We start from the raw sequence: 57,186 nt of genomic DNA on the forward strand, positions 1-57,186 counted from the left end.
GGAAACGCTGATTAATGTGTTGCCCGTTCGGCTTGCAGATGAAGCGGCGCCGAACTTTCCGGCTAACGAATCAAATCGGCGCTCATTTCGGTGAATTTGGCTCGTGCACGAGCCTCTGTGCTCGCATTTTTCACACGCATGGCGGACTGCTCCCATGAACCGATCGCAACAGATTTCGCGCAATCACCAGATTCGCCAGAGCGAACAGGCTGAACAGTTGCGCCGTGTTCTTGGCCAAGCCCTTGTATCGGGTCTTGCGATGGTGAAAGAGGTTCTTGACGATATGGAACGGATGCTCGACCCGCGAACGGATCTGCGCCTTGGTTCGTTCGACCGCCACCACCAACTCCTTCAGCGGGCCTTCCTGCATCGCTTTGATCTTTCCGCGCTTGACCGCGACGTGCCACTTCACGGTCTTGCCCTTCATTTCATCGCGCTTGTCTACGCCAATGTAGCCCGCGTCGGCGAACGCCTGCCCTTCATGCCCGTGCAGCAGGGCATGCGCTTGCGACACATCCGACACGTTGGCCGCCGTGCCGACCACACTGTGGATCAGGCCAGAATCGGCGTCGACTCCAATGTGGGCCTTCATGCCAAAGTGCCATTGGTTACCTTTCTTGGCCTGATGCATCTCAGGGTCGCGGCTCTTCGCGGCGTTCTTGGTCGACGGCGGCGCTTCGATGATCGTCGCATCAACCAGCGTGCCTTCCTTCATCAGCAGTCCTCGCTCACACAGCGAGATGCCAATCTCGTCGAACAGCTTCTGTGTCAATTCGTGTTCGATCAGCAGGCGCCGGAACTTCAACAGCGTGGTCGCATCCGGCACGTTCTCGACCGCCAGATCGATGCCGGCGAAGGCGCGCAACGCGATGCTGTCATACAGCGCGTCTTCCAGTCCTTCGTCCGACAGCCCGTACCACTGTTGCAGGAAGTAGATCCGCAACATTCGCTCCAGGCCAATCGGCGGACGGCCTCGCGTGCCCTTCGGGTAATGCGGCTCGATTGCCGACAGCAAGCGCTCCCACGGCACGATCTTCTCCATCTCGGCCAGGAAGCGTTGGCGCCTCGTCACGCGCTTCTTGCCTGCAATTTCCGCTTCCGCGAAGCCGATCTGCCTCTTCATCGTCGTGGGTCCGTTTCGTGAGCTGCCTTCTATAACGTCCTCGGCTACCTCAGCGATGACCGCCGAGCTTCATTAATCAGCGTTTCCCTAGACCGGCCTGAGAGCATGACCAAGGCCACTGCATGGCGCACCCCGGAGCTTCGATGAACGCCCCTGATTTCGATGCCGGCCGCGCGCACGCTGCGGCGCGGCGCCATCCACCGCTCGATAGCGACGCGTTCGGCGCCTTGCTCGCGCAACTGAGCGCCGAGTTTGCGGAGAGCGCTGCCGACTACGACCGCAGCGGCGACTTTCCGCACGGCAATCTGGCGCGGCTGCATGAGTACGATCTGCTGTCGCTGACCGTGCCCGCCGAACTGGGCGGCGCCGGCGCGAGCCTGCCGCAGGCATTGCAGGTGGTGCGTGCGGTGGCGCGTGGCGAGCCGTCGACCGCGCTGGTGCTGGTCATGCAGTACCTGTTTCACCATCGTCTGCAGGGCAACCCGCGCTGGCCACAGGCGCTGCGCGAACGGGTCGCGCGGGAGGCGGTGCGCGACGGCGCGCTGATCAATTCGCTACGCGTCGAACCCGAACTCGGCTCGCCGGCGCGCGGCGGATTGCCGGCTACGCTTGCCACACGCAGCGGTGACGGCTGGCTGATCAACGGCAGCAAGATATATTCGACCGGCAGCCCCGGTCTGACCTGGCTCGCGGTGTGGGCGCGCAGCGACGAGACGCCGCCGCGGGTCGGGGTCTGGCTGGTGCCGCGCGACACACCTGGCGTGCGGGTCGGCACGCCATGGAACCATCTCGGCATGCGCGCGACCGGCAGCCATGAAATCGTCTTCGATAACGTCCTGGTGCCAGCCGAACATGCAGTCGACGTGCAGCTTCCTGGCGAGCCGGGCGCGGGGCTCGACGCGCTTGGCGTGGCGTGGATGAGCGTGTTGCTGTCGGCGGTTTATGACGGCGTGGCGCGCGCGGCCCGCGACTGGTTCGCGGAGTGGGCCGCGCAGCGCGCGCCCGCCAATCTCGACGCGCCGCTCGCGAGCCTTGGCTCGTTTCAGCAAACGCTCGGCCGTATCGATGCGCTGCTGTTCAGCAATCGCGTGCTGCTCGACGCGACCGCACACGCAGAGCGGGTTGCGCTCGAGGAGGCGCCGCTCGTCAAATACACGGTCACCAATCAGGCGATCGAAGCGGTGCAACTGGCCGTGGAGGCGAGCGGCAATCCGGGCCTGAGCCGCGATAACCCGCTCGAGCGTCACTACCGCGACGTGCTGTGCGCGCGCATCCATACGCCGCAAAACGATTCGGTGCTGCAGGCCGCGGGGCGGGCGGGATTCGCGGGGGCAGGCCTGCGGGCCACCAGCAGCGTGTAATCCTCAGCCAATTCGGTGTAAACGCTGGCTCGCCTAATCCATGCAATGCGTCTAAATTATCGCCACCTGGGCAAAATAGTCGAGGGACCAGACGGCCGTGTGCAGCGGTCTGTCACGGGCGAAAGCGTAGGGTCAGCGGCGAACTGCGGCTGATTGCTTCGTCCGGAGCCGGACCGCTGCGTGTCGTCTCTTCTCGTTTTGCGGCATGTGTCCAACGCGGTTTCATGCGGGTTTGCAAGTGTCGGCCCGAGTTGTTGCCACAGCGCAGAAGTACCTTTCGATTTCACCGTAGCTTCCCCCCAGCAGCACCAACGGCGCATTGCACTGCGCCGTTCTCGTTTGTGCTGTCCGCTCCCGTTCGACCCGAACCGCTCCAGTCCGGTCCGATCCGCTCGTATCCCCAGTCGATTCCATGCCCCATGCATGCCTCGCGGACCGTCCCGCTGCGCGTGGGTGCGCGGTTTGCTATGCTGTCACCCAACCTTCACAGAGCGACTGCCTCCTCATCCGACAGATGGCTTCGAGCTTCAGACTGCTTACCGCCGCCGTGCTGGCCGCCTCACTCGCGCTGGCTGGGTGCGACGACCAACAGGGCCAACGTGCTGTGCAAAAACTCAAGGCGTTCTTCAATGCCGTCAAACCTGACGCGCTGCTGCTGAAAGACCTCACACCGGGCATCACCACGGAAGCGCAGGTGCGCGAGCAGATGGGCGAGCCGGAAACCGAACGCACCTTCACCGACGGTTCGAAGCGCCTCGAATACCCGCGCGGCCCGCAAGGGCTGAACACCTACATGGTCGACATCGACCGCGATGGCAAGCTGCAGTCCATCACCCAGGTGCTGACCGCCGCCAATTTCGCCAAGGTCCAGCCGGGCATGAGCGAAGACGAGGTACGGCGGCTGCTCGGCAAGCCGGGCCAGGTCGCCGTCTATCCGCTCAAGCCGGAAACCGTCTGGAGCTGGAAGTGGCGCGAAGGCGGGGTGACCGAAGAGGGTTTCTTCAACGTGCACTTCGACCAGTTCCACAAGGTGTACACGACCTCGCGTTCCGACGTAATACGCGGACGATAGGGCGATAAGGAGAACACGATGCTGCGGCGACGTCCTTCATGCATTGGTCTCGTGCTCGGCGGTGGCGCCGCACGGGGTTGGGCGCATATCGGCGCGATCCGTGCGCTGCACGATGCCGGCATCAAGCCGGACGTCGTGTGCGGCACCTCGATCGGCGCGCTGGTTGCGGCGGTCTATGCGAACGGCGATCTCGACTGGCTCGAAGAATGGGTCTCGCGTCTGACCTGGCAGACGGTGGTGCGCCTGCTCGACCTGCGCATCTCGGGCGGCCTGCTGGGCGGGCGCAAGGTGATCCAGGTGTTCGCCAACCAGTTCAACGGCTGCGAGATCAGCGAATTGCAGATGCCCTTCGGGGCGGTCGCCACCGAACTCGATTCGGGCCGCGAAACCTGGCTGCAGGACGGCAGCGTGGTGGATGCGGTGCGGGCGTCGATTGCGATTCCGGGCATCTTTACGCCGGTGTGGCACAACGGCGTGTGGCTCGTGGATGGCGGCCTGAGCAATCCGGTGCCGGTGTCGGTGGCGCGCGGCATGCGGGCCGATTGTGTGATCGCCGTGGACCTCAACAACGACATTCTCAACGGCCGCGACTTCGGCGGCATCACCGCGGCGGCCACGCTGGAACCCGACGCGGATGCGCCGCCGCCCGGGTCACTGCGCAAGAACGGCAAGCCGTGGCCGCGCTGGCTCGCGCCTGCGGAAGGCAGCGAGCCGAACGACGTGCGGGTCGCCCCGGCGCCGAGCGCACGGGTGCCTTCGATGCTGAGCTCGGTCGCGCAGAGCATCGACATCATGCAGGTGCGCATTACCCGCAGCCGTCTGGCGGGGGAGCCGGCCGACATCCTGATTCAGCCGCGTCTGGGCGGCATGGGGATTTTCGATTTCCACCGCGCGGCGCCCGCCATCGAGGAAGGGCGCGCGGCGGTCGAGCATATGTTGCCGGCGATTCGCGCCCGGCTAGGAATCGATTGAGCCGCGCGTATTCTTCGACGCGATCAGCCGGCAAATCCGCTTGCCGGAACTCTCGCTCGTCACGTCTTCGAAGAGCATGATCGAACAGCCGATGAGCGCGTCCACCACGAGCTTCGGTTCGAAGGCGGCGTAGAGCCGCCCATCGGGCTGGCGCTGGTCCGTGCCTTCCGTGACACGCCACGATAGATACAGCACGCCGTTGGGCCGCAGAATGCGCTGCAGGCTATCGACGGCGAACGGAATCGATTCGGCCGGCAAATGCATGATGACCGTCTCGCAGACCACGTTGTCGAAGCTCTCGTCGATCTCCGCGAGCGCCGGCAGCGTGGCTTCGCGAAACTCGATGTGCGGATAGAGACGGCGCGCTTCGCTAAGCAGGCCCGGCGAGGCATCGAAGCCGCACACCCGGTAGTCGTGCTCGGCCAGCCACGCCGCGTCGCGACCGTTGCCGCAACCGATCTCCGCAGTCTTGCCTTGCGGCAGCAGATGCGTTTCGAGCAGCGCGTAGAGGTCGTTGGGCGGCGGCTGGTCGAGCCATTCCTGGCTGTAGCGGGAGGCGTTCTTCGAATAGACGTCGAGCGTGGTGGCATCGAAACGGGAGCTCATGCGCGTGGTCCTGGGGCAAGGTTTGGCGATTCGGATCACCGAAGTGTAGCGGGTTAGCCCTGGTTGTGACGCCAGGATGCGCCAAAGGGCGCGCCGCGCCGTCTATCGAAAAAGCGACCCGAAACTTGCTAAATCGCGGCGGGCAAGGTCGCCCGGCGGGCTGCTTACAAACACATATCACCCGCTAAAACAGGCGTCTCGCGCCGTCATTAGACCGATTCATTCAATGCTGCGTTGCAGCACGAGACCGCCCGCCTGTTTGAGCAAATCATTTTCGCTTGCGAGTATCCGCGCCATGCCGAATGGCTCGCGACGGCCACGCCACACCAAGCCGCGACGCGAGGCCTGATTCCCTGGAAACCTGGATGGAGACAAACGTGTTCCTTTACGGCTTTGGTCCGGTGCTGCTCGCCGGTACGATCCAGACGATCGAGTTGTCGGTCCTGTCGCTCGCCGCCGCGGTCCTGCTCGGGCTGGCCGGTGCAGCGGCGAAGCTTTCCTTCAACCGCCCGCTGCGCATGCTCGGCACGGGCTATACGACGCTGATCCGCTCGGTGCCCGACCTGGTCCTGATGCTGCTGCTGTTCTACAGCATCCAGATCGCGGTCAACAACCTGACCGACGCGCTCGGTCTGCCGCAGTTCGACATTGACCCGTTCGTGGCCGGTGTGATCACGCTCGGCTTCATCTACGGCGCTTACTTCACCGAAACCTTTCGGGGCGCCTTCCTCGCGGTGCCGCGCGGCCAGCTCGAAGCGGGCGCGGCCTACGGCATGAGCGGGGCGCGCGTGTTCACCCGCATCCTGTTTCCGCAGATGATGCGTTTCGCGCTGCCGGGCATCGGCAACAACTGGCAGGTGCTGGTGAAGGCGACCGCGCTGGTGTCGATCATCGGTCTCGCCGATGTCGTCAAGGCGGCCCAGGATGCCGGTAAGAGCACCTTCAACATGTTTTTCTTCATCCTCGTCGCGGCGCTCATCTACCTTGCCATCACCACGGTGTCGAACCTCGTGCTGATCTGGCTGGAAAAGCGTTATTCGATTGGCGTGCGGCACGCGGAGCTTTGAGCAGATCATGATCGAGATCCTTTCCCAATTCGGCCGCGCGTTCCTCTACTGGGACGGTCAGCGTCTCTCCGGCCTTGCGGTCACCTTGTGGCTGCTGGTGGCGTCGATCGGCATCGGCTTTGTGTGTGCGATTCCGCTGGCGGTGGCGCGAGTGTCGAAGAAGCGCTGGCTGTCGCTGCCGGTGCGCTTCTACACCTATGTGTTTCGCGGCACGCCCCTGTACGTACAATTGCTGCTGATCTACACGGGCATGTACAGCCTCGAGTTCGTGCGCTCGCACGATCTGCTCAATGCGTTCTTCCGCAGCGGTTTCCATTGCGCTATTCTCGCGTTCGCGTTGAATACCTGTGCCTATACGACCGAGATCTTCGCCGGGGCGATCCGTTCGACCTCGCACGGGGAAGTGGAAGCGGCGCGGGCCTACGGCATGAGCTGGTTCACCATGTACCGCCGCATCGTGCTGCCGTCGGCGCTGCGCCGGGCCTTGCCGCTGTACAGCAACGAAGTGATCCTGATGCTGCACGCCACGACCGTGGCGTTCACCGCCACCGTGCCGGACATCCTGAAGGTGGCGCGCGACGCCAATTCGGCCACCTACGACTCGTTCAGCGCCTTCGGAATCGCAGCGCTGATCTATCTTGCGGTATCGTTCGCGCTGGTGGCCCTGTTCCGGCGCGCCGAGCGGCACTGGCTGGCGTATCTGGCCGTGCGGCCGCATTGAGCGGCGCGGTTTTGCTGCGGTTCATCCCGTCATCGCTGTCATATGATGGATCTGTAGACGGATCTGTATTCACCTTGGGAGAGCGACTTGCTCCACACGACTCAAACTGAAGCCTGCAAGCTCGCCGTGCAGGACATCCATAAGCGCTATGGCGATAACGAAGTGCTCAAGGGCGTGTCGTTGAACGCCAACAAGGGCGACGTGATCAGCATCATCGGCGCGAGCGGGTCGGGCAAGAGCACGTTCCTGCGCTGCATCAACTTCCTCGAGCGGCCGAACGCCGGGCAGATCGTCGTCGACGGCGAGACGGTCCGTACCAAGGCCGATCGCGCCGGCAATCTCGAAGTGGCCGATCACAAGCAGTTGCAGCGCATCCGCACGAAGCTCGCGATGGTGTTCCAGCACTTCAACTTGTGGGCGCACATGAATGTGCTGGAAAACATCATCGAGGCGCCGATTCACGTGCTCGGGCTGTCGCGCCGCGAAGCCGAAGAGCGTGCCCGCGAGTATCTGGAGAAGGTGGGTCTCGCGCCGCGTCTGGAAAAGCAGTATCCGTCGCATCTGTCGGGCGGCCAGCAGCAGCGCGTGGCGATTGCCCGCGCGCTGGCGATGAACCCCGATGTGATGCTGTTCGACGAACCGACCTCGGCGCTCGACCCGGAACTGGTGGGCGAAGTGCTGAAGGTCATGCAGAAGCTCGCCGAAGAAGGCCGCACCATGATCGTCGTCACGCACGAAATGGGTTTTGCGCGCAACGTCTCGAATCATGTGATGTTCCTGCATCAGGGGCGCACCGAGGAAGAGGGCGTGCCCGCCGAGGTGCTCAGCGCGCCGCGCAGCGAACGCCTGAAGCAGTTCCTCTCCGGCAGCCTCAAGTAACGCGCCCCCGCGCTGCACCCCGCTGATGGCCCGACCGTCCAGCCCGACCCGCACCACGCAGGTGGCAATCGTTGCATTGCCGCCGGTGTCGATGTCGGGCGTCGGGCCGATTGTCGATGCGCTCAATCTCGCCAACGAGATCGACGGCCGTGCGTTGTACCGCTGGCAGGTGTGTTCATGGGATGGCCGGCCGGTGCCGCTTTCGGGCGGCGCGCAATGGCCGGCGGATGCGGCGTTCGGTGACGCCATCTCGTGCGACTGGCTGATCATCGTCAGCGAACGGTTCCAGCAGTTTGCCGATTACCGGCTGTTTCTTGCCAGTCTCTCGCGGGTTGGACAGCGCACACCGCTCGTTACCGGCATTCACCATGGCGTATGGTGGCTCGCGATGGCGGGGCAATTGTCCGGCTACCGCGTAAGCGTCAACTGGGAAACCTATCAGCAGTTCTCCGAGCAGTTCGAACGCTCGATCGTCACCCAGCAGATCTTCGAAATCGACCGCGATCGCGCCACCTGCGCGGGCGGCCAGGCGACCGTCGACTTCATGCTGGCGATGATCGCGCGTGACCATGGCCCTGAACTCGCCGACCGCATTGCCGATACGCTCGGCGTCGGGGTTTTGCGGGCGGGCGAGGAGCGCCAGAGGATTCCGTTCGTCACGGCCCCCGGCGAGCGTCATCCGCGCCTGAACGACGCGCTGCTGCTGATGGAAGCGAATATCGAAGATCCGCTCACCAGCGATGAAATTGCGGGCTTGGTCGGCGTGTCGCGCCGGCAACTGGAGCGGCTGTTTCGCCAGTATCTCGGCTCGATGCCGTCCAAATACTACCTGGGGCTGCGCCTGTCGAAAGCGCGCACGCAGTTGCAGCGCACCAGCAAATCCGTGGTGCAGATCAGCCTGGCCTGCGGGTTTTCGTCGGCGGCGCACTTTTCGAACGCGTATCGTGAGCGTTTCGGCGTGACGCCGCGCGAAGACCGCCGCAACTGGATCGAAAAACAGACCGGCGCGACCGGCACGGCGGCCAGCGAGCCGCGCCCGGCTGCGCTGATCGAGCGTCCCGATGACACGGAGCGCTAGCCGCCCGCGGCCACCCATTTGGCCCATCACGGCAGCAAGCAAGGGCAACAAGCCCGATAGAACGCGTCGCGTATGCGCAAGACGTTTCCGCCGCGGTTTCCTAAACTAGGGGCTATTACCTGTTACCTGTAACGAGGATTTGCCATGAACGACCTGAACGTGAACCGCCAGACCTTCGACGAAGTGATGGTGCCGGTGTTCTCGCCCGCTGCCTTCGTGCCGGACCGCGGTCTCGGGTCGCGCGTCTGGGATACGCAGGGCCGCGACTATGTCGACTTCGCCGGCGGCATCGCCGTCACGGCGCTCGGACACGGCCACCCGGAACTGCTGAAGGTGCTGAGCGAGCAGGGCAGCAAGCTCTGGCACATTGGTAACGGTTACACCAACGAGCCGGTGCTGCGTCTGGCCAGGCGCCTCGAAGCGCTGACCTTCGCCGACCGCGCGTTTTTCGCCAATTCCGGCGCGGAAGCCAACGAAGCCGCGCTGAAACTCGCACGCCGCGTCGCCTTCGAGCGTCATGGCGCCGACAAGTACGAAATCATCTCGTTCACGCAGTCGTTCCATGGCCGTACGTTCTTTACCGTGAGCGTCGGTGGCCAGCCGAAGTACTCGGAAGGCTTCGGCCCGGTGCCGGAAGGCATCATCCACCTGCCGTACAACGATATCGAAGCCGCCCGCAAGGCGATCGGCGCGAAGACGTGCGCGGTGATCGTCGAGCCGATCCAGGGCGAAGGCGGCGTGATCCCCGCGGATCCGGCCTTCCTGAAGGCGCTGCGCGAAGCCTGCGATCAGCACGGCGCACTGCTGATTTTTGACGAGGTACAAACGGGTGTCGGCCGCAGCGGCTATTTCTACGCGTACCAGGATACGGGCGTGACGCCGGACATCCTGACCACCGCGAAGGCGCTCGGCAACGGTTTCCCGATTGGCGCGATGCTGACCACCAACGAGCTGGCTGCGCACTTCAAGGTGGGCGTGCACGGCACGACCTACGGCGGCAACCCGCTCGGCGCCGCGATTGCGGAGAAGGTGGTCGAGCTGATCAGCGATCCGAAGCTGCTCGAAGGCGTGCGCATGCGCAGCGAAGCGCTGAAGGGGCAACTGGCGAAGCTTAACGAGCGCTTTGGCTTGTTCAAGGAAGTGCGCGGCAAGGGGCTGTTGATCGGTGCGGAACTGACCGATGCTTTCAAGGGCCGTGCGAAAGATTTCGTCACGGCGGCGGGCCAGCATGGCGTGATCATGCTGATGGCGGGCCCGGACGTGCTGCGCTTCGTGCCGTCGCTGATCATGCCGCTCGACGACATGTACGAAGGCTTCGTGCGTCTCGCGAAGGCGATCGAAGAAGTGATCGGCGCGACCGCTGAAGCCCCGGCTCGTTAATCTCGCCTCACACTTATCTAGCCAAACTTAGCCACTGGAACGACGATGCTCTTCGTACGCCCCGGCCGCCTCGCCGATCTCGATGCGCTCGAACACATGGCACGCACGGCTCAACCCGTGCTGCACTCGCTGCCGCATGACCGCCGTGCGCTCGAAGCGCGCGTCGCGCTGTCGGAAGACTCGTTCCGCGCGGAAGTCGATTTTCCGGGCGAGGAGTTTTACCTGTTCGTGCTTGAAGACAGCGAGACCGGCAAGCTGCTGGGCACGGCGAGCATCGTCGCGGCGGCCGGTTACTCCGAACCGTTCTACGCGTTTCGCAACGACGCGCTGATTCATGCGTCGCGCGAACTGCATGTGAATCGCAAGATTCACGCGCTGACGATGTCGCACGAGTTGACCGGCAAGAGCCGGTTGGCCGGTTTCTATATCGACCCGTCGCTGCGTGGCGATGCTGCCGCGCATCTGATGTCGCGTGCACGGATGATGTATATCGCCGCCAACCGCAAGCGCTTCACGTCGGAAGTGTTCTCGCTGCTGCTTGGCGTGACCGACGATCAGGGCGTGTCGCCGTTCTGGGAAGCAGTGGGGCGCAAGTTTTTCGGCCGCAACTTTGCCGACATTGAAATCGAATCGGGTGGCCGCAGCCGCACCTTTATCGCTGAGGTGATGCCGAGCTATCCGGTCTATGTGCCGCTGCTGCCGGAATCGGCGCAACGCGTCCTGGGCGAGCCGGACGAGAAGGCCTTGCTGGCGTATGAGATTCACCTCGAAGAAGGCTTCGAGACGGACCGCTTCGTCGATATCTTCGACGCGGGTCCGGTGCTGACCGCACAGGTCGATCGCAGCGCCTGCGTCACGCGAAACGAAACGCGTGCCGTGCGCGAGGCTGCCGCGGGCGAGCAGGGCGCCACGTATCTGATCGCCAGCAACCGTGCGGGCGACTTCCGCTGCGTGCTGGCCGATCTGCCCGGCGAGAAGAAGCTAGGCGCGCCGCTGCCGCAAGCGGTGCGCACAGCGCTCGGCGTGCAGGACGGCGATGCGGTGCGTTGCGTGCCGCTGCATCAGCAGACAGAAGAACAGCCGGATGAACTTTCGGGAGAAGCACAATGATCGTCGTTCGCGTCGTGCAGACGGGCGATGTGGACGCGCTCGTCGCGCTCGCTCAGGAGACCGGTCCCGGTCTCACCACCTTCAAGCCGGACCGCGACGCGCTCGCGGCGCGCATTGCGCGTTCGCGCCGCACGATGGAAGACAAGGCCGCGCCGCATGAGGCCGGTTACTTCTTCGTGATGGAAGACACGGCTACGGGTGATGTGGCCGGCGTATGCGGCATCGAAACTTCGGTGGGCCTGGAACAGCCGTTCTACAACTACCGCGTGAGCACGGTGGTGCATGCGAGTCAGGATCTCGGCATCTGGACGCGCATGCGTGCGCTCAATATCTCGCACGACCTGACCGGTTATGCCGAAGTGTGCTCGCTATTCCTCAGCCCGCGTTACCGCACAAGCGGCGTGGGTGGCCTGCTGTCGCGCTCGCGCTTCATGTTTCTCGCGCAGTTCCGCGAGCGCTTTCCGCAGCGTCTGTGCGCGGAGTTGCGCGGCCACTTCGACGAGAACGGCACCTCGCCGTTCTGGCGCGCGGTGGGCTCGCATTTCTACCAGATCGATTTCAATGCTGCGGACTATCTGAGCTCGCATGGCCGCAAGGCGTTTCTGGCCGAGCTGATGCCGCGCTATCCGGTGTATGTCGAACTGTTGCCGCAGGAGGCGCAGGATTGCGTTGGTCTCACGCATAACGACACGATTCCGGCGCGCCGCATGCTCGAATCCGAAGGGCTGCGTTATGAGAACCACGTCGATATTTTCGATGCGGGTCCGGTGCTCGAATGCCATATCGCCGACTTGCGCACGGTGCGCGAGAGCGTGGTGGTGCCGGTCGAAATCGCAGCGCCGGGCGCTGGGTCCGCGCCGCAGGATAGGCCGAAGTCGCTGGTATCGAACACTTCGCTGGGCGATTTCCGCGTCGGCGCAGCAGCAGGCGTGCCGCAGGACGGCGTGTTCCGTTTGACGGCAGAAGAAGCCGCGGCACTCGACGTGAAGGCAGGCGACCTGGTACGGGTGCTGCCGCTGAAACACAAACAAGGATGATCATGACCGAGCTTTTCATCGACGGCGAATGGGCCGCCGGCACAGGACACGTTTTCGCTTCGCGTAACCCCGGAACGGGCGCGACAGTATGGGAAGGCCATAGCGCCTCGGCCGGCGATGTAGACCGCGCCGTGCGCAGCGCACGCCGTGCCTTTGCGACGTGGTCGGCGTTGAGCCTCGATGAGCGCTGCGCCATCGTGCGCCGTTTCGCTGCCTTGCTGACTGAGCGCAAGGAAGCGCTGGCCGAAGCGATTGGCCGCGAGACGGGCAAGCCGCTGTGGGAGGCGCGCACTGAGGTTGCCTCGATGGCGGCCAAGATCGAGATCTCGATTCAGGCCTACAACGAGCGCACCGGCGAAAAGCGCGCGGCGATGGCCGACGGCACCGCGGTGTTGCGGCATCGTCCGCATGGCGTGGTCGCGGTGTTCGGGCCGTATAACTTCCCGGGCCATTTGCCGAACGGGCATATCGTGCCGGCGCTGATCGCCGGCAACGCGGTGGTGTTCAAGCCGTCCGAACTGGCGCCGGGTGTCGCCCATGCGACCGTCGAAGTGTGGCGCGAAGCCGGCTTGCCGGCCGGCGTGCTGAACCTCGTGCAAGGCGAGAAGGACACCGGCATTGCGCTGGCGAATCATCGCCAGATCGACGGCCTGTTCTTCACCGGCAGCTCGGATACGGGCACGCTGCTGCACAAGCAGTTCGGCGGCCGTCCGGAGATCGTGCTGGCGCTGGAGATGGGCGGCAACAATCCGCTCGTGATCGGCCCGGTGGCGGATCTCGACGCAGCGGTGCATCACACGATTCAATCGGCGTTCCTCTCGGCAGGGCAGCGCTGCACCTGCGCGCGACGCATCTTTGTGCCGAACGACGCTTTCGGTGACCGCTTTATCGAACGTCTCGTCGATGTGACCTCACGTATCGCGGTGGGTGAGTACAACGCCGAGCCGCAGCCTTTCATGGGCGCGGTGATCTCGGCGCGCGCCGCAAAGCGCCTGGTCGATGCACAAACGCATCTGCTCGACGCCGGCGCCAAGTCCCTGCTGACGATGGAGCAGCGCGACCCGCAACTGGGCTTCGTCACGCCGGCGATTCTCGACGTAACCGGCGTGCAGGATCTGCCGGACGAAGAGCACTTCGGTCCGCTCGCGCAGATCGTCCGCTATGCGAGCTTCGACGAAGCGATCGAACGCGCCAACGACACGGAATTCGGTTTGTCCGCCGGGCTGCTGGCCGACGACGAAACCCTGTGGACGCATTTCCAGCGCACGATTCGCGCCGGGATCGTCAACTGGAACCGGCCGACCAACGGTGCGTCGTCCGCGGCGCCGTTCGGCGGCACAGGACGCTCGGGCAACAACCGCCCGAGCGCGTATTACGCAGCCGACTACTGTGCCTACCCGATGGCCTCCGTCGAAAGCGCGCAACTGCAAATGCCCGCGAGCGTGTCGCCGGGCCTTCATTTCTGAGGATCGACGATGCAAGCCACTGAAGCCAATTTCGACGGGCTCGTCGGCCCGACGCACAACTACGCCGGGCTGTCGTTCGGCAACGTCGCGTCGCAGAACAACGAGAAGTCCGTCGCCAATCCGAAGGCCGCTGCCAAGCAGGGCCTGCGCAAGATGAAGCAATTGGCCGAGCTCGGCTTTCATCAAGGCGTGTTGCCGCCGCAGGAGCGGCCGTCGATGCGCCTGTTGCGCGAACTCGGCTTTTCCGGCGACGACGCGACGGTGATCGCGCGCGTCGCGAAGGACGCGCCCGAGTTGCTGGCCGCCGCGAGTTCGGCATCGGCGATGTGGACCGCGAATGCCGCTACCGTGAGCCCGTCTGCGGACACCCACGACGGCCGCGTGCATTTCACGCCGGCCAATCTGTGCAGCAAGCTGCACCGCGCCATCGAACACGAATCGACGCGCCGCACGCTGCAGGCGATCTTCTCGGACCACGACCGTTTCGCGGTGCATGAAGCGCTGCCCGGCACGCCGGCGCTCGGCGACGAAGGCGCGGCGAATCACACGCGTTTCTGCGCGGAATACGGCGCACGGGGCGTGGAATTCTTCGTCTACGGTCGCAGCGAATATCGCCGCGGGCCGGAGCCGAAGCGCTTTCCGGCGCGCCAGACCTTCGAAGCGAGCCGTGCGGTTGCGCATAAGCATGGTCTGGCCGAAGCCGCCACCGTCTACGCACAGCAGAACCCCGACGTGATCGACGCGGGTGTGTTCCATAACGACGTGATCGCGGTCGGCAATCGCAATACGCTGTTCTGCCACGAACTCGCGTTCGTCGAGCAGAAAGCGGTGTACGACGATCTGCGCGCCAAGCTCGGTAAGCTCGATGCGAAGTTCGACGTGATCGAAGTGCCGGACGCGCAGGTGAGCGTATCGGACGCCGTGACCTCGTATCTGTTCAACAGCCAGTTGCTGACGCGCCCGGACGGCAAGCAGGTGCTGGTGGTGCCGCAGGAATGCCGCGAGAACGAGCGTGTGGCTGCTTATCTGGATGGACTGACTTCGCGCAGCGGCCCGATCGACGATGTGCTGGTGTTCGACCTGCGCGAGAGCATGAAGAACGGCGGCGGCCCCGCTTGCCTGCGTCTGCGGGTGGTGTTGAGCGAGGCTGAACGCGCCGCGGTTACGCCTGGCGTGTGGATCAACGACGCGCTGTTTGGGCGTCTCGATGCGTGGATCGAAAAGCACTATCGCGATCGTCTCGCCCCGGCTGACCTGACCGATCCGAGCCTGCTGCGCGAATCGCGCACGGCGCTCGACGAATTGACGCAGATTCTCGGTCTGGGTTCGCTGTATGACTTCCAGCGCTGAGCCGCGCATGAGCGACGCACTGCTGGGCGATTTTCTTGGCTATACGCTGAAGGGTTCGCGCCTGGCGGCGGGCGAGGCGCAGGGTGTGTGCGCCAATGGTGTGCGCTGGACATGGCTAGACGTTGGCATCCTGCAACTCGAACCCGCTGCGGCTTCGGCTGCACGCAGCGTGCTTGCCTCGGCGGGCGTGCATGGCGATGAAACCGCGCCGATCGAATTGCTGTCGATGCTGGTGCGCGATATCGCGCAAGGGCGGGCAGCGCTTGCGTGCCGCCTGCTGGTGATACTCGGCAACGTCGACGCCATGCGCGCCGGCCGCCGTTATCTCGACGACGACCTGAACCGCCTCTTCAGCGGCCGGCATGCTCAGGTGCCGCATAGCCACGAAGCGCCGCGCGCCGCTGCGTTGGAAAACGCGGCGACGCAGTTCTTCGCGGGCGCCTCGTCTGCGCCAGGGGCACGCTGGCACGTCGACATGCATACGGCGATCCGCGCGTCGGTCTTCGAGCAGTTCGCGTTGCTGCCGCATACCGGTGCGCCGCTCTCGCGTGCGATGTTCGAATGGCTGCGCGATGCGACGATTTCCGCCGTGCTGCTGCATACGACCAAGGGCACCACGTACTCGCATTTCACCGCGCAGGCGTGCGGCGCCGAGGCTTGTACGCTTGAACTCGGCAAAGTGCAGCCGTTCGGCCAGAACGACCTGGCGCGTTTCGCCGGCGCGGACAAGGCGCTGCGGCATCTGCTGGCGGGTGTCGAAGGCGATACCGGCGCAGCGCTGCCGCGCGTGTTCACCGTGATCGACCAGATCACGAAGCAAAGCGATGCGTTTGAACTGCTGGTTGCGGCGGACGTGCCGAACTTCACGCCGTTCGAACAGGACACGCTGCTGGCGCGCGATGGCGATTACCGCTATACGGTGCGTCATGCGCAAGAGCGCATTGTGTTTCCGAATCCCAAGGTGAAGCCGGGCTTGCGTGCTGGCTTGCTGGTGGTGGAGACGACGCAGGAGACGCTAGCCGCGCTCGGCTGAGCGAATCAATCGGGTGTGCAGCGCGCAGCGGAAGGCCTGCTGCGTTTTCACCTCCCAATATGCAGCGGTTCGAGTTCAAGGCGGTGAGCGCAGAAGTGCTCGCCGCTTTTTCATGAGCGCTCGGATAATCTGCTTCTGCGGCAACGTTGTACAGTACTGCGAATAATATCGCGCTGGGCGTTCTTTGCGTTGACGCACCCGCCAATAACACAACATTCGATGTGAAAAGCACGCTCGCATCCACCGAATGCTTGCCTGTCTGCGACACGAAGTTGCAAGTTCGCTCGCGGCATTTGCTGCAGCCAGCCAGGCGCCCGCTGCGCCGCGCCCACAGCCACGGCCGGCTCACCCTGTACAATCTCGCCCTCGCGGCTGGTGCGCTGCAGCATGCCGGCCGCGTGAGTTTGATGCGTATTTTTGGCGCCGCAATCATGCAGCGCAGCTTCAAGCTCTGTTTGATCCATACCAGTAGAGGAAGACTCCGAATGAAAATGAATTGGCGAAACATGGCCGCGCTTGCAGTGTTCGCGTCGGCAACCGCAGCAGCAGGCAGCGCGTCGGCAGCCGACATCAAGGAAATCCGCTTTGGCGTCGAAGCGTCGTATGCTCCGTTCGAATCGAAGTCGCCGGCGGGCGACCTGCAGGGTTTCGACATCGATATCGGCAATGCGGTGTGCGCCAAGCTGAAGGCGAAGTGCGTATGGGTCGAGAACTCGTTCGACGGCCTGATCCCGGCACTGCAAGCGCGCAAGTTCAACGCGATCAACTCGGATATGACGATTACCGAGCAACGCCGCGAAGCAATCGACTTCACGGATCCGATCTACACCATCCCCAACCAGATGATTGCGAAGAAGGGTAGCGGCCTGCTGCCGACCGCCGCATCGCTGAAGGGCAAGCACGTCGGCGTGCTGCAGGGCACGATCCAGGAGACCTACGCGAAGGCCGTGTGGGCGCCGGCTGGCGTCGATGTCGTGCCGTATCAGACGCAGGACCAGATCTACGCTGACCTGTCGTCGGGCCGCCTCGACGCGGCGTTCCAGGACGCTGAAGCGGCATCGAAGGGCTTCCTGACCCGTCCGCAAGGCGCGGGCTTCGAGTTCGCCGGTCCGGCTGTCAGCGACGCGAAGCTGCTGGGCGGCGGCGTGGGCTTCGGCATCCGCAAGGGTGACAAGCAACTGAAGGACGCGCTCAACCAGGCGCTCAAGGAACTGAAGGCAGACGGCACGATCGACCGCTTTGCGGCCAAGTACTTCGACGTGAAGGTTGTGCTGAAGTAAGCGGAACAAGCATGCGTGTTGCATGAGGTATGACGCATGCAACACGCATGCAACACGCAGCTTCGCAGTAAGACAATCGGCCGCAGATGCGGCCGATTGCTTTTGGATGCCGTGATAGACGAGTCCCCGCCAACAGCACAACAGCCGCGCGCGCGGCCGTCGTTGCTGATGCAGTGGACAGCGGCGGCCTGGACTACTTCAAGTAGTCGAACGCCACTTCGCCGAGACCGAGCGTCAGATCCGCCAGCAAATGGCGCGCTTCGACAATCTCCAGCACCGGCAATTCGGCGACCGGCGCGAGCGCGTGCGGCGACAGTTGCAGCGAAGCGGGGCCGGTCCATGCGCCCTTGAGGTCGATATCCTGCAGGTAGTAGCGCACCAGTTCGCAGACCCGCGCCGAGCCGTCGACGTGCGGCACGACCTTTAGCAGGAAGTTCGGCGCTTCGAGGCGCTTCTTCTGCTGCGCCAGATCCAACTGCCGATGCTTGTAGCCCATCGTGCCGGTCGCGATGCGCACCGGACCGTAATCGAGCGTGCCGACCAGCGTGTCGGTGTGCACTTCGAGCACCGGCTTGGCCAGCTTCTTCGGAAACCCCCACAGTTCGCGGCCGCCCGCAATCGGCGGATGGTCGTCGAGATACATCGCCAGCGTGTAGCTACCGGCCACGCCGTTATAGGACACCGGAATCACCTGGCCGCTTTCGGTGTAGTCGCCGAAGCCGGTCGAGTCCGGCATGCGGATGAACTCGTAGTGCACGAGCGGCTCGCCGACTTCCAGGGGTTCGGGCACCACGGCGCGCAGCTTGGCCGGATCGGTGCGGTAGGTGATGATCAGAAATTCCCGGTTGATGAACCGGTAGGGGCCGATCGGGAACGCCGGGCTCGTGATCGGCATGGCGAAGGCATTGGACAGCACGCTTTTGACGTCCATGGTTTTCCTTGGTGGTTAAACGCGGGTTGGAACGCTTCTGCACTGCACAAGAGTATCGTCGATTCGCCGCCGGCTCGCAGCGTCGAATTGAGAATTGAATATTTTTGTAAATTGGCGGCTTGTCACGCCCGAGCCCTGCGGCCTGCGCTAAAATTGTCAAACGCCGCAAAGCGGCGTCATGCGGTGCTCTCAGCCCGATTTCGGGCCTGATCGCACGCCATGTCAGAACCAGAAAACAGCAGGAAGCGCCAGGGCGCTTATCGGGGGAGTGGAATGACCAGCATCGAAGGCGGCGATCCGAACCGGGCCAGCGGGGAATCTGACCGGAACGACGACGCATCACTCAAAGCCTGTTTTGCCCGCCAGCCGATTCTCAATCGCGACGGTATGCTATGCGGCTTTGAACTCAAGCTTCATTGTGTCAACGAAGCGCCGGCCGAGGCGGCCGCGCCTGCCGCCAGCGGCGGCTCTCCTGCGGGGCATGCAGCTCGCGAGGCAGCCCATGCGGCAGCGGACGCGCAGGGCGACCGCGCGCTTGCACAGCCTGTCCCAACTTTCACGCAGTCCGTCGTCACGGCGCTGCTGCAGCCGAGCGTGCGCGGCGCGCTGGCCGGGCACCCCGGTTATCTGGATATTAGCCGCGAGATGCTGTTCGACGACGCGCTCGAACTCGTGCCGGCCGAACGCTTCATGTTCGAGATCCAGCCCGATATCGAAGTGGACGAGGCGCTGATTGCGCGCATCGTCGTGCTGCACGCGCGCCGCTACCGCTTCGTGCTCGATGCTGTGGTGGTGCCCAACGAAACCTTTGCACGCCTCTTGCCGTACGCCGAGGGCGTGAAGATCGATTTCCCGCACATCTCGCGCGCCCTGTTGCCGAAGCTCGCCACTGTGCTGAAGTCGGCGGGCAAGCTGTTGATCGCCGCGGGCATCGACACGCAGGAGGATTTCGATACCGCGCAGAACCTCGGCTTCGACAAGTTTCAAGGCTATTACTTCGCCCGCGCCCATACGTCGACGCTGCGGCGGGTGAGCGCGCCGCGCCATGCGTTGTTGAACCTGCTGCAGTTGCTCGCCGGCGACCCGACCGTGGCGCAGCTCGAAGCGGAGCTCAAGCTCAACCCGGTGCTGGTGATGCACCTGATGAAGCTGGCGAATTCCAGCGGTCTCGCGGTCGGCCACAAGGTGACGACGTTGCGCGAGGCGATCAACGCGACCGGCACCAACCGGATCGCCCGCTGGACCCAACTGCTGTTGTATGCGGACGGCCGCAAGGTGGCGCTGGAAGACGACCCCTTGCTGCAACTCGCCGCCACCCGCGCGCGCTTCATGGAGCTGGCGGTGCTGCGCTTGCCGGAAGCCGGTCGCGACGAGGCTGACGCGGCATTTCTGACCGGGGTGTTTTCGTTTGTGGATGCGGTGTTCGGCGGCTCGCTGGAAAACACGCTTAACGTGCTGACCTTGTCGAAGCCGATTCAGGCGGCGATTTTGCACCGCGAAGGCGTGCTGGGCTCGCTGCTGTCGGCGGTCGATGCGCTCGAGCGCGCCGCATGGGCGGAAATCGGCGCCGTCTGCGCGCGGCTTGCGCCGCTTACGGTCGGTGAAGTGGCAGAACTGGGACTGGCGGCAGCGGCGTGGGCCGGTGTGGCGGATCGCAGCGCCGAGGCGAAAGGCTTGGAGCGCATCGAGGACTAGCCTCGAGCGGCCAGTGAGGGGGCGCGCCGTAGTTCTGCGCGGCGTGGCAGCCCGGCGGGATGCCGGACCGCTTACCCCTTCACAGCAGTTCCATCTCCCGCATCGGCGCTTGGGAAAAAAAACGCCCTAACTCCCGCGCCAGTTCATTCAGGACCGCCATTTCACCCTGCGAAATCCGCCGCGGCTCATCAGCCTGACGCCAGTCGCCGTACAGCAGCGCGACGGTCGTCTGATTTTCGCCGATCACCGGCAACAGCACGAACGAACGGGTATCGGCGAAGCTGCGCTTGAACCATTCGGGCAGCCGCGCCACCATCTTCGGGTCACGCGCATTTTCTATAAAGATGCCCACCGAGTTCGCAATCGCGAGATGAAACACGTCGGGCTCGAACGCCGTATTGAACGACAGGCTCGGCAGGGCGGCTTCCATGTTCGGGCCGAAGCCCATGCGCGCCTTGAACATGCCGCTGCTGTGGCGCACGAACATGACAGTGCGGGCAAAGCCGAGTCCCGCGTGGACCGTTTCGGAGGCGAGCGCCAAGGCCGGGCCGAGCGCGCTGCCCGTTTGCAGCGCTTTCAGGTCTTCGACGCCGGCGCCGATGCGTGCCTCGGGGGCAAGCGCTTCGCGGGCGATCGCGTCGGCATTGGCGCGCAGCTCGACGATCTCGCGCATCACGCCTTCGCCATCTTCTTCGCGGGCGAGCGCCACGCTCATTTCCAGCAGCACGTCGGGGTCGGTGTTCAGCGCGCGGCCGTAGCGGTGCGCAAGCTCGGCGATGCGCGCTTCGCGCTGCCAGTCCGGCATGTTCGGCGTGGTCAGGACACTGGCGACGTCGGTCGAGTAGTTGGTGATGGCGCGCAGCCACTGCACCTGGCGCGGCTCGTCGGTGGCTAGCGGATCGAACTCGCCCATGCCGGAGCGGATCATGTCCGGCAGGCGCCAGCGCACCGCGGCTTCGGCGCCGATCTCGTCGAAGGTCACGCCGAGCACGGCGCTGCAGGCTTCGGTTTCGTCGACGTTGGCTTCAATCTGGCGGCGGATCTGGTCCCATTCGGCGTCGAGATAGAACACCACCAGCAGCTTGCCGATCTGGCGCATCAGCGTGCAGACCACTGCCTCTTCGCCGGCGCGCAGGTCGCCGCGCTCGGTCAGCTTGCGGGCCACGCAGCCGGACAGCAAGGTGCGGTTCAGCTCGAGTTTCGCGTCGATGCGGCGCGGCACGCTGTGATGGAAGTGGTCGACGATCTTCAGGCCGACCACGAGGTGGCCGACCGCGTCCATGCCGAGCACCATCAAGGCGCGCGACACGGTGGTGATATTGCCGCCGAAGGCCATGTACATCGCCGAATTGGCGAGGCGCAGCACCTTCTGGGTCAGCGCGAAATCCGACAGCACGACCTGCACGAGACCCGAGAAATCAAGGTCGTCGTTGTTCATTGCAGCCATGGTTGTACGCAGCGACTGCGACAGCATGGGGAAATCGCCGCGCTCGCTCATTCGAGACCAGAGCCTGTCGAGCACCGCTGCCTTTACCATGTGATTCCCGCTAAAGCCATACGTATTCCAGTGAGTGCCAGACCGGTAGCAAGCCGGTGTTCGCTGCGCGCGCGCCTGTTCTGCCGGGTTTGCATCAGGCCGGCTCGTGCAGGTGCAGGGTGCGCGCCTCGAAACGCTGCGCTAGTTCCTCGGATGGCAACGCCTTGCAGACGAGCCACCCCTGAATATGATCACATCCCATCTCGGTCAGCAGCGTGCGCTGTTCTTCGGTTTCCACGCCCTCTGCGACCAGCTCCAGGTCCAGCGTCTGCGCGAGACCGACCACCGCGCTAACGATTGCCTGATCGTTCCGGGAGGTTAGCAGATTCTCGACGAAGCTCCGGTCGATCTTGAGTTTAGCGAGGGGGAAACGTTGCAGGTACGCCAGGCTCGAGTAGCCGGTGCCGAAGTCGTCGACCGCAAAACGGATGCCCATGGCGGTCAGTTCTTCGAGCAGTCCCTTGGCGTGCGCCGGGTCGTGCATCAGCAGGCTTTCGGTGATCTCGAACACGACGCGGCGCGGGTCGATCCCGGTCAGCTCGATCGCCTCGCGCACGCTGTCCTTGAAACGCGGATCGCGGAACTGCTGCGGCGAGACGTTGACCGCGACGTATTGCAGCTTGATGCCACGCACATCCCACTGGATCAACTGCATGCAGGCAACCTTGAGCACCCAGTTGCCGAGGAAGTTGATGAGCCCGACGGATTCGGCGAGCGGGATGAACATCGACGGCGGCACGAGGCCATGCACCGGATGCAGCCACCGGATCAGCGCTTCCACACCCACCACGCCGTGGCTCTGGCTGCTGGTGATCGGCTGGAAGTGCAGCGAGAACTCGCCGTTGCGCACGCCGTCGTAGAGGTCGGCCTCGAGCTTCAGGCGTTCCGCGTCGGCCGGGTCGTCGTCCGGCACATAGAAGGCAAGCGTGTTGCCGCCGGCCGCCTTGGCCTGCAGCAGCGCGTGGTCGGCCCAGCGCAGCAGATGGTTGTCGCGCGCCGCCGTATCGTTGGCGTGCCGCACATCCGGATACAGTGCAATACCGATGCTTGCCGACAGGTGCACCTGCTGGCCGTTGAAGACATAGGGCTGCTGGATTGCGGTCAGCAGGCGCCGCGCCAGGGCCTCGGCGGCTGCCACGGCGTCGGTGCGGCTGGCCGCGGCCGGCACCAGGATGGCGAATTCGTCGCTCGCGACCCGGGCGATCCGCTCGCCGTGGGCGGTGGTGTTGGAGATACGCCGCGCCGTGTCGCGCAGCATGTCGTCGCCGGCGTCGTAGCCGAGCGCGCGGTTCACGCGCTGATAGTCGTCGATGTCGAGCAGCAGCAGGGCGGCTGGCGTGCCGTGCTCGTCAGCCTGCTGCTGGGCGTCGAACAGGGCCGACAGCAGCGCGGACTGATTGGCAAGACCGGTCAGGCGGTCGTGGTGCAAGGCATGCGTCAGGCGTTCTTCGGTGGCGCGCCAGGCCGACACGTCGAAGCCGGCAATCGCAAAGCCCTCGACGCCGTCGTGGCTGCTGCGCACGACGCGCAGTTCCACCGTGACCGGATAGGTGAGCGACTTGATCAGCCCGAGCGTGGCCTTTTCGATGCCGCCGGTGGCCGAGGCGCGGGCCAGCAGCGCGTCGAGCTGGGCGGCGTCGGCAGGCGCGACGAGGTCGTGCAGGGTGATCGTCTGTAAGTATTCGCGGTGGTAGCCGATGAAGCGCAGGCTCGCCTCGGACACGTACAGAAAGCGAAGCTCCCGGTCGACGTGAGCGAGCAGGTCGACCGCACCGACGGCCTGCTCGAGGGGCGAGCGGCTGGCGCTCGGCTGGGGTAAGCCTTCCGCGCGGCGGCCTAACGCACGGACGCGGTCAATGACCGTGCGCAAGGAGCCCCGGCGGGGCGCGGTGATCCTGTTCGCTTCCATGTTTCTCGCTGGCAACCCGTTTTCGTCTGCAGGCGGCACGGCTCGCTCCCGCCTGGCCGGCGCGGGTGGTTAAGACGTATGAAGCCGCCCATCAGAACGAGATAACGACCCGTGCGCCGAAATCTTTAGCGGTTGCTGCAAAAATTGATAGTAATGATTCGCGTTCGCCACAGGCTTAGCGGCGCCCGGCGGATTCGGTTAAAGTGGCGCGGATTGCTGTCCGTTAATGGAATGAAGCGGAAGCAAGCCTGACGCTCGCAGCGGACGCGGGAATTGGCGCCCGCTGCCTGGTTTTTCCGAATTTATGCACCGATGAGCCATGTCTGAACCGTTCTCTGTCAGGGCCAAGCCCGGGCACGTCGAGGTGCTAACACAATCCGCCGAGGCCGCTGCGGCGGCCGAGGCGCCGTTTGTCTATCTGGGCCGCCAGCCGATTCTGGACCGCGATGGCGCGTTGAACGCCTACGAACTGCTGTTCCGGGCGGGCGCGCACAATTATGCCGAAGTCAGCGACGACGCGCAGGCGACCGCCCAGGTGGTGGCGCGCACGATCGGCGGCATCGGCGTGTCCGCGGTGCTCGGCCACCATCGTGGCTACGTGAACATTAGCCGCGACCTGTTGTTCGACGACATCGTCCACCTGATGTCGCCCGAGCGCTTTGTGCTCGAGATACTCGAGACCGTGACCTTCGATGCGCAACTGGTGCGCCGGCTGGGCGAACTGCGCCGCGCGGGCTTCCAGGTGGCGCTCGACGATGTCAGCGAGCTGACCGAAGGGTTGCGCTCGGTGTTACCGCATACCGACATCGTCAAGATCGACTTTTTGCTCACGCCCCGCGCCGCGCTGCCGAAGCTGGCGGCGGCGGTGCTGGCCGAGGGCAAGACCCTGATCGCCGAGAAGGTCGAAACGCGCGAAGACTTCGCGCTGGCCCGCGACCTCGGCTTCCACCTGTTCCAGGGGTACTTCTTCGCCCGGCCGCAGGTGCTGACGGCGCCGCGCAACCGCTCGTCGCGCCCGGCGCTGCTGCGGCTGCTCGCACTCCTGGCGCGCGATGCCGGCATCATCGAACTCGAGGCGGAGCTGAAGCGCAACCCGAACGTCGTGGTGCAACTGCTGCGCCTCGTCAATTCGAGCGCGTTTGGTCTCGGCCGCAATATCGCTTCGCTGCGCGAGGCGATCATCGCCACCGGCACGCGGCAGATTGCGCGCTGGGCGCAACTGCTGCTGTACGCCGACGGCGGCGACCTGCCGTGGCGCTCGGACCCGCTGGTGCAACTGGCCGGCACGCGCTCGCGCTTCATGGAGCTGGCGGCCCAGTGGCTGCGCCCATCCGACGAGGACTTCGCGGATGCGGCGTTCATGACCGGGATCTTTTCGCTGGTGCACGTGGTGCTGGGCACGACGCCTGCCGAGACGCTCGACAAGCTTGGCCTCGCGCCGCTGATCCGCGATGCGATTGTCGAGCATAGCGGCGCGCTCGGCACGCTGCTGCGCATCGCCGAAGCCGCCGACCGGGGCACGGAGCAGGGTATCGACGCCGCCTCGATCGCAACCGACGCCGACGCACGGGAGGCCTTTGCGGCGCTGACGCCGGAGGTGCTGGCGGAACTGAATCTGTCGGCGGCGGCGTGGTTCGGCGCGCATGCCGGGCTCGAGTAGCAGGGGCCGTTTTTCAGTCGCTGCGCCGGCTGCTGCCGGCTTTTATGCCTACCGCATTTCTCCATGCTTGCCAGTCAGCGGTGCGCCCGCCCTCGACGCCAACGGAGGAAGCAGGGCGATCACGGCGTGTTCCAGCGTGCTTTGTCCGGACGTGGTCCAATAGTGGATCAGTCATGTCTTGACGGGCTCGCAGGGGCACAGCGGGGCATGGCTTCAATCATTGCACGGAGTACGTGCGTCAACGCTTGAAGGGGGATTGAGATGAAACGAAAGTTCACGCCGGTATTGGTGGCGGCTGCATTATCGGCGGGGTTTGCGCTGCATTCGCTGACGGCGTCGGCGACGCTCAAACCGGGCGATACGGCGCCGGATTTCACCACCCAGGCGTCACTGGGCGGCAAGACGTATACCTACACGCTGGCAGACGAATTGAAGAAGGGGCCGGTGGTGCTGTATTTCTACCCGGCCGCTTTCACGAAGGGCTGTACGATCGAGGCGCATGAGTTTGCGGATGCGGTCGACCAATACAAGAAGTATGGCGCGACGGTGATTGGCGTGTCGCACGACAACATCGACACGTTGACGAAATTCTCGGTCAGCGAATGCCGCAGCAAGTTCCCGGTGGCGGCCGATGCGGACGCGAAGGTGATTGGCGAGTACGACGCGGGGCTGCCGATGCATAACTCGATGGCGAACCGGGTGTCGTATGTGATTGCGCCGGATGGCAAGATCATTTACGAGTACACGAGTTTGTCGCCGGACAAGCATGTGGAGAATACGCTGGAGGCGGTGAAGCAGTGGGCGGCTACGCATAAGGCGCAGTAAGGGCTTTTTGCCCTGAGGGCGGCTTGCGGGCCGCCTTTTGTTTTTGGGTTTTTGCTGGCGCAATGCGGTTGTCTTGCATTGCCGGATGACGCAATTGGTTGTTGATGTCTATTCCGCGGATGCGCCGTGCTAGCCTGGTGGCCGGTTTGTTTTGCAGGGTGATGCGAGATGCCTATCGTTGTTGCGTTGGCGGTGCTAGGTGCACTGGTTTATGGCGCGGTGTGGTCGTTTGATGCTTTGTCGGCGCATTTTGGGCTTGGCGTTGCGGGTGGTGTAGCGGTTGTTGCTGCTGGGTTGGTGGTGGCTGCGGTGGTCTATTGGCTGCGCCGGCGGCGGGAGGTGGCCGCGAATATTCGTGACGGGGATTGGACGCATGAGTTGAAGGCCCCATGGGGTTGGGTTCGGCTGGCCGCCGGGAAGAGGTTTTGTAGTTTTCAGCTTCATGGCTTGCAGGGCGATTATATTTTTGCCGATCTGCAAGGGGCTGATATCGAGGTGGTTGGCGAGCAGTGGCAGCTCGCGCTCAAGGTGAGGGATGCTAAGTGTCCGCTTTGGAATTTTCCCATGCGCGATGCTCGGCAGGCTCGGCAGTGGAAGAGGGTTTTTGGGCTGGCCATTGAGCAGAGGCTTTGAGGTTTTGGCCTTGCGGCGGCTTTGGTTGGTTTGCCTGCGGCGCCTTGATTTTGGTGGTTGTTCTTAGGGCGTTGGCCTTTCCTTGCATTGTTATCGGTCTATTAGGTTCGCCCCTGTGCGGGGCGGCACCTACTTTCTTTGCCGCCGCAAAGAAAGTAGGCAAAGAAAGCGGGCTCACCCCGCTAGCTGGTAGTGAGCCATCCCGGTCTGCTGCGGGGAACGGCCCAACACGAGACCTGCCATCGCACCACCCACGTACGTGACAAGGCTATCATCCGTTCCAGCGTTGCGCTGCGCGCCCCGCCGCCGGGCATAACGCCTTCTGCGAAATGTGTAGGTATTCTAACTATATTGGCTTGTTCGTTTTCCCTTGCAAACCCATCCGCGACGCACGAAGTGCGGAGTGGGGTGGATGAGCGCTGTGTCACTAACGTGGGAAATGCGAGGGCAGGTCTCGTGTTGGGCCGTTTCCGGTGGCAGACCGAGATGGCTCACTACCAGTTGGCGGTTGTAAGCCCGCTTTCTTTGCTTACTTTCTTTGCGGCGGCAAAGAAAGTAAGTGCCGCCCCGCACAGGGGCGAAGCTAATAGACCGATAACAAAGCAAGGAAAGGCCAACACCATAAAAACAACCACCAAAATCAAGGCGCCGCAGGCAAAAAACCAAGCCGCCTGCAAGGCCAAAACCTTAACTATTTCCACGAACAGCGGCCGCCCCACCACGCCGCGCCCGCGACTCCCACCTAACCCGAATCCGATCCATGTAGAGATAAACCACCGGCGTGGTATACAGCGTGAGCATCTGACTAACAATAAGCCCACCAACAATGGCGATGCCCAACGGAGCGCGGAGTTCAGCCCCATCACCATTCCCAAACGCCAACGGCAAAGCCCCCAGCAGCGCAGCGCAGGTGGTCATCATGATCGGCCGAAACCGCAACAAACAAGCCTGATGAATCGCATCATACGAGGACAACCCCTGCCGTGAAGCCTCAATCGCAAAATCAATCATCATGATCGCGTTCTTCTTGACGATGCCAATCAGAAGAATCACCGCAATCAATGCAATGATGCTGAACTCCGTCTGAAACAACAGCAACGCTAGCAAAGCCCCCACCCCCGCCGAAGGCAGCGTCGACAAAATCGTCAACGGGTGAATATAGCTCTCATACAGTATCCCCAGCACGATATACACCGCCGCCAACGCCGCCAGAATCAAGATCGGCATATCCGACAGGGACTGCTGAAACGCCTGCGCCGTCCCCTGGAAGCTGCCGTGTATCGTTGCCGGCATGCCGATCTGAGCCATCGTGTCGTAAATCGCCGTCGTCGCATCCGATAACGACTTGCCCGGCGGCAGATTGAACGAAATCGTCGAGGCCACGAACTGGCTCTGGTGATTCACCGATAACGGTGTGTTGCCCGGCCCGAAGCTCGCGATCGCCGACAATGGAATCATCGTCTCCTTCGAGGTCGAAACCGCCGCCCCCGACGATGCGCTCGACTTGCCGCTCGCCGCCAGCGAATTGATCGCCAGGTTGCGCGCCGAATCCGATGCGATCGCCGCCGCGCTCGAGGCCGTCGTGCCGGCCGTGCCGCCGCCCGAGGCGCTGGTGCCGCTGGTGCTCGCCACAGGCGGTGTGACCGTGCCCGCCGTCGCGTTGGTCGTCTGCGAGCCGCTCGCGCTGCCCCCCGACGTACTGACGTAAATCTGGTTCAGCATGTCCGGGCTTTGCCAGTATTTCGGCGCCACTTCCATCACCACGTGGTACTGGTTCAGCGGGTTGTAAATCGTCGATACCTGGCGCTGGCCAAATGCGTCGTACAGCGTGTTGTCGATCTGCGCCGGTTCGATGTTCAGGCGCGCCGCACTCGCGCGGTCGATCGTCACCATCGATTCCAGGCCGCCTTGCTGTTGGTCGGAATTCACGTCGGCCAGTTCGGGGCGCGCCTGCAGCGCTTCGGTCAGTTTCGGCCCCCATGTGTACAGGTCGGTCGTCGAGTCGGCCAGCAGCGTGAACTGATACTGCGCATTCGATTGCCGCCCGCCCACGCGAATATCCTGCACGGCCTGCAGGAAGGTGCGCACGCCTGCCACGTTCGACAGCGGGCCGCGCAGCTGCTGGATCACTTCGTCCGCCGAGACGCGGCGGCCGGGCTTCGGCTTCAGTTGCACGTACATGAAGCCGGAGTTGGTTTGCCGTCCGCCGGTAAAGCCGACTACGCCGTCCACCGCCGGGTTCGCGCCGACGATTTTCATCATCTCGGCAAACTTGCCCTTCATCGCCTGGAACGAGGTGGACTGGTCGGCCATGATGCCGCCGACCATACGCCCGGTGTCCTGCTGCGGAAAGAAGCCCTTCGGGATGATCACGTACAGCCACACGTTCAGGCCGATCGTTGCGATCAGCACCAGCAGGATCAGCCGCGGATGCCGCAGCGACCAGCCGAGCGTGTGCTCGTAGCCGCGCTGCATCGACTGGAAGCCGCGTTCGAGCCAGCGCGCGAGGCGTCCTTCTTCTTCGCGCTCGTGCGGCTCGTTGAGCAGGCGTGAGCACATCATCGGCGTAAGCGTCAGCGACACCAGCAGCGACACGCCGATCGCCAGCGACAGCGTCAGCGCAAACTCGCGGAACAGCCGTCCGACGATGCCGCCCATCAGCAGGATCGGCAGGAACACCGCCACCAGCGAGATGCTGATCGAGACCACCGTAAAGCCGACTTCGCGCGCGCCGAGGAAGGCCGCCTTCATGCGCGGCACGCCGTTCTCGATATGCCGCGAGATGTTTTCGAGCACCACGATCGCGTCGTCGACCACGAAGCCGGTCGCAATCGTCAGCGCCATCAGTGACAGGTTGTCGATCGAAAAACCCATCAGGTACATCGCACCGAAAGTGCCAATGATGGAGATCGGCACCGCCACGCTCGGAATCAGTGTTGCGCGCCAGTTGCGCAGGAACAGGAACACCACCATCACCACCAGCGCCACGGCGATCATCAGCGTGTGCTCGGTGTCCTTCAGCGAGGCTCGGATCGTGGTGGAGCGGTCGACCGTGGGGTACACGTCGACGTCGGCGGGCAGCGAGGCCTTCAGTTGCGGCAGCATCGCCTTGACGCGGTCGACCGTGTCGATGATGTTCGCGCCGGGCTGGCGGTACAGGATCACCAGCACCGAGCGCTTGCCGTTATAGAGGCCGAGGTTGCGCAGGTCCTCCACCGAGTCGACGATCTCCGCGACGTCCGACAGGTGCACCGCCGCGCCGTTGCGGTAGGCGATGATCAGGTCTTTGTACTGAGACGCCTTGCTCGCCTGGTCGTTGGTATAAAGCTGCACATGGTTCGCGCCGAACTCGATCGAGCCTTTCGGGCTGTTCGCGTTGGCCGAGGCGAGCGCGGCGCGCACGTCCTCGAGGCCGATGCCGTAGTGGAACAGCATCTGCGGTTCCAGTTCGACGCGCACCGCCGGATTGGCCGAGCCGCTCACGTCGACTTCGCCGATTCCGTCCACCTGCGAGAGCGACTGCTGCAGCACCGTGGCTGCGGAGTCGTACAGTTGCCCGGCCGTCAGCGTGTTCGAGGTCAGCGCGAGAATCAGGATCGGCGCGTCGGACGGGTTGACCTTGTGGTACGTCGGATTGCTGCGCAGGCTCGCCGGCAGGTCGGCGCGCGCCGCATTGATGGCGGCCTGCACGTCGCGGGCGGCGCCGTCGATGTCGCGGTTCAGGCCGAACTGCAGCGTGATCCGCGTCGAGCCGACCGAGCTCTGCGAGGTCATCTCGGTGACGTCGGCAATCGACCCAAGGTGCCGTTCGAGCGGGCTCGCCACGCTGGTTGCCACGGTCTCGGGGCTGGCGCCCGGCAGCGTCGCCTGCACCGAGATGGTCGGGAAGTCCACTTGCGGCAGCGGCGCCACCGGCAGCTTCGTGAAGGCGAACACCCCGGACAGCGCAATGCCGATCGCCAGCAGGGTGGTGGCAACCGGCCGGGAAATAAACGGGCGCGACAGGTTCATCGCTTAGTTCCCCGCGTCGGTGGCAGGCGGCGGGACACCATGGCCCGGCTCGTCACGATGAAAGCGCGCCCGCACGCGCCGTGCCAGCGAGTCGAATGCAAGATAGATCACTGGCGTCGTGAACAGCGTCAGCAACTGGCTCACGATCAGGCCGCCGGCAATCGCGATGCCGAGCGGGCGGCGCAATTCCGAACCCGCGCCGGTGCCGAGCATCAGCGGCAGGGCGCCGAGCAGCGCCGCCATGGTCGTCATCAGGATCGGCCGGAAGCGCAGCAGACACGCCTGGTAAATCGCCTCGCGCGGCGGCTTGCCCTGGTCGCGTTCGGCTTCGAGCGCGAAGTCGATCATCATGATGGCGTTCTTCTTCACGATACCGATCAACAGCACGATGCCGATAATGCCGATGATGTCGAGGTCGTGCCCGGTGATCAGGAGCGCGAGCAACGCGCCCACGCCCGCCGAGGGCAGCGTCGAGAGAATCGTGATCGGGTGGATGAAGCTCTCGTACAGCACGCCGAGCACGATATACATCGTGACGATCGCGGCGAGGATCAGGAACAGTTCGTTCGAGAGCGACGCCTGAAACGCCAGCGCCGCGCCCTGGAAGCGGGTCTGGAACGAGGCCGGCAGGCCGATATCCTGCTCCGCCTGATTGATCGCCTTGACGGCGGCGCCGAGCGAGGATCCCGGTGCGAGGTTGAACGACACCGTGGTGGCCGGGAACTGGCTCAGGTGGGTGACGAGCAAAGGCGCGGGCTGTTCGATGAACTTCGCAATCGACGACAGGGGCACCTGGCCGCTCGTCGAGGTGGAAGAGGGCAGGTAGATCGCGTTCAGAGACTCGGTGTAGTGCTGCACCTGCGGCTGCGCTTCCAGAATTACGCGGTACTGGTTCGACTGCGTGAAGATGGTCGAGACGATGCGCTGGCCGAACGCGTCGTAGAGCGCGTTATCGACGGTGGCGGGCGTGATGCCGTAACGCGATGCGGTCGCCCGGTCAATCTCCACATAGACCGACTGGCCGTTTTCCTGCAGATCGGTGGCGACGTCCGCCAGTTCCGGCGCCTGCTTCAGACGCTCGACCAGCTTGGGCACCCAGGTCGCGAACTCGGTGATGTTCGGATCGGTCAGCATGAACTGATACTGCGTCGGGCTGACGGTCGCATCGATCGTCAGATCCTGCACCGGCTGCATGTACAGCGACGCGCCCGGAATGTGGGCGACATCCTTTTGCAACTGGCGGATCACGTCGCTCGCGGTATTGCTGCGGTCGTCGCGCGGCTTCAGGTTGATCAGCATCCGGCCGCTGTTCAGCGTGATGTTGTTGCCGTCCACGCCGATGAACGAGGTCAGGCTCTCCACATCCGGATTCTTCAGGATCTGCGCGGCTAGCTCCTGCTGCCGCTCCGCCATCGACGCATACGAAACCGACTGCGGCGCCTGGGTGATGGCCTGGATCACGCCAGTGTCCTGAACCGGGAAGAAGCCCTTTGGAATGAACACGTACAGCACGCCGGTCAGCACCAGCGTCAGGACGGCGACGAACAGCGTGGCGCGCTGGCGGTTCAGCACCCACGTCAGCGCGACGGCGTAACGGGCGATGATGTAGTCGATAAAGGCGTGCGCCTTGGTCTCGAAGCGATGCGCTTCCTTCGGCGGCGTGTGGCGCAGCAGCTTCGCGCACATCATCGGCACCAGCGTGAGCGACACCACCGCCGAAATCACGATGGTCACGGCGAGCGTAATCGCGAACTCGTGGAACAGACGTCCCACCACGTCGCCCATGAAGAGCAGCGGGATCAGCACGGCGATCAGCGACACCGTCAGCGAGATGATGGTGAAGCCGATCTGTTTCGAGCCTTTGAGCGCCGCTTCGAGCGGCGTTTCACCTTCTTCGACGTAGCGTGCAATGTTCTCGATCATCACGATCGCATCGTCCACGACGAAGCCGGTGGCGATGGTCAGCGCCATCAGCGAGAGGTTGTCGAGGGAGAAGCCGCACAGGTACATCACGGCCAGCGTGCCGATCAGCGAGAGCGGCACAGACAGGCTCGGAATGATGGTCGCGTAGAGGTTGGCGAGGAACAGGTACATCACCAGCACCACCAGCACCACCGACATCAGCAGTTCGAACTGCACGTCGCGCACCGAGGCGCGGATCGTGGTGGTCCGGTCGGTGACGATCCGCACATCGAGCGAGGCGGGCAGCGACTGCTGCAGTTGCGGCAGCAGCGCCTTGACGCTGTCCACCACCTGGATCACGTTCGCTCCCGGCTGGCGTTGCACGTTCAGGATGATCGCGGGGGTCGAGTCGACCCAGGCGCCGAGTTTGGTGTTTTCCGCGCCCTGCACAATGTTGGCGACGTCCGTCAGCATTACCGGCCGGCCGTTCTTGTAGGCGATCACCGCGCTCTTGTAGGCGTCGGCATCGGTCAACTGGTCGTTCGCGTTGATCGTATAGGCGCGCGTCGGGCCGTCGAAGTTACCCTTCGGCGTGTTGACGTTCAGGTTTGAAATGGTGGTGCGCAGGTCGTCCAGATTCAGACCGTACGCCGCGAGAGCACGCGGATTGGCCTGAATCCGCACGGCCGGGCGCTGGCCGCCTGACAGGCTGACGAGGCCCACGCCCGCTACCTGCGAGATCTTTTGCGCGAGACGCGTATCGGCGAGATCCTGCACCTGGGTCAGGGGCATGGTCTTCGAGGTGAGCGCGAGCGTGAGGATCGGCGCATCGGCCGGATTGACCTTGGCGTAGATCGGCGGGGCCGGCAAGTCGGAGGGCAGCAGGTTGCCCGCCGCGTTGATGGCCGCCTGCACTTCCTGCTCGGCGATATCGAGCGGCAGGTCGAGGCTGAATTGCAGCGTGATGATCGAGGAGCCGGCCGAGCTTTGCGACGACATCTGGTTCAACGACGGCATCTGGCCGAACTGCCGCTCGAGCGGTGCGGTGACGGACGAGGTCATCACATCCGGGCTCGCGCCCGGATAGAAGGTCTGCACCTGGATGGTCGGGTAGTCGACTTCGGGCAATGCCGAGAGCGGCAGGAAGCGCAGCGCGACGAGCCCGACCAGCATGATCGCCGCCATCAGCAGGGCGGTGCCGACCGGGCGCAGAATAAAAGCGCGGGATGGATTCATGCGGGTTCAGTCAGCCTTTATTCCGAAGCTTGCGCCGGGTGTTTGTGATGGCGCATGCGTGCGCCGGACGCGCCCGATGGGGCCGATGCGCCGTGCCCACCGTGTGCGCCGGAGGCACCTGAAGCGCCGCCCGGATTCTCGGCCGGAATGGTGATCTTCGCGCCTTCCTTCAGGCGGTCGGAGCCGTCGATCACGACCCGCTCGCCTGCCTGCAGGCCGGAGGCGATGCTGGTGCGCTCGCCGTCCACCGGACCGATCTTGACGGGCCGCACCGTCACCGTGCTGTCGGGCTTCACGACATATACAAACTGGCCCATCGAACCGTTCAGCACCGCCGAGGTCGGCACGATCACCGCGTCGTGAATCGTATCCACCAGCAGCCGCGCGTTGACGAACTGATTCGGGAACAGCAGGTTGTCCTCATTGTTGAACATGGCGCGCAGCTTGAGCGTGCCGGTGGTGGTGTCGATCTGGTTGTCGAGCGTTTCGAGCGTGCCGCCGGCCAGCGAAGTGGTATTGCTGCGGTCGTAGGCGGTGACCGAGAGCTTCGCGCCCGTTTGTACCTGCTTCATGATCTGCGGCAGATTGTCTTCGGAGGTCGTGAAGATCACGCTGATGGGCTGCAATTGCGTAATCACGACGATGCCGTTGGTCAGGTTGGGCGTCACGTAGTTGCCCGGATCGACCTGGCGCAGACCCACGCGGCCGGCGACCGGCGCGGTGATGCGCGCGTAGATCAGGTCGAGCTTGTAGGTGTCGATGTTGGCCTGGTCCGACTTGACCGTGCCCTCGTATTGCTGGACCAGCGAGGCCTGCGTGTCGACCTGTTGGCTGGCGATCGAATCCTGGGCGAGTAGGGTCTGATAACGCTTCAGGTCCAGGCGCGCGGTCGCCAGCAGCGCCTTGTCGCGCGCGAGGGCGCCTTCGGCGTTTTCGAGCGAGATCTGATACGGGCGCGGGTCGATCTGCGCGAGCAGGTCGCCCTTCTTGACCATCTGGCCTTCCTGGAACGCGACCGTCTGCAGCGTGCCGCTCAACTGGGTCTGCACGGTGACGGTAGCGAGCGGCGTGACGGTGCCCAGCGCCGTCAGCACGACCGGCATGTCGCCTTGCGTGGCGGTGGCCACATGAACCGGCTGCGGCTGGTTGGCGAACGCGGACGCGCCGCCGCGGCCATGCCGTGCGCCGCCCGAGGTTTGCGCGCTGGCGCCATCCGCGGGGCTGCCCCACGGGTGCCAGCGCCACACCACGATCCCCGCCACCACGAGCGCGGCGACGATCAGGCCGATCGTGCGTCCCCGATGCTTTTTGCCACCGCTTCTCATCTGCGGGGTCCCGCTGGACGGCTGACGTGCCGGGACCGGAGCCGGGGCGGGTGGGCGTGTAGTTTCCGACTGCTGTTGTTGTTCGTCCATCGATTCGATCAGGTGGCTGGCGTGGAATTGGGAGAGACGTGCGCGATGCCGGTCGACGCGAATGCGCCGCGCCGGCACCGGGTGCCGGCTGCTTCGACAGCGTACCGAGCGCAGATGTTCAGCGCGAGGCGACACGGGACGCGGGAAAAAGAACTTAATGGCAAGCGGTTGTACAACAGTCGGGCAGGCTGCGTGGCTGGCCAGTTCCTGCTCGCCTTGCTCGCGCCGCCTTGCCTGTACGGTGCGAGCAAGCGGTGCAAGTCAAGGGGGTAGTCAGACACAGCAAGCTGCGCGAAAGCATGATCGTACGTCGCCGGCTTCGCTACCGTCCAGTGGTGTATTTTTCGGTTGATTACGCCTGTTACAGCCAAGGCGCACGGCATGCGCCGTGCGCTTGCCGCGGGCCCTGCGCGTGGTTTGCGGCAAGTGGCGTGCGGAAGATATCACCCGCGCTTAGTTGTCGAGCCGCCGGCCCGGCGTGCCGCCGATTTCGAGCGCGATCCTGGAGATGCACTCGAGCAGCAGGGGCGCCGCACGCGTGATCAGCCAGTCGCGAGGGCACTGGTGCGCGGAGCCGCCGCAATTGACCGCGTAGCGTTCGCCCGAGGGGCCGATGAAGCCCGCCGCGATCGCATTCAGGCCGTCGTGCCATTCGCCGGTCGCGATCGCGAAACCTTGTGCGGTGGTTTCGTGCAGCGCGTTCTCGAGCCGGTTGCTGATGTGCCCCCAGTCGTCGCCCTCGGCAGCCTGCAGTCCGAGCAGCAGCTTTTGCCGTTCGGGTTCCGCGAGCACGGCCAGATAGGCACGGCCGACGGCTGTGCGGCTCAGATTCATCCGCGAGCCGACGTCGAGCCGCGACACGAGGACGGCCGAGCGCGGCTTGATGGCGTCGATGACCACCATGTCGAGGCGGTCGCGCACGGCCAGATGCACCGACAGCGAGGTGCGCTCGGCGAGCTCGATCAGGAACGGCCGTGAGCGTGAGCGAATGTCGAAGTTGCGCAGAAAGCCGTTGCTCAATTCCAGGACCGAAGAGGTGAGCACGAACCGTTCGCTGTCCGGCAGCCGGAACAGGAAGCCTGCGCTGACGAGCTTGGCGGTGATGCGCGAGACCGTCGGCTTCGGAATGCCGGTGAGTTCGGTCAGCTCACGATTGCTGAGCGGCGCATCCGCTGCGGCGATGCAGCGCAGCACGGTCAGGCCGCGCGCCAGCGCCGTGACTTCGTCACCGGAGCCGTCTTTTTCCCTGACGGGTTCGCTACTGCGTGGAGGGGTGGATTCGTGGTTCATCTCATTTTTATGGAACTTCATTTCAATTTATGCGTCCGTGCTGTTACGCCGAACCCGGGGCGGCAGTGCCGAACTTGCACCATAATGACGCATGCTGGCCCCATTTCATATGACAATTCATTGTAGTAGAAGGGGCTGGCCAACAGAGCATCGGTCCTTTAGATTTTGCTTGACTTAGTCAGCATAACCGTAAAAAATGGAATCTCATTTCGAAAGAAAGGCTTGCGTGTGAGTTTTCACGGTGGCCTGAGCCCAGCCCGGCATGCTGTCAAGCCCGGGCCAGTAAGGCGCTAGCGGCACAGATCACACGTGCGGCCCCATCAGGCGACACTTTCGAATCCCCTCTCTCAGGTTCTAGCACGGCCCTCGGAATGGCTAGAACTTTTTAAGGCGTCACGGTTACGTGACGCCTTTTTTTTGTGCGTTTGCTGCGCGCAACAACGTCCGCACCCATCCCTCTTGATCCTTTCGTGGTACCGATACTGTGAATCGGCCGGTTGACCTTGGGCGTCTCCTGCCCGAACTGCTATCTTGAATAGAGGCCTTGGTACAGTCGACAGTCGAATGATGCAACTGTCGCAGCGAGCGCCGCGCGCACTGAAAAAGTCCCCGCCTGGAGGTGCATGATGGTCGAAGTGACGTGGCTTGTTGTGGCTGACGGAGGTCGCGCGCGCGTGTTCCAGATGCCTGGACTCACGCTCGACTTGAAGGAGGTCGAAGATCTCGTCAACGACGAATACACCGGAACGGTTCTAACCGAGAAGGACCGCGAGAAGTTTGCCAAGCGCGTTGGCGAATACATCGAGAAGGGGCGGCTTCATCAAAACTACAATCGATTGAGGCTCGCTATCGAGCCCAAGTTTCTCGGCATGGTGCGTGCGGATCTGAGCGAGGACACGCGTCGCTTGATATTCGAGCAAATCAGCGAGGATCTGTCGGCGCTCAACACCAGCGAAATCGAGGCGCATCTGCGGCGGCACTGACCGGCAGCGGGATTCAACCGTTGATGTCGGGCCCTTGCGATTTTTCTTCCACGTCACGGAACCAGACTTCTGTACGGGCCCGTTCCGCTACCCAGGAGTGCGACTGTGGCGTGTTGAACTCACGATCGATAAACCGTTGGCCCCATTCGACCGCGTCTCTAACTGCTTCTGCTTCAGTCAGCCATTCGGGCTGAACGGTCATGGGACGAAGGTCGATGACCTTTCCCTCGCTGTTTTTCAGGCTGACATGTGCAACCCAGGCACCGAGCGCGTTGGTCTCGGAGCACACGACGATCTCAAAGCCGCCGTAAGAAACCGTGCTTGCTGGCATCGTGCGCTCCTCTAACGTTGGTGGCTGAAATCCGTTCATGATCCGGCGTGCATGTGTCTCACCGTGAGCCATCATGCCGTAATTTCAGCATGGCGGCACAAGGAAATTAGGCATGGACATTGCTGATCCGTCCGTTTGGCGCGAAGCCTCGCACTCGTATGAGGAACCCGCGAGGCCCGATATCACTCCTTGCATGAGGTGCTGGAAATGCAGGAATTCGATTTCTACATTAACCTGAAGAAGCCAACACTCGGGCTATATGTCCGTAAGGATGCGGGCCTGCCCGATCTCGCCGACCAAAGCGACTGGCAGTTCGAGGGGCATGAGTGGGAGAGCGAGCTGGCACCGGGACTCCTGAAGGAACTCGAGGCCAATGGCCATGCATTTCAGGAACTGGGTGCCTAGTCGTTGGCGCAAGGCCGACTGGAGCGAATGGAGCGCATCAAGGTAAGGGAGGGAACCATGTCGGACCAACAGGGAGGCTTGAGTGAGGCGTTCATCGCGCAGCAGCGCACGCGCCTCGAGGCGCTGCGCCGCGAACTGCTGGGCGGCGAGGAAAATACCATCGCAGACGAGCGGACCTCGCAGGAGGAGCATGGCGACGAGGCCGAGGAGTTCGAAGACGACGCGCAAGGCATGGCACAGGATGAGATCAACCAGTCGCTGCGCAACGTGAACGACCTGCGCATTGCAGATATCCAGCGCGCGCTGCAGAAGATCGACGAAGGCACCTACGGCCGGTCGGACGAAAGTGGCGACCCGATACCGAAGGCCCGGCTCGAGGCCATGCCGGAGGCTATCTACACCGTTGAGGAGCAGGGGCGCCGCGAGGCCGGCAAGTAAACAGTGGCGGGGGCCGAGTGCGCTGCATCGGCCACCCCGTGGAGCTACAGCTGGGAGGCCACCTCGTTCGGATGGACCCGTCTCCATCGAAGTCGCAATGAAGTCTCGCGCACCATGATAGCGTCGGGCTGGTCGTCCAATGCCTATCATCGGAAAAACCGATGTTCCCTTGGCGGCGATTAATTCATAAAATTCAAGGGCGGATTTAGCCTTCGTTCTGCTAATCATAGGCACGCCGGCGCTCGAGCGCCGACCATAAGCTGCCCGATGCACAAATCCAGATCGCATCGACCCGTGTCTTTCGGACATCGCTCGCCGAAAACGGACAGGGACGGAAATCCCGCGCGACAAATGCGGTGCAGCACCGAGGACCGTACCAACACGGCAATCCGTCTCTGCGAGCCTGCGCAATTCACATGAACGCGTCCCCAAACCTTTAACGAAGCCAGATGCTTTAACTGATAAAGGTGACTCTACAATGCCCGCCCTTTGCGAAATCTGTAATGCCCGTCCCGCTGTCGCCCGTGTGACCGTTGTGCAGAATGGCGAGCGGAAATCCATGTCGATCTGCGACTACGACTATCGGCAACTGATGCGTCATCAGAGCATGGTCAACCCGTTCGACTCGCTGCTTGGCGGGGGTGGGCTGTCGCGCTTGTTCGGCGGTCTTGGCGGCGCCGGTGACGAAGACGACCACGATGCGGGATATGCCGCCGAGGTGCCGCGCGAGTCGGTCGACGCCACCGATGCTTTCAGCGAGCAGACACTCGAATTGCTGCAGCGCGCCGCGGAGAAAGCCCATGAGCTGCAACGCACCGAACTCGATACCGAACACCTGCTTTACGTGCTGGCGGACGCCGATGTGTGTGCCGCGCTGCTCAAGGAACTGAAGCTCTCGCCGCAGGACATCAAAGGCTATATCGACCAGCATGCGCAAAAGGGCAACGCCAATCCCGACGCGCCGATCGACAAGATGACCATCTCGCCGCGCATGAAAAAAGCGTTCCAGTACGCGTTCCAGGCGTCGCGCGATCTGGGGCATTCATACGTCGGCCCGGAGCATCTGCTGATCGGGCTTTCGGCCGTGCCGGACAGCATCGCCGGCGCATTGCTGAAGAAGTACGGCGTGACGCCGGAAGCGTTGCGGCAGAAGGTCGTGAAAGTCGTCGGCAAAGGCGCCGAGGACGGGCGCGTCGACACGCCGACGGGCACACCCACGCTCGACAAGTTCGGGCGTGACCTCACGGCCATGGCGCGGCAGGGCAAGCTCGACCCGGTACTGGGACGGGCGCAGGAAATCGAGAGCACGATCGAGGTGCTCGCGCGGCGCAAGAAGAACAATCCGGTGCTGATCGGCGAACCCGGCGTCGGCAAGACCGCGATCGTCGAGGGCCTGGCACAGCGCATCGTCAACGACGACGTCCCGGAAAATCTGCGCGGCAAGCGGCTCGTCGAGGTCAACATCAATTCGATGGTAGCGGGCGCGAAGTATCGCGGCGAATTCGAGGAGCGCGCCAAGCAACTGATCGACGAAGTCACGGCGAAGCAGGACGAACTGGTTCTGTTTATCGATGAACTGCATACGATCGTGGGCGCTGGGCAAGGCGGAGGAGAGGGTGGCCTCGATATCGCCAACGTGCTCAAACCTGCGCTGGCGCGCGGCGAGCTCAGCCTGATCGGCGCCACGACGCTCAACGAATATCAGAAGTACGTCGAGAAGGACGCCGCGCTCGAGCGGCGTTTCCAGCCGGTGTTGGTGCCGGAGCCGACGGTCGAGCAGACCATCGTCATCCTGCGCGGCCTGCGCGACAAGCTCGAAGCGCATCACCAGGTGACCTTTGCCGACGACGCGTTTGTTGCCGCCGCTGAAATGTCGGACCGTTACATTACCTCACGCTTTTTGCCCGACAAAGCTATCGACCTGATCGACCAGGCTGCGGCAAGGGTGCGCATTGGTGCGACTTCGCGTCCTGCGGACATTCAGGAACTCGAAGCCGAAATCGCCCAGCTCAAGCGCGAGCAGGATTATGCCTCGTCGCGCAAACGCTTCGATGAGGCGAAAAAGTTCGAGGAACGCATTGGCGAGAAGCAGGCGAAACTCGACGAGCAGATGGAGGCGTGGCAGCGCAAGACCGGCTCGGAAACGCTCGAAGTGACGGTGGCGGCCATCGCCGAAGTGGTCTCGCGTCTCACTGGCATTCCCGTCACGGAGCTGACACAGGTAGAGCGCCAGAAGCTGATGGATATGGAGGAGAAGCTCCGCGAGCGGGTGGTCGGCCAGGACGACGCGGTGCTTGCGGTGAGCGACGCCGTGCGCTTGTCGCGTGCGGGCCTCGGTCAGGCGAACCGGCCGATTGCCACCTTCCTGTTCCTCGGGCCCACCGGAGTCGGCAAGACCGAACTCGCGAAGGCGCTGGCAGAAACGGTCTTCGGCGACGAACAGGCGGTGATCCGCATCGATATGTCCGAGTATATGGAGCGTCACGCGGTGGCGCGCTTGATCGGCGCGCCTCCAGGTTATGTCGGTTATGACGAGGGTGGCCAGCTCACTGAGCGCGTTCGGCGGCGTCCGTACTGCGTGATCCTGCTCGATGAGATCGAGAAGGCTCATCCGGACGTGAGCAATGTGCTGCTGCAGGTCTTCGACGATGGACGCCTGACCGACGGCAAGGGCCGGGTCGTGGACTTCAGCAACACCATCATCATTGCCACGAGCAATCTCGGCGCCTCGATCATTATGGATAACCTCGAGAAACCCGAGAAAGATCGCCTGGCTGAAAAGGCCATGCGCGAGGAGTTGATGGGCGTGCTCAAGGGCCACTTCCGTCCGGAGTTCCTGAACCGGATCGACGAAATCATCGTCTTCCATGGGTTGTCTCGCAACAATATCCGCGCAATCGTGCAAATCCAGCTCGAACGGGTCGAGCGCACCGCCGCGGCGCAGGACATTACGCTCAAGATGGACCCGTCGCTGGTCGATCATCTCGCCGAGGCTGGCTATCGGCCCGAGTTCGGCGCGCGCGAACTGAAGCGCCAGATTCGCCAGGAGCTGGAAACCCGGCTCGCCAAGGAGATTCTCGGCAACCGCCTGCAGTCGGGCGACAGTGTTGAGGTCAGTTACGACAAGGCAAGCGACGAAGTGAAGTTCAGCAAGCGCGAGGCGACTCCCCCTGCTTCCAAAGCGAAGGACGAGAAGAGCGCCAATGGTGCGGCGGGTGCGGATGGCGGTAGTGGACGTGCGAAGAAAAAGCCGTCTAAAAAGCCCAGCAGTCCAGAATCGGCTGCAAGTGCTCACACGAAGCACTGAAGTGCGCAGCGGGCTGGGAGGAACCGCCGCGTCAGCGTCAGCGTCGACGGTGTACGGCCTCCCAGCCGCTCGAAACCGGTGGTGGTGTCGCTGTACTCGTACTGTGCTGGCCCGCTGCGGCTCGATCTGTACCTTTCGTCACGCATCGATCCAACTAGACTCAAACCATATCCAAGCCTTACGCTGCGATACGGCGTAATCCACAGCAAGACCGCCTCAAGACCTCCTGGGGCAGTTCATGGAGTTTCATATGACCACGCGACGCGAAGTTCCGGGAATCCGTCCCTATGACGCACCAGCCGGAGGTTGGGGGGCGCTGCGGGCCACCGCTCAGGCTGTCCGCACGCAGATGGAAAGCATCGAGGCGCCGATCATCCTGATGCGGACCAATCAACCCGACGGCTTCGATTGCCCGGGTTGCGCGTGGCCGGACAAGGAACACAAGTCGACCTTCCAGTTCTGCGAAAACGGCGCCAAGGCGGTCACGTGGGAAGCGACCACCAAGCGGGTGACGCCGGAGTTCTTCGAGAACAACACGGTCTCGTCGCTGTTGCAGCGCTCGGATTTCGAACTGGAGGGTCTCGGGCGGCTGACGCATCCGCTCGTCTATGACCGCGTCACGGACAAGTTCCGGGCGGTCGAATGGGAAGACGCATTCGCTCGCATCGGGGAAGTGCTGCGCGGCTTGTCCTCGCCGGACGAGGCCGAGTTCTATACCTCAGGCAGGGCGTCGAACGAGGCGGCCTACCTGTTTCAGTTGCTCGCCCGGGAATATGGCACCAACAATTTCCCGGACTGCTCGAACATGTGCCACGAGCCGACCAGCGTGGGCTTGCCGCAGTCGATCGGAATCGGCAAAGGCACGGTGTCGCTCGACGACTTCGACAAGACCGAACTGATCCTCTCGATCGGCCACAATCCCGGCACCAATCACCCGCGGATGATGGGCACACTCCACGAATGCTCGCGGCGCAACGTTCCGATCATTGTGTTCAATCCGCTGCGCGAGCGGGCGCTTGAACGCTTCGCCGATCCGCAAAGCGTGATCGAGATGGCGACCTTCGGATCGACCCGGATCGCGTCGACCTATTTTCAGGTCGACGCCGGCGGAGACGCGGCGGCCCTCAAGGGCATCATGAAATCGCTTCTGCAGATGGACGCGGAGCAGGGCAACACCGTCCTTGACCACGAATTTATCGCGACGCATACCCAGGGGTTCGAGGCGTTCGCTGCCGATCTGGAAGCGACGTCATGGGACGATATCGAAAAGGCCAGCGGACTTACGCGTGAAGATCTCGATGAGGTGGCCATTGCCTATGCAAAATCGAATGCGACGATTGTCACGTACGGAATGGGCATTACCCAGCATAACAAAGGGACCGCCAATGTCCGGCTGATCGCCGACCTGTTGTTGTTGCGCGGCAATATCGGCAAACCCGGCGCAGGCATCTGTCCTTTGCGCGGGCATTCGAACGTGCAGGGCAACCGCACGGTCGGCATCACGGAAAAGCCCTCCGCCGCCTTCCTCAAACAGATCGAAGATGTACTCGGCTTCAAGCCGCCGCAGGCGCACGGGCACGATGCCGTCCAGGCGATGCAGGCGATGATCGCCGGCACGGCCAAGGCCCTGATTTGCCTGGGCGGGAATTTCGCGGTTGCTTTGCCCGATTCCGAGCAGTCGTTTGCCGCCATGGGCAAGCTCGATCTGAGCGTCCACCTCGGCACCAAGCTCAATCGGTCGCATCTGCTGGTAGCCAAGGAAACCTACGTGCTGCCTGTGATAGGACGCACCGAACTGGATATTCAAGCGAGCGGCCGGCAATCAATTACGGTCGAGGATTCCATGTCGATGGTCCACGCTTCGGCGGGCAAGCTCACGCCTGCGTCCGAACACCTGAAGTCCGAACCAGCGATCATCGCCGGCATCGCCACGGCAACCTTGCCGGGCAGCAAGGTGCCGTGGAACGACCTGGTGGCCGACTACGACAAGATCCGCGATCTCATCGAGCAAACCGTGCCGGGATTCGAGGCATTCAATGCACGCATCAGAACGCCGGGAGGATTTCGCATGCCGCTGCCACCCACCGAACGCGTCTGGCCCACACCGTCGGGCAAGGCGATGTTCTCGGTGTACGGCGGAGTGAGGGAAGACGCGGACGTGCTCGGCGCCGAAAATGTGCTGCGTCTCATCACGATCCGCAGCCACGACCAGTACAACACCACGATCTATGCGATGGACGATCGTTACCGGGGCGTATTCGGCCGGCGCGATGTGCTGTTCATGAACGAAGACGATCTCGCCGAACGCGGACTCGAACATGGCGATCTGGTCGACATTGAAACAGTCCTGCCGGGCAGGCAACTTCGCCTGAAGAAGATCACCGCCATCGCTTACAACATCGCGCCTGGTTCGGTGGCGGCCTACTATCCGGAGGCCAATGTACTGGTGCCGCTCGACTTTATCGACAAGGAAAGCGGCACGCCGTCGTACAAGTCGGTTCCCGTTCACGTTGTGCGTGCAGCGGAAGCCTGACATGGAAATCTTCGACGCATTCCACCTTGCCAGGTTGCAGTTCGCGTTCACGGTCTCGTTTCATATTATTTTTCCGGCGATCAGCATCGGCATGGCCAGTTTCCTCGCCGTGCTCGAATGGCGCTGGTTGCTGACCGGCGACGTGGCCTATAAGGACATGTTTCTGTTCTGGTCGAAGATCTTCGCGGTCGGCTTCGGCATGGGCGTGGTCTCGGGTGTGGTGATGGCCTATGAATTCGGCACCAACTGGAGTGGTTTTTCCAGCTTTGCCGGCAATATCACGGGGCCTCTGTTGACCTATGAGGTGCTGACCGCGTTCTTTCTCGAGGCGGGCTTTCTCGGCGTCATGCTATTCGGCTGGAATCGAGTCAGTCCTCGCGGGCACTTCTTTGCCACGCTCATGGTGGCGGTGGGCACGCTCATTTCCACGTTCTGGATTCTCGCGTCGAACAGCTTCATGCAGACGCCGCAAGGGTATGCCATCGAAAATGGCCGTATCGTCCCGGTCGACTGGATGAAGGTGATTTTCAACCCGTCGTTTCCGTTTCGTCTCGCGCATATGACCATCGCCGCGTTCATCGTCGCGGGCTTCATCGTCGCCGCTTGCGGGGCGTGGCATCTGCTGCAGGGCCGGCGCGACAAACCGGTCATGCGTAGTTTTTCGATGGCGCTGTGGATCCTGCTTCTGCTGACGCCGATCCAGAGCGTGGTGGGCGACGCGCACGGCCTCAACACACGCGAATATCAGCCGGCCAAGATTGCGGCGATCGAAGGACTGTGGGAAACCGAGAAAGGCGGCACGGCGCTCAATCTGGTTGGGCTGCCCGACATGAATGCGGAAGTGACGCGCTACGCGATCCAGATACCGCATCTGGGCAGCCTGATCCTGACCCATAGCTGGGACGGGGAGATACGCGGGCTGAAGGAATTTCCGCCGCAGGACCGACCGTATTCGCCAATCGTGTTCTGGACCTTCCGGATCATGGCGGGGCTCGGCATGTTGATGTTGTTGACGGCGCTGCTCGGCTTGCTGCTCAGACTGCGCGGCCGCCTCTACGAGACGCGCTGGTACCAGGTGTTCGTGCTGTGCATGGGACCTTCCGGCATCGTCGCGCTATTGGCCGGGTGGATCACGACGGAGGTCGGCCGCCAGCCGTGGACGGTCTACGGTGTCTTTCGTACTGTGGACTCCGTCTCGCCGATCGGCTCGCAGCAAGCCGGCGTGTCACTGCTGATCTTTGTACTGGTGTACTTCCTGGTGTTCGGCATGGGGTTCTACTACATGATGAAAATGATGAAGCGTGGACCCGAGGAGCATATCGAGCGCAGCAAGTCGCGCCGGCATCCGGTGCTGCGTAATCGCCCGCTCGACGCGCTAGAAGGGGAGTAACCGCCATGCAAATCGATCTCCCTGTTGTGTGGGCCGCGATCATCGGACTCGGCGTTTTCATCTACGTGATGCTGGACGGATTCGATCTCGGCATCGGCCTGCTGTTTCCGTTCTTCGAGGGAAAAGGCGACCGGCAAGTGATGCTCAATACCATCGCGCCGGTCTGGGACGGCAACGAGACCTTCCTCGTACTAGGCGGCGCCGGGCTCTATGGGGCATTTCCGGTGGTCTATTCGACGTTGCTGCCCGCGAACTATCTGCCGCTGATCCTGATGGTGGTGGGCCTGATCTTCCGTGGGGCGGCTTTCGAACTGCGTGGCAAGGCCACCCGCACCCAGCACGCCTGGGATCTTGCCTTCATGGGCGGTTCCGTGCTCGCGGGGCTTTGCCAGGGCATCGTGCTGGGCTCGCTGCTGCAAGGCATCAAGATCGTCGATGGCCGCTTCGCCGGCGCCCCGTTCGACTGGCTGTCGCCGTTCAGTCTGTTCTGCGGCATTGGCGTACTCGCGACCTATGCGACGCTCGGCTGCGGCTGGCTGATCCTGAAGACGGATGGCGAATTGCAGCGCAAGATGCGCGAGGTGATGCGGCCGCTCGTAGGCGTTCTGCTCGGGGTGATGGCGATTGTCAGTCTGTGGACCGTGGTCGGCTTGCCGGCGGTGGCGTTTCGCTGGTTCGGCAGCGGCAATCTCGGCTGGTTTCTGCCGGTGCCGGTCCTTGTCGTCGCCTGTGTATGGGGCGTGTTCCGTTCGCTGCGACTAAAGCATGAGGCGACGCCTTTTCTTCTTACGCTGGCGCTGTGCTTTCTCGGCTACAGCGGCTTGCTCATCAGCATCTGGCCGAACATCGTGCCGCCGTCGCTGACGATCTGGGAGGCCTCGTCGAGTCACTCGAGCCAGTTGTTCACACTGGTCGGCACCGTGATCGTGCTGCCGATCATCCTTGTCTACAACTTCATGCAGTATCGCGTGTTCCGCGGCAAGGTGCGGGAAGGGGACGCCGGTTACCACTGAGGGTGACAGCGCAAGCAGATCATTACTAGAGCAAATTATGATTGTGAGGCCAGGGCAAAACTGGTTCCGGCTGCTGTTTGTCTGGAACGGTTCCGTGTTGCAGTCGATTATTCCCCAACTGATTTTTATGGGGGCGGTCAGCAGTCTCGCTGTCCTGACGCAAGGACGCATCTTCGGCGAGAAGATCCCGCTGAATACGGCGCCCTTCACACTATTCGGCCTTGCACTGGCGATCTTCCTTGCGTTCCGCAATAACGCAAGCTACGAGCGCTTCAATGAGGCACGTCATCTTTGGGGCAACATCCTGATCTCTGCGCGCGCGCTGACTTCGCAGATGCTGTGTTACGCGCCGGCGGACGCTGAGCGCATTCAGACTGCCCATACGCTGATTGCCTGTGTGTACGCGCTGAAGCATCAATTGCGCGGGACCGACCCGACTCCGGATCTGCTGCGTCTGCTCGGGCGCGCGCGAACCGAAGTGTTGCAGCACACCTGCTACAAGCCGACGGCGCTTCTCAATGAGCTTCGTCGCGACTTCGCCGATCGGCAGGGCGGGGCCTCGGTATCCGATACCAGGCTCTGGATGTTCGACGCTCAGATCAACGAGTTGGGAAAGACCGTCGGAGGATGCGAGCGGATCGCATCCACGCCCATTCCGTTTGCCTACAGTGTGTTGCTTCACCGTACCGTCTACGCCTATTGCGTGTTGCTGCCGTTCGGTCTGGTCGATTCGACGGAATTCTTCACGCCGCTTCTGTGCGTTTTCATTTCGTATACGCTCATTGCGCTCGAAGCGATTGCCAGCGAAGTCGCCGATCCGTTCACTGTCGCACCGAATGCACTGGCGCTTGACGCCATGAGCCGTAACATCGAACGGTCGATTCTCGAGCTGTGTGGCTGTGAACTTCCCGACGAGGTCGTACCGGTGCGCCAGTACCAGCTGACCTGACTGTACTCCTCGAATTCCGCACAGACTGTGCGTTCCAGACCCAGGGCCGACGCACTATTCTGGCAGCAGGTCATTCAAGGACCATCGCTGTGTATTCCGCGGCATGCCGCCCACTTCCGGATAGATCGTGAACCTCATCGCCCCGCCCATACTTGCCGATACGGTATCCCGCCATGGCTTATCCGCCGGCGCTGCCACGTCTACGCTCGACAAGCTCGATCGGCCATTGCGGGATCTACGTTTGTCGGTCATCGATCAATGCAATTTCCGCTGTACGTACTGCATGCCGCGGGACACCTTCGGCGCAGACTATCCGTTCCTGCCATCTGCCCAACGGCTGTCGTTCGAACAGATGCTCAAGCTTGCGAAAGCATTCGCTCTGCTCGGGGTGGAGAAAATACGCATCACCGGCGGCGAACCGCTCCTGCGGCGTGGGCTCGAATCCCTGATCGAACAGCTCGCAAAACTGACCACCGCAAGCGGCAAACCGATGGAGCTCGCGCTGACCACGAACGGGTCGTTGCTCGCCGCGAAAGCGCGTTCGTTGCGCGACGCCGGCCTTGGCCGCGTGACGGTGAGCCTCGATGCCGTGGACGATGCGGTGTTCCGCCGGATGAGCGATGTGGACATGTCTGTGTCGCGGATTTTGGGCGGGATCGAGACGGCGTGTGCCGTGGGACTCGAGCCGATCAAGGTCAACGCTGTGATCGAACGAGGCGTCAACGACAGCCAGATCCTGCCGCTCGTGCGGCTCTTCAAGGGCACTGGCGTCACGGTGCGCTTCATCGAATATATGGACGTTGGCGGCGCGGGAGGCTGGTCCAGTACGAAGGTGGTCACGGCTCGCGAGACGCGCGATATCGTCGAAGCGGCGTTTCCTTTAGTTCCCGTCGTCGTTGATGAACATACTGGCACCGCCGTCAACTATCGCCATGCTGACGGCACAGGCGAAGTCGGATTCATTGCGAGCGTATCGCAACCTTTCTGCGAGTCGTGTTCACGGGCCCGCGTATCGGCCGACGGCCAGCTTTATTCATGCCTGTTTGCCACCGATGGCACCGATCTCAGGCCCTGGCTTACCGATGCCGTCTCAGTCGAGCAACTGGCGCTGGCCGTCCGCAGCCGTTGGACCCAGCGCGACGACCGCTACTCCGAGCTTCGCGCGACGCCGCGCAAGCCGGGATCGGGAAAAGTCTATCCCACCGTGCGCATGTCGTTGGTAGGCGGTTGACGCGTGCGAATTCCTGATGGACTTTCTGAAGGCGCATGCACCGCTCTGGAAGAAGGAAATCCGCCGCGATGGCGCCGTCAGATGGATCGAGGCCAGGGCGCGTGACGAACAGTCGATGCTGCGGTGGGGTTGATGTGCCAGCCACCCACATCGCTTCCGGCAACAGGAACAGAGCAATGAAACTCACCATCCGGTATTTCGCCAGCGTTCGTGAACAACTCGGCATCGCGCAGGAGATCGTGCACCTCGACGTGTCCGAACTCCCCGTTGACTGTCTGCGGGTCCGGCTTGCCTCTAGAGACGAGCGCATGGCCGAGGCACTGCGCGCGGATCGGTCGCTCCGTACAGCCGTCAACCACGAGATGGTCGCCGACACGTTTGTCGTGCGCGAGGACAGCGAAATCGCCTTCTTTCCGCCCGTCACCGGGGGCTAAGGTTTCCCTGACGCTTCAGGTCAAGCGGCACACAGTTCACCCGTGCCCTCACGCGCTCGGGCAGCCGCCAGCGTGTGGCTAACGGGCGCACATCGCGACGAGCTTGCCGACGGTAATCACCGCCTGTTCGATTTCTCTCGACCACGGGCTGCTGTAGTTGAGGCGGATGAAGTTCCGATAGGTCGTCTCCGAGACCGAAAACATGTAGCCCGGTCCGATGGTGATGCCCTGGTCGAGCGCCAGCGTATAGAGCCGCATCGCGTCGACCTTGGGCGGCAGTTCGATCCACAGCACGTAGCCACCCGCCGGGTTGGACATGCGCGTGCCTTCGGGGAAAAACCGCGCGACCGTCGCCTTCATCAGATTGGCCTGTTGCGCATACGCCCGCCGAACCCTTCGCAGATGATGCTCGTAGCCATCGCGCTCGAGGAATTCCGCAATCGCCATTTGCGGAATCGACGGCGAGGTCAGTGTGTTCAGGAACTTGAGCTTCTCGACCTGATCGCGATACCGGCCCGGCAGCGCCCAACCGATCCGGTAGGCTGCGGTGAGGGTCTTCGAGAACGAACCGCAGTGGAGTACCAGCCCCTTCGTATCGAACGACTTCAAGGTGCTGGGATGCGTGCTGTCGTAGTGAAGCTCGTTGTAGACACCGTTCTCGATGACCGGAATATCGTGCTTCGTCAGGAGTTGCACGAGTTCGCGCTTGCGCTCGTCGGGCATCAGAAATCCCAGTGGATTCTGGAAGTTCGGCATTACCATGCAGGCCGTGATGGTCTGCGACTCCACAATCGCGGCAAGCGCTTCAATATCGATGCCGTGTTCCGGATGAGTCGACACCTCGATCGCTTTCATGCCCATCCGTTCGATCGCATGGAGCATCGCGTAGAACGTGGGGGATTCGACCGCGATCACGTCGCCCGGTTTCGCGACCGCCTGAAGGCACAGATTGATCGCCTCAGTCGCGCCGACCGTGATGATGATCTCGTTCGGGTCGACAGCCATGCCGTTCTCGAGGTAGCGCCGCGCGATCTGGCGCACAAGTGCCGCATTGCCGGGTGGCAGCGCGTCGGTCACGCCCCAGCGGGTCTTGCCGCGTCCCGCGTCGTAAGCGTAGCGGTTGAGCTTTTCGAAGGGAAACAGACCCGGGTCGGGGTAGGGCGAACCGAGCGGCACGGCGTCGTCGACACCGATCGAGCGCAAGGTGGACAGCACCAGCCGGCTGACGTCGACTGGCGACGAAATCGGGATCGGTTTCGATGGCCTGAGCTCGAGCGCTGTTCGTCCGCCCCCGTCGCCGCGAAAGTTGACGAAATAGCCGGACTGGGGCCTGGCGGTTAGCAGGCCCCGGCTTTCGAGGAGCAAATAGGCGCGGATGACAGTCGTCACGCTGAGCCGGTGCTGCTGGCTGGTCTGCCGTACCGACGGGAGGCGTTCGCCATGCCCGTACACGCCTTGCTGGATCAGTTTCTCGATGTCGTCGGCAAGCTTCTCATAGAGGTTCATCGGACGATTCCCTTAGCGTTTCTTTGCGGCCAGCCATACCGGCCTCTCCCTCGGCTTTCACACGCGTGCGTCACCATAGAGCCGCGCGGTGCGCAGAGCGTAACAGAACTGTACTGACGCAAGACGGCCCGATTTGTGCACTCTGCGGCCGACGGCTCCGTCTTAACCTGTACTCCATCAAACGAACAATCCCGGGTCCTCAGACAGGGATCTTTCGCAGCGTAAGGATTGCTTCGAATTACGCGAGATCGGCACACATGGAGGTTGGGCGCGATGAATCTGCTGGAAGCCATGCGTATTTACGTCAGGGTGGTTGAACGAGAGAGTATTTCCGCCGCAGCGCGGGACCTCGATATGGGGCAGCCGGCCGCCAGCGAGCGCATCGAGCGGCTCGAGAAGTACCTTGGCTGCCGGCTTCTGCTGCGCAGCGCCCGTGCGTTCAATTGCACACCCGAAGGCCTCACCTTCTACGAGCGTAGCAAGAGGATCCTCACCGCCGTGGAGCAGGCGGTCGCTGAAGTGTCGAACGACGGGCAGGAACTGAAGGGAACGATTCGCATCGCGGCACCTCACTGCTTTGGCGAAACGATCGTGCCGGAGGCGTTGACGCGGGTGCGCGCGACCTACCCACAGCTGGATCTGGAGCTGGTCCTGAACGACAGGATCGTCGATCTGGTGACCGAGGGCGTCGACATTTCCTTTCGTCTTGGGCAGCTTGGCGAAGGGGCCTTCATTGCCCGTCAGTTGGGGCAGGTTGGGCGCGTTCTCGTAGCGGCCCCTGACTATCTGAGCCAGCACGGTCCGATCGCTGAGCCGTCCGACCTGGTAAAACACCCGTTCGTTCGGGTCCAGGGCATGTTCGGCACGGAGCAGTTGCCGCTCAGGCACGTGGCGACCGTCGTGGAGAGCGCGCCTATCCGTACCGCAGTCAAGACCAGTCATTGGCGGCCCATGTACGAAATGATCCTTTCGGGTGTCGGCATCGGGGTGCTCGAAGAGCCGGCGTGCGTTGCTGGATTGGCAGACGGCCGGCTGGTCCGCTTGCTGCCGGAATTCGAGGTGCTGCCGCTGGATCTGAATCTTCTGATCCAGGCGCAACGTCCGGTGCCGCCGCGGGTGCGGATGATTGTGACGATGCTGAGACAGTGCACCTCGGAAATTCTGGAGAGAGTGCGCGTCGACTGCGGCGGAGTGACCAGTCGCTTTGGAGTGCTTGCGGACGACGAGGTGTCCGCGCTTTTAACGCCAACGCTGTCGGCCTGAGGGCGCCTGCCGGATCTGCGGCGATCAAGGCTCATTTCGTCCGATGCCGGCAAACGGAAAGACAAGTGACGGTCGGTGCGAAACTCGCTATCGTTGACAGGTAACGCCGGTGATGCTCAGGGCTGTCAAATATTCTTCAGGAGTATTCGCTCATGACCTTAGATGCCAACGAAATTCTGGCTCGTGAAGCCGTCGAAGCGTTCTATCGGGCTTTCGAGGCGAAAAGTGTCGAGTTATTGAGGAAGGTAGTCACCCCTGACTGGCAGTACCTTCCAGAGCCTGCCGGGACTGCACATGGGCCTGATCAGATGGTTCCGGTGTTCGAGCGTCTCGCGACCGCGATTCCTGATATGAAAGTCGAAATTCTCGACCTGCTGGTTCATGGAGACCGGGTGGGCGTGCGCGCGGAGGTCAGCGGCACACAGACTGGGGAACTGCTCGGCATTGATGCGAGTTCCAAGCACCTGCGATTTGCGATTCATTCATTCCATCAGCTACGCGGAAGTTTGATCGAGAAAACGTGGCACCTCGAGGATTGGCTATCGGTGTTCCGGCAACTCGGGCAGTTGCCTAAAACGCTTGACCGGCCTTGAAACAAACGCCAGAAAGGCAGGCGCTTGACCCCGGAGATCCAGGGCTGACACTGGGCACATGCTGGTTGCCAGCAGAGATAGCGCGCAGTGGGTGACGCTCCGGGATTCGGAGCGGATAATGAAAAATCCAGCGAGGATTCGACGATGAAGCCCGAACCATCAGATCGACGTCACGGTTTCCTGCACAGCCTGAAGTGGATGGTCATCCTCTGGTGCCTTGGAGTCGGCGCTACCGTACTCCTCACACTTCCCTTTCATTTTCTCATCGCAGAGATGATGCGGAAATAGCCGCCGGGCCTGCCTAGCGCGTCACGAGCGACACGGTCGCGATGCCGAGCACGGTCATCACCAGCGACGCCGACACGTGAATGGCGATCTCACCGGCGGCCCAACCGAAGCGGCCGTCCTGCAGGCGTTGCACCACCTCGGCGGAGAAGGTCGAAAAGGTGGACAGACCGCCCATCAACCCCGTAATGACAAACAGACGCCACTCGGGCGCCAGTTCCGGCAAACGGGCAAAGAAGGCCACGGCGACGCCGATCACATACCCGGCAATCACGTTGGCGGCAAGGGTGCCGAGCGGCAGGGCGGGGAACAACGCGTTCAGACGGATCCCGAGAAACCAGCGGAACAACGAACCCAACGCACCGCCGATACCCACTGCCAAAATAGATAGATACATGTAAAGACGCCTGGCAAAGTCGCAAAGTCGACAAGCCGGACTGAGCGCAGACGAACTTGGGTCCGCAATCGGCCGGGCTATCAGGCATCATCAGCCCGACTTGGGCGGTTAAAGGAGAATGCCATCTCCAGCGCGCGATTTTATCATTGCCGCATGCATGTGGGGACAGCTAGGGACGGGACGAAGCGGCCCGGAATGCACCGGATTTGTGCATAATATGAAGCCAGACTATCTGGTCCGATTACGAGTGGCAATGCGCTTTGCATGATGCTGATCCAGTCGATCATTGTGCCGTTTATTCACCGCGCATAGGGTGTCCGGCGCCTGCTGGCGGCGCGCGCGCCTCGTTGCGGAGATAGACGGTATAAGGCATCGACGCCCTTTGTCATCCTGCGCAAACGCCGACATAATGTAACGTCCCCCTGCACGGCCTGCCGGGCTTCCGAACTACTTCGCGTACGCATGAGACTGACAACCAAAGGGCTGTTGCTAATCGCGATTCCGGCCGTCTTCGAACTTGCCCTCCTGTCGGGGCTCGTGAAGGCGCAGGTGGATGCCGCCGAGGCCGAGCGCTGGGCGACCCACAGCGAGGACGTGCTGCGCCAGACCTCCGCGATCCTGGAGCCGGTGCTGCTCGACTCGGTGCGCCTGCGCGGCGCGGTTCTCAGCGACAACGCGGATGTCACCACGCCGGTGGCGTTGTGGATGGACGTCGACCGGCGCATCGACCAACTGGCCGATCTGGTTGCCGACAATCCTACCCAGGTCGAACGCGCGGTGCAAATCCGCCAGTCGGTGCAGGCTTACCGGCAGTGGTCGGATCGTGTGCAGGACCTGTTGCACTCGGGACGCCGGCGCGACGTGATCGAGCGTTTTGGCCAACTCTCGACCACCGATGTGCTCGACCGCTTCCGCGCTCAGGTCATAGCGTTCCAGAACGAGGAGCGCAGTCTCGATGCGCAGCGCTCCACCGAGGCCGATGCCGCGCATGAGCGCCAGCAGGTGCTGCTGGTCGCCGCCGTGTTCGGTTCGATCCTGTTCGTCGCGCTGGCCGTGTGGCTTTTCACGCGCGGCGTGCGGGGCCGGCTTGCACTCCTCTCCGACAATGCCGGGCGGCTCGCCAGCAACGAGCCGCTCTCGCCGATCGACCCCGGCTCCGATGAAATCGCCCGGCTCGATCAGACGCTGCATGAAACCAGCCGACGCCTGCTCGAGGCCGAGCGCATCCAGGCGCGCTTCCAGGCCGATCTGGCGCGCCGCGCCAATGAACTGGCGGCCATCAACGAGACGCTGCGGCAGCAGACCCAGGAAAACGAGATGTTTATCTATAGCGTGTCGCACGATCTGCGCGCGCCGCTCGTCAACCTGCAGGGCTTTTCGAAAGAACTGATTCACGCGTGCGACGATCTGCGCGCGGCGGTGCAGCAGTCATCCCTCACGCCGGCACGGCGCCAGCATATCGAGCAGCTCGTCGACGAAGACATCGGCGAGGCCTTGCATTACCTGCAGACTGCGGTGCTGCGCGCCTCGCACATCATCGACGCGTTGCTGCGGCTCTCGCGCGTCGGGCGCGTCGAATACCGGCGCCAGCAGGTGCAGGTGCGCGACATCGTGCAGCGCGTGGTCGACGCCATGCAGGTGTCGATCCGCGCCCGGCGCGCACGTGTGGTGGTGCATGAGTTGCCGTCGGTGTGGGGGGACCCGACCGCGCTTGAGCAGGTGTTCGCCAATCTCGTCGGCAACGCCATCAACTACCTCGATCCGGCGCGCGAAGGACGGGTCGAGATCGGTACGACGCCGGCGCCGCCCGGCGTGCATTCGCTGCGGATTTTCTATGTGAAGGACAACGGGCTCGGCATTCCAGCCGTGGCTTTACCGCGCCTGTTCAACGCGTTCCAGCGCTTGCACGGCAATGTCGTGGCCGGCGAGGGGATCGGACTGGCACTGGTGCGCCGGGTGGTGGAGCGGCATGGCGGCCGCGTATGGGCGGAGTCGACCGAAGGCGCGGGAACAACCTTCTATCTTTCGCTGCCTGAAGCGGAGCGGCGCGCGCCACATGCAGAGCCGGAGATGCTGGCGGTAGGCGCGCAGGGGCTCAGCACGCGCTAAAGAGCCGTCGCGGTTTGAGCAGCTTGCTGCCGCGAACCGACCAGTAGCAGCCGAACGCCACCAGTAGGGCGGCGACCGCGAGTACGGTGTGGGGTGCCGCATGCATGCCGAGCAGGCCGTCCAGCACGAACAGACCGTGCACCAGAATCAGCACGGCGCCCCACAGTGAGAGCGCGGCCTGCACCAGCAAGCGGGTACCGGTGACGCGACGGGCGCGGTTTTCGAGCGACCAGCTTGCGGGTGCCCGGCCACAAAAGAAAGCGATCGCAATCAGTGCGATCGCGAGAATGACGATCCAGTCTGTCAGTTCCATCGAAAGAGGCTCCAAAGTCAACCGTCGACTATAGGAAGACCTCTTGCGATGGACTATCGGACGAGTCTCAAATGCCTCGATGGGGCGTCGGGCGCCGCACCGGCAACCCGACGCAGGTGCGGATCTCAGAGTTCGATACGCGTGCCGAGCAGCACGAGGAATTGCCGCAGCCATTCGGGATGCGCAGGCCAGGCTGGCGCCGTGACGAAGTTGGCGTCGGTGATGGCGGCGTCGACCGGAATGTCGGCGAACTCGCCGCCCGCCAGTTTCACTTCAGGCGCACAGGCCGGATAGGCGGAGATTCGCTTGCCGCGAATCACGTCGGCGGCCGCCAGCAGTTGCGCGGCGTGGCAGATCGCGGCGATCGGCTTACGCTGTTCCGCGAACTGACGGACGATATCGATCACTTTCTGGTTCAGGCGCAGATACTCGGGAGCACGGCCGCCAGCGATGGCGAGCGCGTCGTACTGACCGGGATCGACGTCGTCGAAGCTCGCGTTCAGCGTGAACTGGTGGCCCGGCTTTTCGGTGTAGGTCTGGTCGCCTTCGAAATCATGAATGGCCGTCTTGATGCGGTCGCCCGCCGACTTGCCCGGGCATACGGCGTCGACCACGTGGCCGACCGCCTGCAGTGCCTGAAAAGGCACCATTGTTTCGTAATCCTCGGCGAAATCGCCGGTCAGGAACAGAATCTTCTTTGCTGCCATCGCATGCCTCCAGTGGAATTGCGGAACACATCGAATCGTCGACCAGTCTACTCCATCGTGTTTGACAGAACCGCGACGCACGCCGCTGGCGGCGCGCCAGCCGAGTCAGATGGCACAGCCTCTTGCGAACCCGGGATGCCGGGTGGGTAGTGCCAGGGCGTATCATTGAGCTATTCCCGTATGACGAAGCCGCTTGCCGCGGTTCAGATGCCACAATGACTTTATTTCCCCACCGTCCACTGCTGTGCCGTATGGCCTGCGCCGCGAGCTTGCTCTGCGCAATAGCTGCGTGCCAGAAAAATGACGCCTCCGCTGGGCAAGTCGCCGGCAAGATGGATGACGCCGCACAGCAGGCAGGGCAGAAGCTCGATCAAGCCGCGAGCTATGTCGGCCAGCAGGTCGATACGGCGAAACAGAACC

At 63.1% G+C, this 57,186-nt stretch carries 48 protein-coding genes, 1 pseudogene and 1 riboswitch (1 of these 50 only partly in view); of the genes and pseudogenes, 33 read left to right on the forward strand and 16 right to left on the reverse strand.

Features of this window, described 5'->3' with window-relative positions; genetic code table 11:
• Positions 1-130: 130 nt before the first annotated feature.
• Positions 131-1,123 (reverse strand): IS5 family transposase, encoded by a 993-nt coding sequence (locus BLQ92_RS24030; protein WP_090687235.1) that lies wholly within the window; start codon positions 1,121-1,123, stop codon positions 131-133.
• Between the two features lie 143 nt (positions 1,124-1,266).
• Between BLQ92_RS24030 and BLQ92_RS24035 the strand changes: the two genes are divergently transcribed.
• From BLQ92_RS24035 to BLQ92_RS24045, 3 genes are all read left to right on the forward strand, one after another.
• Entirely contained in the window at positions 1,267-2,484 is a 1,218-nt protein-coding gene (locus BLQ92_RS24035; protein ID WP_090687238.1) for an acyl-CoA dehydrogenase family protein, read from the forward strand.
• A gap of 514 nt (positions 2,485-2,998) precedes the next feature.
• On the forward strand, positions 2,999-3,556 hold the full coding sequence (locus tag BLQ92_RS24040; protein WP_090687240.1) for a hypothetical protein: 558 nt from the start codon (positions 2,999-3,001) through the stop codon (positions 3,554-3,556).
• An 18-nt stretch (positions 3,557-3,574) separates the two neighbouring features.
• On the forward strand, positions 3,575-4,528 hold the full coding sequence (locus BLQ92_RS24045; RefSeq protein ID WP_090687242.1) for a patatin-like phospholipase family protein: 954 nt from the start codon (positions 3,575-3,577) through the stop codon (positions 4,526-4,528).
• On the opposite strand, the gene BLQ92_RS24050 is transcribed toward BLQ92_RS24045, so the two are convergent.
• Positions 4,514-5,134, reverse strand: coding sequence for a class I SAM-dependent methyltransferase (locus BLQ92_RS24050; RefSeq protein WP_090687244.1), 621 nt, complete (start codon positions 5,132-5,134; stop codon positions 4,514-4,516). The genes BLQ92_RS24045 and BLQ92_RS24050 overlap by 15 nt on opposite strands.
• A gap of 377 nt (positions 5,135-5,511) precedes the next feature.
• Between BLQ92_RS24050 and BLQ92_RS24055 the strand changes: the two genes are divergently transcribed.
• From BLQ92_RS24055 to astE, 10 genes are all read left to right on the forward strand, one after another.
• Positions 5,512-6,201, forward strand: coding sequence for an ABC transporter permease (locus tag BLQ92_RS24055; protein WP_090687819.1), 690 nt, complete (start codon positions 5,512-5,514; stop codon positions 6,199-6,201).
• Between the two features lie 7 nt (positions 6,202-6,208).
• A complete protein-coding gene (locus BLQ92_RS24060) occupies positions 6,209-6,922 on the forward strand; it encodes an ABC transporter permease (protein ID WP_090687815.1) in 714 nt (237 codons plus the stop codon).
• 87 nt (positions 6,923-7,009) lie between these two features.
• Positions 7,010-7,801, forward strand: coding sequence for an ABC transporter ATP-binding protein (locus BLQ92_RS24065; RefSeq protein WP_090687246.1), 792 nt, complete (start codon positions 7,010-7,012; stop codon positions 7,799-7,801).
• Positions 7,802-7,826: 25 nt separating this feature from the next.
• Positions 7,827-8,879, forward strand: coding sequence for a GlxA family transcriptional regulator (locus BLQ92_RS24070; protein WP_090687248.1), 1,053 nt, complete (start codon positions 7,827-7,829; stop codon positions 8,877-8,879).
• Positions 8,880-9,023: 144 nt separating this feature from the next.
• Entirely contained in the window at positions 9,024-10,259 is a 1,236-nt protein-coding gene (locus BLQ92_RS24075) for an aspartate aminotransferase family protein (protein ID WP_090687249.1), read from the forward strand.
• 45 nt (positions 10,260-10,304) lie between these two features.
• Positions 10,305-11,369, forward strand: coding sequence for an arginine/ornithine succinyltransferase subunit alpha (gene aruF / locus BLQ92_RS24080; RefSeq protein WP_090687252.1), 1,065 nt, complete (start codon positions 10,305-10,307; stop codon positions 11,367-11,369).
• On the forward strand, positions 11,366-12,406 hold the full coding sequence (gene astA / locus BLQ92_RS24085) for an arginine N-succinyltransferase (RefSeq protein WP_090687254.1): 1,041 nt from the start codon (positions 11,366-11,368) through the stop codon (positions 12,404-12,406). Before aruF ends, astA begins: the two co-directional genes overlap by 4 nt.
• 2 nt (positions 12,407-12,408) lie before the next feature.
• Positions 12,409-13,872: a succinylglutamate-semialdehyde dehydrogenase gene (astD, locus tag BLQ92_RS24090; RefSeq protein WP_090687257.1), complete on the forward strand. Its 1,464-nt coding sequence runs from the start codon at positions 12,409-12,411 to the stop codon at positions 13,870-13,872.
• Positions 13,873-13,881: 9 nt separating this feature from the next.
• Positions 13,882-15,222: an N-succinylarginine dihydrolase gene (gene astB / locus BLQ92_RS24095; RefSeq protein WP_090687260.1), complete on the forward strand. Its 1,341-nt coding sequence runs from the start codon at positions 13,882-13,884 to the stop codon at positions 15,220-15,222.
• Between the two features lie 7 nt (positions 15,223-15,229).
• The gene (gene astE / locus BLQ92_RS24100) at positions 15,230-16,255 is read left to right on the forward strand and encodes a succinylglutamate desuccinylase (RefSeq protein WP_090687263.1); all 1,026 of its coding nucleotides are present in this window, start codon (positions 15,230-15,232) and stop codon (positions 16,253-16,255) included.
• A gap of 110 nt (positions 16,256-16,365) precedes the next feature.
• On the opposite strand, the gene BLQ92_RS40460 is transcribed toward astE, so the two are convergent.
• The gene (locus BLQ92_RS40460; protein WP_218133049.1) at positions 16,366-16,719 is read right to left on the reverse strand and encodes a hypothetical protein; all 354 of its coding nucleotides are present in this window, start codon (positions 16,717-16,719) and stop codon (positions 16,366-16,368) included.
• 21 nt (positions 16,720-16,740) lie between these two features.
• Here BLQ92_RS40460 and BLQ92_RS24105 point away from each other — a divergent pair, with 21 nt between their 5' ends.
• On the forward strand, positions 16,741-17,535 hold the full coding sequence (locus BLQ92_RS24105) for an ABC transporter substrate-binding protein (protein WP_090687822.1): 795 nt from the start codon (positions 16,741-16,743) through the stop codon (positions 17,533-17,535).
• A 193-nt stretch (positions 17,536-17,728) separates the two neighbouring features.
• Here BLQ92_RS24105 and BLQ92_RS24110 read toward each other — a convergent pair whose 3' ends face one another.
• On the reverse strand, positions 17,729-18,466 hold the full coding sequence (locus tag BLQ92_RS24110) for an acetoacetate decarboxylase (protein WP_090687265.1): 738 nt from the start codon (positions 18,464-18,466) through the stop codon (positions 17,729-17,731).
• A gap of 273 nt (positions 18,467-18,739) precedes the next feature.
• On the opposite strand from BLQ92_RS24110, the gene BLQ92_RS24115 reads away from it, so the two are divergent.
• Complete coding sequence (locus tag BLQ92_RS24115; RefSeq protein WP_090687268.1) at positions 18,740-20,161, forward strand: EAL and HDOD domain-containing protein; 1,422 nt, start codon at positions 18,740-18,742, stop codon at positions 20,159-20,161.
• A 79-nt stretch (positions 20,162-20,240) separates the two neighbouring features.
• Here BLQ92_RS24115 and BLQ92_RS24120 read toward each other — a convergent pair whose 3' ends face one another.
• Positions 20,241-21,698 carry an HDOD domain-containing protein gene (locus BLQ92_RS24120; protein WP_090687270.1) on the reverse strand — a complete coding sequence of 486 codons (1,458 nt, stop codon included), beginning with the start codon at positions 21,696-21,698 and terminating at the stop codon, positions 20,241-20,243.
• A gap of 94 nt (positions 21,699-21,792) precedes the next feature.
• Positions 21,793-23,607, reverse strand: a complete 1,815-nt coding sequence (locus BLQ92_RS24125) for a putative bifunctional diguanylate cyclase/phosphodiesterase (RefSeq protein WP_090687272.1) — start codon at positions 23,605-23,607, stop codon at positions 21,793-21,795.
• Positions 23,608-23,926: 319 nt separating this feature from the next.
• On the opposite strand from BLQ92_RS24125, the gene BLQ92_RS24130 reads away from it, so the two are divergent.
• The 3 genes from BLQ92_RS24130 to BLQ92_RS24140 all read left to right on the forward strand — a co-directional run bounded on the left by BLQ92_RS24130 (position 23,927) and on the right by BLQ92_RS24140 (position 26,725).
• Positions 23,927-25,267 (forward strand): EAL and HDOD domain-containing protein, encoded by a 1,341-nt coding sequence (locus BLQ92_RS24130; protein ID WP_090687274.1) that lies wholly within the window; start codon positions 23,927-23,929, stop codon positions 25,265-25,267.
• Between the two features lie 261 nt (positions 25,268-25,528).
• Entirely contained in the window at positions 25,529-26,092 is a 564-nt protein-coding gene (locus BLQ92_RS24135; RefSeq protein ID WP_090687276.1) for a peroxiredoxin, read from the forward strand.
• 168 nt (positions 26,093-26,260) lie between these two features.
• Complete coding sequence (locus BLQ92_RS24140; protein ID WP_090687278.1) at positions 26,261-26,725, forward strand: hypothetical protein; 465 nt, start codon at positions 26,261-26,263, stop codon at positions 26,723-26,725.
• Between the two features lie 494 nt (positions 26,726-27,219).
• Here the strand turns inward: BLQ92_RS24140 and BLQ92_RS40130 are convergent, their stop codons facing one another.
• The 5 genes from BLQ92_RS40130 to BLQ92_RS24165 all read right to left on the reverse strand — a co-directional run bounded on the left by BLQ92_RS40130 (position 27,220) and on the right by BLQ92_RS24165 (position 36,579).
• A complete protein-coding gene (locus BLQ92_RS40130) occupies positions 27,220-27,426 on the reverse strand; it encodes a hypothetical protein (RefSeq protein WP_175772361.1) in 207 nt (68 codons plus the stop codon).
• Positions 27,413-30,736, reverse strand: coding sequence for an efflux RND transporter permease subunit (locus BLQ92_RS24150; protein WP_090687282.1), 3,324 nt, complete (start codon positions 30,734-30,736; stop codon positions 27,413-27,415). Before BLQ92_RS24150 ends, BLQ92_RS40130 begins: the two co-directional genes overlap by 14 nt.
• Positions 30,737-30,739: 3 nt before the next feature.
• The gene (locus BLQ92_RS24155; protein WP_090687284.1) at positions 30,740-33,874 is read right to left on the reverse strand and encodes an MdtB/MuxB family multidrug efflux RND transporter permease subunit; all 3,135 of its coding nucleotides are present in this window, start codon (positions 33,872-33,874) and stop codon (positions 30,740-30,742) included.
• Positions 33,875-33,891: 17 nt separating this feature from the next.
• Positions 33,892-35,289: an MdtA/MuxA family multidrug efflux RND transporter periplasmic adaptor subunit gene (locus BLQ92_RS24160; RefSeq protein ID WP_090687825.1), complete on the reverse strand. Its 1,398-nt coding sequence runs from the start codon at positions 35,287-35,289 to the stop codon at positions 33,892-33,894.
• A 453-nt stretch (positions 35,290-35,742) separates the two neighbouring features.
• Positions 35,743-36,579: an IclR family transcriptional regulator gene (locus BLQ92_RS24165; RefSeq protein WP_090687828.1), complete on the reverse strand. Its 837-nt coding sequence runs from the start codon at positions 36,577-36,579 to the stop codon at positions 35,743-35,745.
• Between the two features lie 623 nt (positions 36,580-37,202).
• Between BLQ92_RS24165 and BLQ92_RS24170 the strand changes: the two genes are divergently transcribed.
• Positions 37,203-37,562, forward strand: a complete 360-nt coding sequence (locus BLQ92_RS24170) for a host attachment protein (RefSeq protein ID WP_244106209.1) — start codon at positions 37,203-37,205, stop codon at positions 37,560-37,562.
• A 13-nt stretch (positions 37,563-37,575) separates the two neighbouring features.
• On the opposite strand, the gene BLQ92_RS24175 is transcribed toward BLQ92_RS24170, so the two are convergent.
• Positions 37,576-37,893 (reverse strand): DUF6566 family protein, encoded by a 318-nt coding sequence (locus tag BLQ92_RS24175; protein WP_090687289.1) that lies wholly within the window; start codon positions 37,891-37,893, stop codon positions 37,576-37,578.
• A 207-nt stretch (positions 37,894-38,100) separates the two neighbouring features.
• Between BLQ92_RS24175 and BLQ92_RS24180 the strand changes: the two genes are divergently transcribed.
• The 10 genes and pseudogenes from BLQ92_RS24180 (at position 38,101) to BLQ92_RS24225 (ending at position 49,593) form a co-directional block, all read left to right on the forward strand.
• Positions 38,101-38,298: a hypothetical protein gene (locus BLQ92_RS24180; protein WP_090687291.1), complete on the forward strand. Its 198-nt coding sequence runs from the start codon at positions 38,101-38,103 to the stop codon at positions 38,296-38,298.
• A gap of 57 nt (positions 38,299-38,355) precedes the next feature.
• A complete protein-coding gene (locus tag BLQ92_RS24185; protein WP_090687294.1) occupies positions 38,356-38,736 on the forward strand; it encodes a TraR/DksA family transcriptional regulator in 381 nt (126 codons plus the stop codon).
• Between the two features lie 478 nt (positions 38,737-39,214).
• Complete coding sequence (locus BLQ92_RS24190) at positions 39,215-42,043, forward strand: ATP-dependent Clp protease ATP-binding subunit (protein ID WP_090687298.1); 2,829 nt, start codon at positions 39,215-39,217, stop codon at positions 42,041-42,043.
• A 250-nt stretch (positions 42,044-42,293) separates the two neighbouring features.
• A complete protein-coding gene (locus BLQ92_RS24195) occupies positions 42,294-44,576 on the forward strand; it encodes an FdhF/YdeP family oxidoreductase (RefSeq protein ID WP_090687300.1) in 2,283 nt (760 codons plus the stop codon).
• A 1-nt stretch (position 44,577) separates the two neighbouring features.
• The gene (locus tag BLQ92_RS24200) at positions 44,578-45,966 is read left to right on the forward strand and encodes a cytochrome ubiquinol oxidase subunit I (protein WP_090687302.1); all 1,389 of its coding nucleotides are present in this window, start codon (positions 44,578-44,580) and stop codon (positions 45,964-45,966) included.
• Positions 45,967-45,971: 5 nt separating this feature from the next.
• On the forward strand, positions 45,972-46,979 hold the full coding sequence (cydB, locus tag BLQ92_RS24205; RefSeq protein WP_090687305.1) for a cytochrome d ubiquinol oxidase subunit II: 1,008 nt from the start codon (positions 45,972-45,974) through the stop codon (positions 46,977-46,979).
• 37 nt (positions 46,980-47,016) lie between these two features.
• Positions 47,017-47,928 carry a bestrophin family protein gene (locus tag BLQ92_RS24210; RefSeq protein ID WP_090687307.1) on the forward strand — a complete coding sequence of 304 codons (912 nt, stop codon included), beginning with the start codon at positions 47,017-47,019 and terminating at the stop codon, positions 47,926-47,928.
• A 124-nt stretch (positions 47,929-48,052) separates the two neighbouring features.
• Positions 48,053-49,159 carry a GTP 3',8-cyclase MoaA gene (gene moaA / locus BLQ92_RS24215; protein WP_425194924.1) on the forward strand — a complete coding sequence of 369 codons (1,107 nt, stop codon included), beginning with the start codon at positions 48,053-48,055 and terminating at the stop codon, positions 49,157-49,159.
• Positions 49,152-49,292, forward strand: a pseudogene (locus BLQ92_RS24220) (molybdenum cofactor biosynthesis protein MoaE); the annotation flags it as partial. The gene moaA and the pseudogene BLQ92_RS24220, both read left to right, overlap by 8 nt.
• A gap of 43 nt (positions 49,293-49,335) precedes the next feature.
• Entirely contained in the window at positions 49,336-49,593 is a 258-nt protein-coding gene (locus tag BLQ92_RS24225; RefSeq protein WP_090687312.1) for a MoaD/ThiS family protein, read from the forward strand.
• Between the two features lie 78 nt (positions 49,594-49,671).
• Here the strand turns inward: BLQ92_RS24225 and BLQ92_RS24230 are convergent, their stop codons facing one another.
• Positions 49,672-51,099 carry an aminotransferase-like domain-containing protein gene (locus BLQ92_RS24230; protein ID WP_090687314.1) on the reverse strand — a complete coding sequence of 476 codons (1,428 nt, stop codon included), beginning with the start codon at positions 51,097-51,099 and terminating at the stop codon, positions 49,672-49,674.
• A gap of 273 nt (positions 51,100-51,372) precedes the next feature.
• Between BLQ92_RS24230 and BLQ92_RS24235 the strand changes: the two genes are divergently transcribed.
• Positions 51,373-52,362 (forward strand): LysR family transcriptional regulator, encoded by a 990-nt coding sequence (locus BLQ92_RS24235; protein ID WP_090687317.1) that lies wholly within the window; start codon positions 51,373-51,375, stop codon positions 52,360-52,362.
• A gap of 152 nt (positions 52,363-52,514) precedes the next feature.
• Positions 52,515-52,955, forward strand: a complete 441-nt coding sequence (locus BLQ92_RS24240) for an ester cyclase (RefSeq protein WP_090687319.1) — start codon at positions 52,515-52,517, stop codon at positions 52,953-52,955.
• 301 nt (positions 52,956-53,256) lie between these two features.
• Here BLQ92_RS24240 and crcB read toward each other — a convergent pair whose 3' ends face one another.
• Entirely contained in the window at positions 53,257-53,637 is a 381-nt protein-coding gene (gene crcB, locus BLQ92_RS24245; protein WP_090687320.1) for a fluoride efflux transporter CrcB, read from the reverse strand.
• A 74-nt stretch (positions 53,638-53,711) separates the two neighbouring features.
• A riboswitch (Fluoride riboswitch) is annotated at positions 53,712-53,775 on the reverse strand.
• Between the two features lie 324 nt (positions 53,776-54,099).
• Here crcB and BLQ92_RS24250 point away from each other — a divergent pair.
• Entirely contained in the window at positions 54,100-55,746 is a 1,647-nt protein-coding gene (locus tag BLQ92_RS24250) for a sensor histidine kinase (RefSeq protein ID WP_090687323.1), read from the forward strand.
• Here BLQ92_RS24250 and BLQ92_RS24255 read toward each other — a convergent pair.
• Together BLQ92_RS24255 and BLQ92_RS24260 are read right to left on the reverse strand one after the other, a co-directional pair.
• Complete coding sequence (locus tag BLQ92_RS24255; RefSeq protein ID WP_090687327.1) at positions 55,733-56,059, reverse strand: hypothetical protein; 327 nt, start codon at positions 56,057-56,059, stop codon at positions 55,733-55,735. The genes BLQ92_RS24250 and BLQ92_RS24255 overlap by 14 nt on opposite strands.
• A 125-nt stretch (positions 56,060-56,184) precedes the next feature.
• A complete protein-coding gene (locus BLQ92_RS24260) occupies positions 56,185-56,766 on the reverse strand; it encodes a DJ-1/PfpI family protein (protein ID WP_090687330.1) in 582 nt (193 codons plus the stop codon).
• Positions 56,767-57,017: 251 nt separating this feature from the next.
• Between BLQ92_RS24260 and BLQ92_RS24265 the strand changes: the two genes are divergently transcribed.
• A protein-coding gene (locus BLQ92_RS24265; RefSeq protein ID WP_090687332.1) for a BCAL1086 family glycoprotein crosses the window boundary here: on the forward strand, positions 57,018-57,186 show its beginning. Its footprint extends 242 nt past the window's final position; 169 of the gene's 411 nt are visible here — the first part of the coding sequence; its start codon is at positions 57,018-57,020; the stop codon falls past the right edge of the window.

It is taken from the genome of Paraburkholderia phenazinium (assembly GCF_900100735.1).
Taxonomy (GTDB): domain Bacteria; phylum Pseudomonadota; class Gammaproteobacteria; order Burkholderiales; family Burkholderiaceae; genus Paraburkholderia; species Paraburkholderia phenazinia.

Excerpts from the sequence above, each read along its gene's own strand:
- BLQ92_RS24030 (WP_090687235.1), bottom strand. The coding sequence starts at position 1,123 with ATGAAGAGGCAGATCGGCTTCGCGGAAGCGGAAATTGCAGGCAAGAAG.
- BLQ92_RS24035 (WP_090687238.1), top strand. The coding sequence starts at position 1,267 with ATGAACGCCCCTGATTTCGATGCCGGCCGCGCGCACGCTGCGGCGCGG.
- BLQ92_RS24040 (WP_090687240.1), top strand. The coding sequence starts at position 2,999 with ATGGCTTCGAGCTTCAGACTGCTTACCGCCGCCGTGCTGGCCGCCTCA.
- BLQ92_RS24045 (WP_090687242.1), top strand. The coding sequence starts at position 3,575 with ATGCTGCGGCGACGTCCTTCATGCATTGGTCTCGTGCTCGGCGGTGGC.
- BLQ92_RS24050 (WP_090687244.1), bottom strand. The coding sequence starts at position 5,134 with ATGAGCTCCCGTTTCGATGCCACCACGCTCGACGTCTATTCGAAGAAC.
- BLQ92_RS24060 (WP_090687815.1), top strand. The coding sequence starts at position 6,209 with ATGATCGAGATCCTTTCCCAATTCGGCCGCGCGTTCCTCTACTGGGAC.
- BLQ92_RS24070 (WP_090687248.1), top strand. The coding sequence starts at position 7,827 with ATGGCCCGACCGTCCAGCCCGACCCGCACCACGCAGGTGGCAATCGTT.
- BLQ92_RS24075 (WP_090687249.1), top strand. The coding sequence starts at position 9,024 with ATGAACGACCTGAACGTGAACCGCCAGACCTTCGACGAAGTGATGGTG.
- aruF (WP_090687252.1), top strand. The coding sequence starts at position 10,305 with ATGCTCTTCGTACGCCCCGGCCGCCTCGCCGATCTCGATGCGCTCGAA.
- astA (WP_090687254.1), top strand. The coding sequence starts at position 11,366 with ATGATCGTCGTTCGCGTCGTGCAGACGGGCGATGTGGACGCGCTCGTC.
- astD (WP_090687257.1), top strand. The coding sequence starts at position 12,409 with ATGACCGAGCTTTTCATCGACGGCGAATGGGCCGCCGGCACAGGACAC.
- astB (WP_090687260.1), top strand. The coding sequence starts at position 13,882 with ATGCAAGCCACTGAAGCCAATTTCGACGGGCTCGTCGGCCCGACGCAC.
- astE (WP_090687263.1), top strand. The coding sequence starts at position 15,230 with ATGAGCGACGCACTGCTGGGCGATTTTCTTGGCTATACGCTGAAGGGT.
- BLQ92_RS40460 (WP_218133049.1), bottom strand. The coding sequence starts at position 16,719 with ATGGATCAAACAGAGCTTGAAGCTGCGCTGCATGATTGCGGCGCCAAA.
- BLQ92_RS24105 (WP_090687822.1), top strand. The coding sequence starts at position 16,741 with ATGAAAATGAATTGGCGAAACATGGCCGCGCTTGCAGTGTTCGCGTCG.
- BLQ92_RS24110 (WP_090687265.1), bottom strand. The coding sequence starts at position 18,466 with ATGGACGTCAAAAGCGTGCTGTCCAATGCCTTCGCCATGCCGATCACG.
- BLQ92_RS24115 (WP_090687268.1), top strand. The coding sequence starts at position 18,740 with ATGACCAGCATCGAAGGCGGCGATCCGAACCGGGCCAGCGGGGAATCT.
- BLQ92_RS24120 (WP_090687270.1), bottom strand. The coding sequence starts at position 21,698 with ATGGTAAAGGCAGCGGTGCTCGACAGGCTCTGGTCTCGAATGAGCGAG.
- BLQ92_RS24125 (WP_090687272.1), bottom strand. The coding sequence starts at position 23,607 with ATGGAAGCGAACAGGATCACCGCGCCCCGCCGGGGCTCCTTGCGCACG.
- BLQ92_RS24130 (WP_090687274.1), top strand. The coding sequence starts at position 23,927 with ATGTCTGAACCGTTCTCTGTCAGGGCCAAGCCCGGGCACGTCGAGGTG.
- BLQ92_RS24135 (WP_090687276.1), top strand. The coding sequence starts at position 25,529 with ATGAAACGAAAGTTCACGCCGGTATTGGTGGCGGCTGCATTATCGGCG.
- BLQ92_RS24140 (WP_090687278.1), top strand. The coding sequence starts at position 26,261 with ATGCCTATCGTTGTTGCGTTGGCGGTGCTAGGTGCACTGGTTTATGGC.
- BLQ92_RS24150 (WP_090687282.1), bottom strand. The coding sequence starts at position 30,736 with ATGAACCTGTCGCGCCCGTTTATTTCCCGGCCGGTTGCCACCACCCTG.
- BLQ92_RS24155 (WP_090687284.1), bottom strand. The coding sequence starts at position 33,874 with ATGAATCCATCCCGCGCTTTTATTCTGCGCCCGGTCGGCACCGCCCTG.
- BLQ92_RS24160 (WP_090687825.1), bottom strand. The coding sequence starts at position 35,289 with ATGGACGAACAACAACAGCAGTCGGAAACTACACGCCCACCCGCCCCG.
- BLQ92_RS24165 (WP_090687828.1), bottom strand. The coding sequence starts at position 36,579 with ATGAACCACGAATCCACCCCTCCACGCAGTAGCGAACCCGTCAGGGAA.
- BLQ92_RS24170 (WP_244106209.1), top strand. The coding sequence starts at position 37,203 with ATGATGGTCGAAGTGACGTGGCTTGTTGTGGCTGACGGAGGTCGCGCG.
- BLQ92_RS24175 (WP_090687289.1), bottom strand. The coding sequence starts at position 37,893 with ATGCCAGCAAGCACGGTTTCTTACGGCGGCTTTGAGATCGTCGTGTGC.
- BLQ92_RS24180 (WP_090687291.1), top strand. The coding sequence starts at position 38,101 with ATGCAGGAATTCGATTTCTACATTAACCTGAAGAAGCCAACACTCGGG.
- BLQ92_RS24185 (WP_090687294.1), top strand. The coding sequence starts at position 38,356 with ATGTCGGACCAACAGGGAGGCTTGAGTGAGGCGTTCATCGCGCAGCAG.
- BLQ92_RS24190 (WP_090687298.1), top strand. The coding sequence starts at position 39,215 with ATGCCCGCCCTTTGCGAAATCTGTAATGCCCGTCCCGCTGTCGCCCGT.
- BLQ92_RS24195 (WP_090687300.1), top strand. The coding sequence starts at position 42,294 with ATGACCACGCGACGCGAAGTTCCGGGAATCCGTCCCTATGACGCACCA.
- BLQ92_RS24200 (WP_090687302.1), top strand. The coding sequence starts at position 44,578 with ATGGAAATCTTCGACGCATTCCACCTTGCCAGGTTGCAGTTCGCGTTC.
- cydB (WP_090687305.1), top strand. The coding sequence starts at position 45,972 with ATGCAAATCGATCTCCCTGTTGTGTGGGCCGCGATCATCGGACTCGGC.
- BLQ92_RS24210 (WP_090687307.1), top strand. The coding sequence starts at position 47,017 with ATGATTGTGAGGCCAGGGCAAAACTGGTTCCGGCTGCTGTTTGTCTGG.
- BLQ92_RS24225 (WP_090687312.1), top strand. The coding sequence starts at position 49,336 with ATGAAACTCACCATCCGGTATTTCGCCAGCGTTCGTGAACAACTCGGC.
- BLQ92_RS24230 (WP_090687314.1), bottom strand. The coding sequence starts at position 51,099 with ATGAACCTCTATGAGAAGCTTGCCGACGACATCGAGAAACTGATCCAG.
- BLQ92_RS24235 (WP_090687317.1), top strand. The coding sequence starts at position 51,373 with ATGAATCTGCTGGAAGCCATGCGTATTTACGTCAGGGTGGTTGAACGA.
- BLQ92_RS24240 (WP_090687319.1), top strand. The coding sequence starts at position 52,515 with ATGACCTTAGATGCCAACGAAATTCTGGCTCGTGAAGCCGTCGAAGCG.
- crcB (WP_090687320.1), bottom strand. The coding sequence starts at position 53,637 with ATGTATCTATCTATTTTGGCAGTGGGTATCGGCGGTGCGTTGGGTTCG.
- BLQ92_RS24250 (WP_090687323.1), top strand. The coding sequence starts at position 54,100 with ATGAGACTGACAACCAAAGGGCTGTTGCTAATCGCGATTCCGGCCGTC.
- BLQ92_RS24255 (WP_090687327.1), bottom strand. The coding sequence starts at position 56,059 with ATGGAACTGACAGACTGGATCGTCATTCTCGCGATCGCACTGATTGCG.
- BLQ92_RS24260 (WP_090687330.1), bottom strand. The coding sequence starts at position 56,766 with ATGGCAGCAAAGAAGATTCTGTTCCTGACCGGCGATTTCGCCGAGGAT.